Raw genomic sequence first — 55,510 nt, forward strand, 5'->3', positions numbered from 1 at the left:
ACACCCTGCGCTGCACCCAAAAAGCTCCCTGTTCCACGTTAGGCGCGGGTAAATAATCGCCTACCACCGCACTGAGCGGCAAAAAATAAATGTTTCCGTCCTCCGCCTTCATCAGGTTATAATACGGTTCGTATACGCGTTTGATATTCGGACCATATTTATCAATCAAATCATTCAGTGGAATAAAGGCTCCGGCATCCAGCAGCTTATCAATCGTGCCATCAGGCACAATGGCATCCGGGTAATCGTTACTGGCAATGAACGTACCGATCTTCGTGTTGGCATCGCCTACCAAATGCTCCAGCTTCCAGTTTACGCCCGTCTGATCCTCCAGCATTTTGCCGATCCGCGTCTCATTCGTATGGATGTCCTTACCCGCACTCGCATTAAAATACGTGAACGTGATCTTCTCATTAGGATCTCCTGTTGTAGGCTCCTTGCCCGCACTTCCTGAGCAGGCAGTGATCATAGATACCATCATGATGAATACCAGACTCATGGTCCCGAATCTTTTGCTTGCCATACCAGATCATCCCCTTTCGGCCTCTTTGTCGGTTGTGTGTGAACATCGTACGGACATACCTCAAGCACTGGAAATCTCGCGCACTCTAAATTGTAAGCACTTTCATTTTATGAAATGCCATGAATTTCGTTTACCCGCCAATCTAAAGATGTTACTTAGAAAACTATAGGAGTAGGCCCAACACAGTAAAATAAACACCGATCCAGCATCAGCGTCCATTTTTAATGCAATCCCCCTTGACTCCATTGTCAATAGGATTCTCGTTGTGATAAAATGAAACAAAGAAGATTATAATAAAAAAGAGCAAGGATGCGGTAACATCCCTGCTCTTTAACAACAGCCACTTATAAGGGCGGTGGCTTTGAACTAGGTGCAGAAATAGACCGCTAACCTTTGTCCGAGGAGCGGTCTATTTCTTTTTGCTTTGGTTCAATGCAATGACAATCGTGACGATCCATCCGATCAACGCAATAATTAGCGTACCGAACATCATCATTAATGTCAGCGTATCTTTAACCTCCACAGGCATCACCTCCTTTGCAGGAGACTAGCCGACCGCGCCATCTAAGCCGTTCTGTTGTTAGGGGAATTATACCATATGGATATCATTGAGCGGAAGAACAAAAAGACTCCCGATCCGCCGGAATGATAATACGGATCTCCGTCCCCTCGCCGGGTGCGCTGCGAATGGCAAGCTCAATGCGGCTTCCGTAGTAAAGCTTGAGACGATAGATCACATTTTGCAGACCTATACGCTCGCCCATGTCCTTTTGACTTTGCATATATCCATATAACCGCTGCACCTGTTCCGCCGACATACCGACACCATCATCCCGCACGGTTAATATCAACCGCCCCTCCCTGTGCTCAAAATGAATCTCGATGCGTCCCCCATGCTTCAGTGGCTCAATGCCATGAATGCTTGCATTTTCAACCAGCGTAAGCACAACCATTTTAGGAAGCAGATAGTCCAGGTCCTCGGGTCGTGCCTGCACTTCGTATTGTATCCGCTCCCCAAAGCGGTATTGTTGAATTTCCAGAAAACAACGAATCAGCTCCAGCTCCTCCCGCAACGTGACTCTATCCTTGTTCCACACCAACGAATTGCGGAAAATTCGTGCCATATTATGAATAATGCGGGCTGTCTCGTCCTCATGCTTCATCAGACTCCGCATACGTATCGTCTCCAGCGCATTGAACAGAAAATGAGGGTTGATCTGGCTGTGAAGTGCATTAAGCTGGGCATGCCTGCGCAGAATCTCCAAATTTTTTCTCTGAATATCCGCCACATAGACATCATTAATGAGTCGCTTTATTTTGAGCATCATTCGATTAAATTCACCCGTTAGCTGCCCGATTTCATCTCGCGATTCTGTACCGGGAATCAGTTCAAAATGCTGATTTTTCACCTTTTTCATATGCTTCAGAACACGATGAATGCGCACGTTCAGCGAACGTGTAATCCAGATGATGATCAAGGTAGGCAGCAGCATATTCATGCAGGTTAACAGCAGCACAAAATTGCGGGATTTCTCCATTTCATACAGCACTTCATCGCCCGACACCGCAGTCACAATGCTCCAGCCATTGAGATTACTCGTCAGCACATAATTTGTCTTGAACTCTATCGTGTCCTTGGGCTGCTGGAGGGTGCTATAGGCCACGACCTTATGATTGATATCAATCCTGGGATCGGTCGTATATTCGATTTCCCCCCGTTCGTTGAGCAGAAAGAGACTGCCCCGCAAATTCAGATTATGGAAAATCTCTTGAATGGACGACATTCGCAGCTCTATTTTCAGTATTTTCTCGTGGCCATTTTCGGAATAAAAATAGTTCATCCGCCGAATCAGGCTAAAGGGATGCAGTTGTTCGCCCGTACCGTCGTCAGTACGTACAAATATAGGCTTGGACTGCCGTCCGGGCGGGATTTTGGCATACCAGGGCAAGCTTTTAACCCGCTCATCTATAAAGCTGATCCCCCCGGAATCCAGTAGAGTCGGATTATCTGTGTAGATCGTCATTCCACCCACAGAATGGTATACAGGACTGGAAGTATTGTTTAACATACGACGTAAATAAGAATCATAGGCGGCAATATAGTCAGTGGGATGGGGGTAGGCTTGCTCCAATAGTTCGTTTAGCTGATGATCGGTATAAAAGATAGACGAGATTTCCATCGCATCTTCAAACTCACGGTAAAATTCAATTTTGATCTGCTCCAGCGCACGGGAAATATCCTGCATACGCTGTTCCTTCACATTTTGCGAGGTGACATGGTAAAAAATCAGATTGGTCAGCACCACGGGCACAAATACACAGAGAAAATACAGCAGCAGCATTTTATCCCGCAGGCGGACATGATCAAGGGTTGAGCGCAGCATCCTCATTCGCCGCCCCTTTGCCGCTCCCCACGGATATTCAGACTACTGCGGTATTCGCTTGGCTTGGCCTGCACCAATTTCTCAAATTGGGTGACAAAATAATCCGGGCTGCCAAAGCCCACACGCTCGGCAATTTCATAAATGCGCAAATCGGTCTGACGAAGCAACCGTTTGGCCTCCTGAACCCGTAATTGCAGCAGGAATTCGTTAAAGTACACTCCGTACGTTTTTCTGAACAATTGGCCCAGGTAGACCGGATTCATGTAAAAGCGGGCTGCTATACTTTTCAGGTTAATATTCTCTGCCGCATGCTGCTCAATGTAGGTTCGGATGTGCTGAATTCCTCCCTGTTGACGCTCCTTGCGCAACACCCCAATCATGCGGCTGCTTTCCACGGCAAAAGCTGTAAATAGTCGCTGTAATTCACCCAGCGACAGGTTCATATCCTGCCAGCCCATCATAGGCTCTAATGACTGAAGCGAGCGTTCATCACCCTGCATATTTTGAATGACCCGCACAATGCTGATTACGCATTGATGCAAGTTCATTTTCACACCCTCCGGGGCGTAATGCTGCTCACGAAAGCTGCAAAACAGATGATCTACGGTCGAATATAGCTCCTCCAACCGTATCTCCTCTATCTGCTCCGTCAAGCAATCCAGTACATTCTGATGGATCGTCCTACAGTGGAGCGCTGGCATTCCCTCCTCCTGATACAGGACAATGCCGCTGCGGTCATGAATGTATTTATGGAGCGCCGCTTCCTTGGCACGTTCATAGGACCGATGGATATCTTGCAATCGTTGAACAGGGCTTCCCACGTATATAAAGACCCGGTTCCCCATCTGATTTTTCAGTAACTCCAGCCCCTCTAATTCTCGTTGTAGCGCTTTCATACAAGCGTTCGCCCTGGATTCAAAGCACTTCAAAAAGAAGTCTGGCAATATGATGCCAATCCGGTTACGGTGCTCATGGACATAGAGAGGATACTTACCGTCGATCAAACGATAAAGTGCCTGCTCTACAAGCTCTCTGAATTGGAAAAGCGACAGCGGAACAGCGGTGCCATCGGGACGCCACGGATGCTGATCATTCAACTCGACGAGCACATAGTACATATGGGCAGCTTCTCCAAGACGTAGCTGCTGTTCCCAAGCCGTCACCACGACGTCATCCTCCCCATTCATCATCAGTGTCTCCAGCAGCTCACCTGTACGGCGACTCTGATAGAGCTGTGCATTCTGCTGCTCATGATGCAGCCTTTTACTTAGCCTGCGCAGTGTAGCCGAAAAATCCTTCTCATCAATCGGCTTGAGCATAAAATCGTGAACCCCGTAGCGAAGTGCCTGCTGTGCATAAGCAAAATCACTGTAGCCACTCAAGATAATAAACGCAGGATGATCCGTCCCCCGTCCGAGTACACAACGAATCAGCTCCAATCCGTCCAGCACAGGCATACGAATATCGGTGATGACCAGATCAGGGTGAACGCTGCCGATCAGTTCCAGTGCATCCTCACCGTTATCCGCCTCCCCAACGACCTCAAAGCCGCAGGCTTCCCAATCCATGAGTTGAAGCAGTCCTTTGCGAGTGAATATTTCATCATCCACTACAATGGCTCGATGCAGTTGCATAACCTACTTCCTCCTTTTGGTTTGTGCATCATTTTATTTTGGTTAACTATTCCAATTGTCTTTAGCCATATGGTAATGTGGAAACATCGGGAAATGGAAATGGCTGTTACACCTATCATATGACAAATGGGGCGGTGCAAAGCATGCGCATGGTATTTCGTTGGTTCGGTGAAGGAAACGATACGGTAACGCTGGAACAAATCCGACAAATTCCGGGGGTAGAAGGGATCGTGTGGGCGCTACACGATATTCCAGCCGGAGAAGAATGGCCTTTGGAGCGTATTGTGGCATTTCGAGAGCAGGTTGTACAGGCGGGATTTCACAACGAGGTCGTTGAAAGTGTGAATGTGCATGAGGATATCAAGCTCGGACGACCGACACGGGATCAGTATATCCATAACTACATACGTACATTGGAAAAGCTCGGCCACAACGGCGTGAAGGTCGTCTGCTATAATTTTATGCCCATTTTTGACTGGCTACGCACCGATTTGCACAAGGAACTGGAGGACGGCTCCACGGCCCTTTTTTTTGAAAAGTCACGCATTGAAGGGATTGATCCGTTCGAACTGGTACGCCAAATTAACGAAAATAGCTCGTTAACCATGCCCGGCTGGGAACCGGAGCGCATGGAGCATCTGACGGCTTTGTTTGAAGCGTACACCCACGTCACGGAGGAAGACCTATGGCGGAATCTGGCTTACTTTCTGGAGGCCGTTATTCCCGCTGCCGAACGCTGCGGCATTCGGATGGCTATTCACCCCGATGATCCGCCATGGTCTGTATTCGGACTGCCACGCATCATTACAAGCCAGGCTCATTTGCGCAGGCTGCTGGCGCTGTATGACAGTCCGGCGAACGGGATGACCCTATGCTCTGGCTCGCTGGGAGCCAATCCCAAAAATGAAATCGTTTCCATGATTTATGAGTTCAAGGATCGTATTCCGTTTGCCCATATCCGCAATGTGCGTGTATCCGCTAACGGAGATTTTATCGAAACATCTCACCGAACTCAGGATGGAACCGTCGATATTGCGGGCATTGTCCAGGCGTATCACGATGTTGGCTTTACGGGCTACGCCAGACCGGACCACGGTCGCCACTTGTGGGGAGAGCAATGCAGACCCGGATATGGACTGTATGACCGCTCACTTGGGATTATGTATTTATGGGGGCTGTGGGATGCATTGACATGTAACCAGGTCCGACACATTTCTCCTGTTCCCAAGACGGAAACCACGCTGACCAGATCAGTCCATACGAAGGAGTCGACCCTATGAGCACACTTTCTCTACACCCTTCACTGGCAGGCAAAACAGCAGTAGTTACAGGCGGTGCCGGGGTGCTATGCAGCGCGATGGCCCGCGAGCTGGCAAGGCAAGGCGTGAAGGTCGCTATTCTGAACCGAACGGAAGAAAAGGGCCTGCATGTAGTCCATGATATTCAGGCCGCAGGCGGAGAAGCGATGGCTGTGGCCTGTGACGTCACCGAAGCTGACAGCGTTCGGCGGGCCGAACAGGCGGTACGCGAGCAATTCGGCGCTTGTGATATTCTGATCAACGGAGCCGGAGGGAATCATGCGAGCGCCAATACCACCCGCGAGACATTCCGGTTGGAGGACCTGACGCAGCCCGATATCACCACCTTTTTCGAGCTGAGCATACCCGGTTTTCGCCAGGTGCTGGACGTCAATTTTATCGGAACGCTCATTCCGACACAAATATTCGCACAGGGCATGACAGGACGTTCAGGAGCAGTCGTGCTGAACATTTCCTCTATGAGCGCTCCCAGCCCGATGACTAAAGTTCCGGCTTACAGCGCAGCCAAGGCTGCCATTAACAACTTCACACAATGGCTGGCTGTCCATCTGGCTGAAGCGGGTATTCGCGTCAATGCCATAGCACCGGGCTTTTTTCTCACAGAGCAAAACCGCAGTCTGCTAACCCGCGAGGACGGCTCCTTCACTGAACGTGCAGATAAAATCATCGCCCACACCCCTATGCGCCGCTTCGGCGTACCGGACGATCTGCTTGGCACCCTGCTGTGGCTCGTGGATGAACAGACCTCCGGCTTTGTTACGGGTACAGTGATTCCGGTAGACGGCGGCTTTATGTCGTATTCCGGGGTATGAGCAGCACCCCAAAAGCCGCTTGAGCACTTGAGCCAGGCGGCTATCGACACAGCTTTCCTTTCCTATCTTTTCCCGATTACATAGACTCCGAGAATCGCTTGAAAACAACCTGCATCACACCTCCACAACACGATGGAATCCTTCAATACTGTAAATTTTAAAAATTAGATATTGACTATTTCTATCATTATTAAGTATATTGATAATGATAATCATTATCATTTTAGGCGAATGGTGATGCACATCAATGGATCCTAATGGATCTTTTTTTACTATACCAATATATTTTCAGGAGGGAACAAGATTGCTGAAGGTTTGGAAGAATAAATGGATTGCAGGCTTTCTCATCGCCTTACTCGTAAGCAACACCCTGTTTGCCGCAGGATTAGGCTTCGCGGCGGTGGCCACAGATGAGAGTAACGTTATACCTACACTGGCTAGTGCAGATCAGACAACCAGTGTAGTAGCAAACGCAGACCCTAGTGAACCTAGCTTTAAAGAAAAGCTAGAAAAGGGGACTCTAAACAACAGCGGAATAGGCAAGAAATCCGTTGCAGAAGTAACCTATGAAGCATCAGGAGAAACCCACGTAACACAAGCCACCTACGAACCCTCAGGGAAAGTAACCGTGATTGTGGAATTACAAGGAGCTCCGCTCATTTCCAGTGCTTCCCCCAAAGCTTTCGGCAATCAGCTGAATGCTCTAAGAAGCAGCGAGCGTACCCTCACAACCCAGCATGAATCGGTAAAAAACCAGATTCGCGCACTCTCCACAAAAGATTCATCTTCCTTAAAAACTTTCGGTCTAAGCAAGATAACCGCTCCCAAACTGGAAGTCATCTACGATTATTACATGATTATGAATGCGATTTCGCTAAAGGTAGACTACCAGCAGTTGAAGGAAATTCGACAATTGCCTGGTGTGAAAAACGCCTGGGTAGCCAACACCTATGAAAAGGTCGTGCCTGAGCAGTCCATAGAGCCTCTCATGGCAAACAGCTCAGGAATGATCGGTTCTCCTGCGGCTATTACAGCCGGCTATACAGGAAAAGGTACGACGGTGGCTGTTATCGACACCGGTCTGGATTGGAAGCATGAAGCCTTTTCCACGAATATGCCTCCCTCACTGACCCTAAAACATACCCGTAAGAAGGTCAGTGACATCCTAAACAGTACCGATATGTCTGCTGGCAAAGTGAATGTAGATGATATCTACATGGATGACAAGGTGCCCTTCGCCTATGACTATGCTGACAAGGACACCAATGTCATTCCCTCAGCCAGTTCTGACAATGCCCACGGCACTCATGTAGCAGGCACTATAGCTGCCAATAGTGACAAAGTAAAAGGGATTGCACCTGATGCCCAGTTGATGATCATGAAGGTGTTTGATGACATCAACGGATTTACCAATGATGCTGACATCATTGCTGCGTTGGACGATTCAGTCAAAATGGGTGCAGATGTCATCAATATGAGTCTTGGCTCCAATGCGGGCTTTTCCACAGCTGGAGAAGCAAGTAAGGATGCCATGTACAGCAGGATTGCGAGCGCTGGAATCAACCTTGTGGTCGCTGCCGGCAACAGCTACAGCTCCGCTTATCAAAACCAGTCCGGCTCCAATCTTCCGTATGCCAATGAGCCCGACAGTTCCATCATAGCCGCTCCTTCCACCTATGAAGCTGCCTTATCCGTGGCAAGCATGGTGAATAGCGGTATCTCGGACGCCCCCTATATTCTCGCAGGGGATCGAAAAATTGTTTTCAACGATACCTCCAGTGCCGCTGATCCCAAAATACAGGCGTTGAACCGTACATACGACTATGTATACGCTGGTTATGGGACCGCGGAGGATGTCCAGAAGGCAGGAGATTTAAAAGGAAAAATCGCCTTGTTGTCCCGTGGTGGCCAAATAAGCTTCCAAGAAAAGGTCGGGGCTGCCTATGCTGCTGGCGCGGTAGCTGCTGTTATTTATAACAATGAAGCTGGCAAAGCCAATATGGATATCAGCTCCTATTACATTCCAGCCGTTTCCATTACAAAGGAAGACGGAGAGTTCCTTGTGAACCTGGATAATAAAAAGCTGGCAGTGGACGAAAAATTCAGAACGAATGCGCCTAATCCAGATGGATACAAGATGTCGGAGTTTTCTTCATGGGGCGTATCACCGGATTTAAAGCTGAAACCCGAAATCACTGCACCCGGAGAAAATATTTACTCTACTGTTCCCGGCAATCAATATGAGTCGATGAGCGGTACCTCTATGGCTTCTCCTCATATTGCCGGAGCCGAAGCTGTAGTGAAACAATATGTCATCAACAAATTGAATATTGCAGATGCGGTCGAACGAGAAAAGCTGGTGCACACCCTGCTGATGAACACTGCACACCCTGCCAAGGATGAGGATCAACAATACTACTCCCCACGTAAGCAAGGCGCAGGCTTGGCGAATGTGCACGAAGCAGTTACGACAGGAGCTTATTTGACTGTAAAAGGCAATGAACGGCCTAAAGCCGAGCTAGGCTACAACAAAACAGGAGCCTATTCCTTCACCTTTGATATTCACAGCATATCGGATGAGGCATTGACCTATGCCCTGAATACAGCGGCTCTATCAGAAAAAATAGTGACGAAGGATGGCAAGAGCCTCTTTGCGCAGAAGTCTACAGACTATGCGGAAAAGGGCATCCAAGTACAATACAGCGGTGCAACGAACGGCAAAGTAACTGTACCTGCACGCGGCACAGCAAGCGTTACCGTGAAAATTACGCTGTCAGATGCACTCAAAGCACAGTTCGATCAGGCTACTAAAAACGGAACCTTTATTGACGGGTTCGTGATGCTGAATGCGGAAAAAGGCGTGAACCTCTCCATGCCGTTCGTCGGCTTCTATGGGGATTGGGGACAACCTCGCATTTTCGATGGTACGGAATATGGCAAGGAAGGCTACTCTATGCTAGGCAGCACAGTTTATAACTTGTATCCCGGTGCGCAATATCTTCTGGGACAAAACCAAGTAGCCATTGCGCTTGGTCAGGAGTGGGGTGTCATGCCAGAGAAATTCGCAATCTCCCCGAACAGCTTGGGAAACAGCTCAAAAATTTTGGGTATCTCAACGGGCATGCTGCGGAATGCAGAGAGCTTGAAGTATACCATTACGGACCAAGCCGGAAACATGGTCAAAGAGTTTAATTATTCGCACGTCCCCAAATCCATCTACTATCCAGGCTCTGGTGCAATCAGTTGGGCGGAGGCTCTTCTGGGCGACCAGCCTTTCTTTGACGGACTGGACCAGAATAATGACGAAGTACCAGAAGGAATATATACCTTTAAGATTACCGGGGTAGTCGCAGGTACAAACGGGCAGGGAACCGATTCCTGGACCTTTGATTTTGCCTATGACAAAACAGGCCCCAAGCTAGCCGATTACAGCATTTATAAGGAAAACGGTAAAACGTATCTGAAGATGTCCATCAAGGATAACCATTATACCAGCGGGCTGCAATTAGCCACAGCAGATGGCGGCGGTGCTCTGTCCAATCTGGTTCCAATCAGAGATGCTGATGAAAAATTGGCTGATGGACAATCCGTCAATACCGTGACGATGGATATTTCCGATTTGCATGACAAACTGACCAAATATGGACTGCCTACCGACAAAATTCAAGTCGATATGTTCGACTATGCCTTCAATACCAGCAGTTCAACCATTGTTCTTGAAGCAGTCGGTACGGAGGGGCTCACACTGGATAAGGAAGCTCTATCCTTAACCGTCGGTACAACCGAGGATCTGACAGCGAATATTACGCCAGTTAACGCTACGTACAAAACGGTTACCTGGGCAAGCTCTGATCCGGCCATAGCCACTGTAGATACAGAGGGAGCCGTTACAGGCGTAAGTGCGGGAACGGCCAGGATTACCGCCACAACTAATGGAAAGTCCGCTTCCAGCCAGATTACGGTCACACCGATCGGAAGCCAGGGAATTGTACTGAACCGGGCTGCGTTGAAGCTGACCGTTGGCTCGAACAAGCCATTGAAAGCCACAACCAATCCCGAAGTGGTTTCCGGTCCGATCACCTGGACCAGCTCCAATGAGTCCGTTGCCAGTGTGGATCAGAATGGAATGGTGAAGGCAAAAGCGGCCGGCACGGCAACCATTACAGCAACAGCCTCGGGGAAATCCGCCACCAGCCGAATTACGGTAGAGGGAGCCTCCAACTCTGAATTCACTATCGTGAGTGGAGTTTTGACGAGCTATAACGGCTCCGGCGGCCACATTGTCATTCCGGATCATGTGACGGAAATCGGCGAAGAAGCCTTTGCCTATCATGAAGATATTTTGTCCGTGAAAATTCCGGACTCGGTGAAAAAAATCGGCAGGGCGGCATTTGCCTATAACAAGGAGCTTAAAGTTGTCACCTTATCGGAGGGACTGGAAGTGATCGGGGAAAGCAGTTTTTCCGATCTCGCCAAGCTTGAACAAATTACGCTGCCAAGCACGGTGACGGAAATCGGCGATAATGCCTTTGCCCGTGACACAGCTCTGAAAGCGATGCATCTGCCGGATGGTTTAACCCGAATTAAACAGGGAGCCTTCCGGGAAACCAATAATCTCGTTTCCATTAATATTCCGAACAATGTAACGGAAATTGGCGACCATGCGTTTTACCTTACAACCAGTCTGAAAGAAATCAAGCTGCCAGGTAACCTGAACGACATTGGCCGTGCAGCCTTCTCTTCCTCGGGGATCAGATCCGTCGAAATACCGGACTCCGTCACTTCCATCGGGGACGAAGCCTTCTGGGGAAGTCGTATCGCTTCCGTCAAATTGGGCAGCGGGCTGCTCACTATTGGGCAAAGGGGCTTTGCGGAAACGCTGATCTCTTCTATCGTCATCCCGGACAACGTGACCACCTTGGCTTACAGTGCATTTGCTGAGAATGGGAAATTGAGCAGCGTTACCATCGGGAAGGGCCTGACAGAAATGGGCCCGCAAGTATTCGACAGTACAGAAAGCTCAAGCCTAAAAAATATCGAAGTGTCTGTGGGCAATACAGCCTTCTCAAGTCAGGACGGGGTGCTTTTCAACAAGGACAAAACGACCTTGGTCCGCTATCCCGCCGGACACGGCCGGGATGCCTATACGGTTCCTGACAGCGTGACCCAAATCGAAGATTATGCCTTCCATGTTGCAGCCCATTTGAGCTCCATCACGCTTACGGATGGCCTGCAGAGCATTGGACAACAGGCTTTTGATTCCAGCGTCAGCTTGCTTTCCCTGACGATTCCCGACAGCGTCAAAACGATCAGGAAAGCGGCATTTACCCACTCCGACAAGCTGGAAAAAGTGAAATTGGGAGATGGGGTAGAAGAGCTGGGTGCGTATGCATTCGCTTATAACTTCAAGCTGACCAGTATCGATCTTGGCAAAGGAGTCAAAAAAATTGGCGACTATGCCTTCCAATATAACAGCAGTCTGGTGGAAATCACCTTCCCGGATCAAGTGCAGTCCCTGGGCAGCAATGTACTGGGCAACTCCGAGCGGCTGTCCATTGTGAATATTGGAAAAGGCGTGACCTCCATCGGCGGTAATCCTTTTGCCAGCTCACTGATGATCAAGAGTGTCAATGTTGCACAAGATAATGATTTTTATGCCAGTGAAGATGGTGTGCTGCTGGATAAAGCCAAAACCAATTTGATTTTATACCCTGCGGCTAAGCCGGATGCTTCTTATCAAATTCCGGCGACCGTAAAGGAAATCAGTAATTATGCTTTCCAAAGGGCACAGTTCCTTACAGACATCCAATTTCCTGAGGGATTGCTGACCATTGGTACTTCTGCCTTTAGCAGAACCAGCAATCTGAAATCTGTTAAACTGCCTGACAGCTTGACGGAAATCGGAAGCTTCGCCTTTTCTGATACAGGCATGGAAACAATTGTGTTGGGGAGTAACCTAACAAAAATTAACGACTGGGCCTTTGCCTTCTCCGAACATTTGAAGTCCGTTGCCATTTTGGACAGTAATACCACACTTGGAGAGTTTGCCTTTGTCGGTTCTCCTAACCTCAGAACGGTAGTTTTGGGTGAGGGTGTATCCAGCATCGGCTGGGCAGCTTTTAGCGACACACAAAATCTTACTCTTTACGGTTGGCAGGGTTCTGCGGCAGAAGAGTACGCCGGAAGCAACTCCATTCCATTTAAGGTGTATACGCCATTATCCGTACATCTCAAAGCCAATCATGAAGCTTCAGAAGGCACCATTGCTTTGAGTGCTGAGGCTACTGGCGGGATCGGGAACAAATCGTACTCCTTCCGGGCGTGGAATGAAAGTACACAGCAGACTGTAACGCTCGACACTTATTCTGCAGGCAATGCCTACCAGTGGCCGACTCCACAGGCCGGCAAGTATATCGTTTATGCAGATACGAAGGATGAAACCGGAGTAAGCAAAACAGGTACCCGGCAAATAGAGGTGCTGGCGTCGGGTGAAGTGATTATTTCGGCCATTCCGGCCACGATCAGTCCAACAACCCACAACTTTGACCTTGGCCATCCAACAGATGTGACCACGGAAATTACCTGGAACGAAGCCCATAGCGTCACACAAGCAGTCTATGGAGTGAACCAAGGTCCTAGCCGAAGTGTCACAGAAGCTGTTTATGACAGGGACGCTCTGATCCAAGGTCATGATTATACCGTTAACGGAAATACTCTGACGCTGAAAAAAGGCTTCCTTTCCGGCTTAAATCTGAAAGAAGGCGACACCGTCAGTGTTGAGTTGCTCTTTGACTTTGGAGACAAAGCGGTATTGATCATTCGGGCCATCCAAAATCCTGTGGAGGTAGATGCAAGCATTAGCCCGAAAACAGCCAGCTTTGACAAAAAAGCGAGCAATCAGGCAGATGTAGAAACGACCATCACTTGGAACAGTGCAACGTCTATTACAGATATCAAGCTGGAAGGGGCATCCATTAGAGAAGCGGCTTACACCGTAGACCAGGATGTGCTCACGATTAAGAAAGAGTATCTGGCAACACAGCCGAAGGGCAACCTTCCGTTGACCGTGCAATTCGATAAGGGCGACGACGCTGTGTTTATGATCAACATTTCCAATACAAGCAGCAAAGATGACGACGACAGCACGGATACTGACACCGGCTCTAGTCCTGGTAATAGCACAGGCAATGGAACTACTGGCAGTGGAACTGCTAGTAGCGGTGCTGGTAGCAGTTCCAGCGGTAGCTCCACAACCGGGACGCCGAGCACAGCCTCGTCTGTCCGCGTGCTGGATGCCAAAGGGAACGTGATTGAATCATTTAGTACCAAGCTGAACACCAGCACAGGTGTAGCTACGATAACGATGGATTCTGACTTCCTGAACAACGCCTTCGCCACATCCCAGGCGGATGGCAAAGGAATGAAAACCGTAGAGGTCACGGTTGAATCCACCCAAGCGAAATCCTATGAGCTGACACTGCCAGCAAGCTTTGTAACCGCAGCGGATGCTTCCCGTGCCATTAAAATCAAAACGGGTATCGCGGTTGTAACCCTGCCAGGTAACATGCTTGGAACGGCTGGAACAGCAGGAGCACAAAATATTACGCTCGAATTAAGCTCCGGCAGCAAAAACAAGCTGGATGCACAAGCGAAGTCCGATATGGGTACTCGCCCTGTCGTTGAGCTGAATCTGAAAGCAAACGGTAAGCTATGGCCTTGGAGTAATAACAATGCGGCTGTAACTGTAGCTATTCCGTATACACCTACAGCAGCCGAGTTGAAAAACCCAGAGCATATTGTCATCCAATATGTAGATGCAGCAGGTCATGCTACTCCAGTGACTTCAGGAAAATATGATGTGCTAACTGGACAAGTCAGCTTTACCACTCATCATTTTAGCCAATATGCTGTAGCCTATGTCGAAAAATCCTTCCCGGATTTGAGTCAATATGCTTGGGCCAAGAAACAAATTGAGGTACTGTCTTCCAAAGGAATCATCAATGGCACAACAGATACTAAATTCTCCCCTGCGGACAAGATCACACGGGCGGAATATCTGACACTATTGGTAAAAACACTGGGACTGACCACAAGCTTCGATAGCAACTTTGCCGATGTTAAGCAAGGAAGCTATTACTACGAAGCAGCAGGCATAGCCAAAAAACTGGGTATCGCAGGCGGCTCTGGTGACAACAAATTTAATCCCAGTGCCCCTATATCCAGACAGGATATGATGGTCTTGACGGACAAAGCCCTGCAAAAAGTAAATAAACTGGCGGCTACATCCTCGACGACTGCACTGGAATCCTTCAGTGATCGCACAGATATTGCTGGTTATGCTGCTTCGAGTCTGGCAGTGCTGGTTCAAGAAGGACTCATTACAGGTTCAAATGGCAAAATAGCCCCTAAAGCACCAACAACTCGTGCAGAGGCTGCTGTATTCCTGTACAGAATCTATAACCAAAATTAAAATCTTCAAAAAATAAATTTAGTCTGACATAGCAGTAAATTCACAAAAGGAGACGAATCCCTGGTTGGGGTTTCGTCTCCTTTATTCCTGTTTGCCCAAAAAAGCTTCATTAGTCTCCTATTCGGGACTTCAGACTATCGCTCAGCGATTATACTGACCGCTTGCAGATGGTCGGCGTGCTTTACAAATTGTTTGCGCATACCCATAACTCTAGCTCGGGCAGCGTGGTTTCGCATAAGTTTAAAGGCAATTTTGCCAAATCTCAACCAACCCTCATCCTGAATGATACGCGGCAGATGCAGTAAATGCATGGGAGCCGTATAGATTTTAAGAACCTTAAAACCTTCCTCTTTCAGCAGCTGTTCCCATTCCGATACCGTCAACGGTGTCGCATTAACTCTCAGGGCTACAGCCAAATCCTTGTTAATCTGCTTTTTGAGCTCAGGCTCAATATGATTTGAAGCAAAGCACATCTCATGGATAGCATACTTCCCGCCCGGTTTCAGAAGTCGCTTGGCTTCCGAAATAATCTGTGCCTTCTTGGCCCTTGTCTGCATAGTCAGCATAGCTTCCCCATATACCACCGTCGCAGAGGCATCCGGCAACGGAACCTGTTCAGCATCGGCAATAAGCACTTCCCGGTTTGCTCCGCTTACATACGTTTTCACGATAGAAGCCGCCTTCTCATTCTGTTCAATCGCAATATAACGGCGGGGATTCAGTTGCAGTGTCATTTGGGCAGTTATGCCCAATCCGGGAGCAAACTCAATAACCTCATCCTTCCCGGTTACGTCAAGCCCTTCTATCATCCAGCGTGTCGTTTTCAACCCTCCGGGCCTGAGCACGCGCTTACCGAGACTTGCTAATATCCAGTGCCCTGGCACCTGTGTGTAATCTACTGTCTGCATCGGCCACAAACACCTCTTTCAATAATTTGATAATGATATTCATTATCAGTATATGCATAAAAAAATTTAACATTTTTTATTTTTATAATTTATATAGCTACGGTGATGTACCCTCTTTATATATTTTGCGCGTAGCTTTCACTTGGCGTTTGGGTCAACACCACATGCAGGCTGGAATTCGCCTCCGCACCACCGCGATAGGAAAAGCGCTCATCTCCTGTAACATGGATCATATCCCCTTGGACAATTTCCGTTTCTTCACCATTCACAGTAACAGTACCGTTACCCTCAAGAACAAGCAAATATACATTTGCTCCTGGATGATTATGTGTTGGCAACTCAGCATTAGGAGTAAAGTTGAGAATAAAAATTACATTGTCGGCTTCCTTATGCACAATTCGTTTTGTAAACGCAGCTTCTTTATATTCCTGAAACTGAATGAGGTTAGATTTTTTCATGTAGGTTCACTCTCCTGTTTGAAGTTGGATTTGCCTATGATGGATTGGATACCTGGCATGTTCTCAGGTTTCAATCTGTATGGTCTTATTGTATTTGATTATTACGCTCGCCTTGTGATTGCAATCACAAAACTAAATTTAAGTGAAAAATACTTATAAATATTCAAAAATTTGATTTCAATCCTCTTTTTCATCGACACATCCAACTAGAATCGAATGGTGTTAGACAACAAACAAAAACAAGCAGGAGGTTGTTCCTATGAAGCCCGGATTTCAACTGGCAAAGGATATTTATTGGGTAGGAAAAATTGATAATCGTGAGGTTCCCTTTCATCGTCTTCTACTATCTAAGGGCACAACCTATAATGCATATCTACTAAAAACCGGAAAACCAACCATTGTAGATACCGTAGATATGGCGTTCGGTAGAGAGTTTGCAGAAGCTGTAACCGAATTGATCGATCCATTGGACATTCAATATATCATCGTCAATCACACGGAACCAGATCACTCGGGTGGATTGGCGGCACTTGCTTCCAAAGCAACGAACGCTACGATTGTCTGCACTGAGATTGCTGTTCCGGAAATTCAACAAATGTACAAGCTTCAGCATCGCAACTTCCTGGTGATCAAGGACGGGGATCAACTGGATATTGGAGGCAAGACGCTTCTGTTCAAGGAAACACCTTACCTCCATACGGAAGAAACCATGATTACGTACTGCATAGAAGATAAAATCTTGTTCCCTTGTGATATTTTCAGTACACACGTGGCTGTAGAGCATCTATTTGCCGATGAGGCGGGTTTTGATATCACCGAGGACTTTATCGGATACTATCAGGCTATTATTCATCCGCATCGCAGATATGTGCGTACATTAATCGAAGCTGTTTCTGACCTGGATATTGAGATGATTGCTCCTTCCCACGGCTTCGCGATCCGACATGACATTGCCAAGTTTATTGATTTGTACGCCTCTATGAGTACCGAAACTAAGGATGATAAAAAAGTAGCGATTGTCTATGCCACATTAAAAAATAATACCAAAAAAATGGCAAACATCCTGAAAGACTGCTTTTTGGAGAACCAAATCAGGGTGGAGCTATGGGATGTAGATAAGGCGGATGAAACGGAGTTATTGAATAGTATTGCCTCAGCGGATGCTGTTTTCGTCGGTAGCTCTACCAAATATGCGGACATGACGGGCAAGCTGGAAGACCTGCTGCAAAAAATGCAAAAGATGAATCTGGAAGGTAAGCTTGCTGCTGCCTTTGGTTCCTACGGCTGGAGCGGGGAAGCCATTGAAGTCGTACAGGATTACTTAATCGGTACCCATATGAAGGTCCAAAGCACTTCTGATGTAATCAAGTCAACCGGTATGACGCATGTGGAATTCCCGGTACGCATTCGCTTCTCTCCTACAGAAGATGAAAAAGTAAAGAAAATTAAAAACGCCGCTGAATTTGTCTCAGATCTACTGCTTAGCGTCATTTGAACAAAGGCAGCGTATAGCGAAATAGGAGAGATGCTGAATGGGTAACCAACATTACGTTATTATCGGAGGCAGCGTTGCCGCCGTCAACGCGGCGAAAGCGATCAGAGATCATGATGAGCTGGCTGAAATTTCTATTTACGGGGAAGAAACATCCCTTCCGTATAACAGAGTCAAGCTTTCCAAGGGGCTATTCACTGACCTGCACAGCGAAAAAATCCTAATCAAAAAGGAAAAATGGTTTGCTAATCAACGAATTCATGTTTATTCCGACATCAAGGTAACCGAGATACATCCAGAGGACTGTACCATCGAAACAATAAACGGACAAACCGTTGCTTATGACAAGCTGCTGCTGTGTACAGGAGCCCACAACCGTAAGCTTTCGCTGGACGGAGCTTCACTAAGGAACGTTCACAATATCCGTTTTCGACAAGATGCAGACAGCCTTAAGACAAAATTACAAAAGGGAAACCGGATATGTATCATCGGCGGCGGTATTCAAGGGGTAGAAACCGCCTGGTCCTTCCAGCAAGCCGGGTATGCTGTAACCATTCTGGAAGCCTCGCATCGGCTTATGCCCCGCCAGTTGGATGAGAAGGCCGCTTCTATTTTGACCCATCGAATTACCGAACAGGGTACCAAGGTAAGCCTTGGACAAGGCGTAAAGCGTATTACAGGCACAGATCACGTAGAAGGTGTAGAACTACAGGACGGCTCTGTTATTCCCTGCGAGCATGTCGTGTATTCTATCGGAATTGTACCTAATACTGAGCTTGCTCGCCAAACCGGACTTGATATTGGACACGGCATTCTGGTGAATGCACAGATGGAAACCAGCTTCGCCAATATATATGCGGCAGGTGATGTAGCCGAGTTTCAGAATAGAGTGGATGGATTATGGGAAAGTGCCGTAGAGCAAGGAAAAATAGCAGGCGCTAATATGGCGGGTGCATCCGTCAGCTACCAGCGTCCCATCCCTGTAACTCTATCGAACAGCTATAAATCCCCTCTCTTTTCCATTGGCCTAGTAGATGAACAGGAATGCGACACCAGCCTGACCAGTGAAAATCAAGCTTCTTATACACGAATGTTCATACAAAACGGCTCTATCTGCGGCGTGATCGGTTTTGGGGATGCCCTCGCTTCACTTCCATACAAAACAGCCATCATTCAGGGACTCAAACCGGATGCGCCAGAGCTTACAAAAATTTTGGGTGACAAGGAGAGCTAAAGATGAAAAAATATGTATGTCAGCCCTGTGGATATATTTATGATCCTGCTATGGGTGACCCCGATGAAGACGTTATGCCCGGTACAGCGTTTGAGGACCTTCCGGAAGACTGGGTTTGTCCAGTCTGCGGTGAGGATCAAAGCCATTTTTCCCCAATAGATGATACAGAATAACAACAATACGCTATAATCTTTAGTTTCCGGCTTATGAATGGAGTGAATGAATGTGAATGAGATGTCCTGCCCCTGCCAGTGCGAAAAGGAGCCCTGTGCCCGCAAAGTGCCTATCTTTTCCTCTTTGTCCTGCGAAGATTTGTGTAAGGTCAGCTCCATGATCCGACACCGGAAATATCAGAAAGGCGAGGCCTTGATTATCGAGGAACAAGCATCCGATACGCTATACATTATTAAAAGCGGGCATGTCAAGCTTCTGAAAATGACACCTCAGGGCAAAGAACAAATTCTGCACATTCTGACAACTGGCGATTTTTTTGGCGAGTTGAACATATTTAACAGCGATGAGCTGAGTAACTTTAGTGCGTATGCCTTAAAAGATACTGATATTTGTATGCTCACCAAGGATGATATGGAGCAGTTGATTCACAACAATCCCGATATCTCTTTGAAGCTGCTCAAAACCATTACTAAACGCTTGGCACATACCGAAAAGCTGGCTCAAAGCCTGGCTACCAAAGACCCAGAAATCCGTATCGCTTATATGATTCTTGAGCTTGGGCATAAATACGGAAAACCGGACGGCTCCTACATTAAAATAAATCTCCCCCTTTCACGCGAAGAAATGGCTAATTATGTGGGTGTCACACGCGAAACCATCAGTCGCAAATTCGCAAAATTTGAACAGCTGGGGATTATTCATATTAAGGGTATACGAGAGATTACCATTTGCGATGTACAGAAACTGAACGAATATATGGATTGAGGCACATCCAAATGTTGTTCTGGCATGAAGAGCAACAAAAAAGCCGCTTCTTTGGCTTAATGGTTTATGGCTGGTATACCTGTCGTAACTGAGGGCATCGTGAGTTCTGGCTGAAATTTGGCTGAATACGGAATCATTTCTTCACAAACTACCCCTCCAATTTCGCTCATTCCTTATGAAAACATAAGGTTTTAGAAGTGCTACTGGAGGGGATTGTATTCAATCAACCTTATTTAGACTTTTTGTAATCCTATATGAACACAATGATCAATGATATCCAATAAGTTTTGCTGATATTTCAGCGCTAGTGCTTCCAAAGTACGACGGGTAAACAATCGCTGATTAAATCGCAAAGAGTAATGAAATATTCCATTTACGATAAAGGCATTCATTTCTAGGTTGTAGGGCCACTGCATATCCTGATGAATAAGTTCACCCATAGGCATAGAGGAAGAAATAATTTCTTCATGCTGCAGTCCATCCTCGAACCGTCCCAAGTAATTAAATAATATCTCCGGAGATAAAGTGAACTCCAGATCCTCAGTATACTGCGGTTCCGACAGATATTTTAGAATACCATAGCCAATCCCATTATGGGGCACTCTGGCATGCGTATGTTGAACCCTCTGAATGAGCTCGCCCGGAAAATCCCCACTGGCATCATAGACTACAGGATAAAAAGAAGTAAACCAACCTACCGTCCGTGTCAAATTGAGATGTTCTCTAAATTCATCCCTTCCATGACTTTCTACATCAACAGCTATGTTAGGATTACACGTCCATTCCTTAATCGTCATGACCAATGCTGTCAGCAACAAATCGTTGATTTCAGTATTATAAGCGGAAGGAGCTTTAGTTAATAATGCTTCCGTCTCTTCCTGGGTGAGTGAAACATCTATGAAGTCCATGTCCTTAAATACATGAGATCCTACTCCCTCCGCCAATTCAACCGGAAGTTGAGGTACACTCTCTTTTAATACATTTTTCCAGTAATCCTTTTCCTGCAAAAAGTCAGCGCTATTCGCATATGCAGATAATTCCTGACTCCAAGTCTTGAACGAGGTCGTCTTTGCAGGCAGTTGCAGATCTTGATGCTCTTTAAGACCCTCGTACAAATACTCAAAATCCTCCATAATGATGCGCCAGGAAACTGCATCAACAACTAGATGATGAATAATAATTAGCAAGTGATCTCCATCATTTGCTCGGAATACTCCCAGTTTAATCAGCGGACCCTGTAATAAATCAATACTCTCCTGTAATTGATTAGCTTCTTGTTCGATCTGAAATTCAATTTTTTCAGACGTGGTCCAATCGAATAATTCAATATCAAAGTGCCGACCTGCTTCGTCCGAATTCTCCTGTACCAAGCCTTCATCTGTATGTTTAAAACGCATTCTTAATGCATCATGATGCTTCGTAATTCTCTCAAAAGCCTCCACTATGACTTGCATATTCCAACCTTCCGGATTATACATCATAACTGCCTGGTTCCAATGAAAAGGATTATCACTCAGGTTGAATACCCATTTTTGAATGGGTGTTAAAGGTACCTCTCCTACCACCATTTGTTCGCCAATGCTTAAAGTTTTCTCCCAGTTCAGATTAGAGACCAATTCTCTAATCGTCTGGAATTGCATAATACCTTTTATTTTTACGGCATAGCCCATTTGTCCCAGTTGAGCAGCTAATTGTATGGCTTTAATAGAGTCTCCGCCCAGCTCAAAGAAATGATCATCAATGCCTATATTCGATACGGATAAAACCTCGCTCCATATGTCCACCAACAACTGTTCCAGCTCATTTCCAGGTGCCACTTTAGTTTCGGAGGACTTTTTGGGCTGTGGTAGCGCCTTAGTATCTATTTTTCCGTTTGCAGTTAGCGGCATGGCCGACAAATGGACAAAATGAGCCGGGATCATATAGTCAGGCAGTTCCTTGCTCAAAAATTTACGCAGCATAGCATTCGTAAAGCATTCTTCCGATACATAGTATGCGACCAGAGATACGACATCGTTTACGCTCGTAACCGGGAGAATACATGCCTCAGGGATTGCTTCATGTTTTAATAGCCCCTGCGTTATTTCCCCAAGCTCAACCCTGTATCCTCTTACTTTTACCTGATCATCAATTCTGCCCAAATACTCAATTTCCCCGTTAGGCAGCCAACGAGCCAAATCGCCGGTCTTATACATACGCTGGTGCTCTCTGAACGAGTTAGGTATAAACCTTTCCCTGCTTAACTCAGGTCGGTGCAGGTAACCTCTAGCTAATCCCGGCCCGCTGATGCATAATTCTCCTGGAACTCCTATGGGTTGCATATGATGATGTTCGTCCACGATATAAATCTCGGTGTTTACAACCGGTCGACCAATTGTAATACGGGAGGAGTCTTGATCTAATATAGCCGCCGTAGAACATACAGTGCCCTCTGTCGGTCCATATGCATTCACAAAGGTACGACCCTCACTCCATTTTTCAATAATATCCATGGTACACGCTTCTCCACCAGCTATAAGGGTATGCAAGCTAGGGATCGGCTCATAGGGAAGAGTTCTTAAAAGAGAAGGCGGTAATATCGTTGCATGGATCGTGTGCTCTCTTAACCACCGTCCAACTCCATATTCCAACAGTTCATTGCGATCCTCAATGACCAGCGTCGCTCCGGATAAAAGCGCCAGAAAAGTTTCAAGCACGGAAGCATCAAAGCTAAAGGAAAAAAACTGTAATACCCTGCTTCCTTCCTTTATATTAAATGTAGTAGCTAAATTAGAAAAATTGCATAGGCTATGATGCTCAATCATGACCCCCTTAGGCTTTCCAGTTGAACCAGAGGTATAAATGACATAGGCCATATCTTCAGGTCGAGTTACGCTTTTAAGATTGGAAGTATCATGCTCATCTATAGCCTGTCGATCATCAATGAATAGAATCTGATCGGCAGCTCCTAAGTTGACAGTTATATTACCAAGCAAATCCCGCTCTGTAATCAACAATTGAGCTTGGCTGTCCTCCATGAAATAGGATATACGTTCAGTTGGATAAGAAGGGTCTATAGGTAAATAGGCAGCTCCCGCCTTTAATACGCCCATGACGCTTACTACTCTCAGGCAAGATGGAAACAACATAATACCAACAACCTGATCTCTACTAATATTTCGGCTCCGTAATGCTCTTGCTATTTGATTAGCTTGCTCATTCACTTGTCGATAGGTTAACTTTTCTTCCCGCCATTCCAATGCAATAGCATCTGGAGTTTGGGCAACACGTTCTTCCCACAGCTCAATAACAGTCGATTGACTATGATCAGATAGATTTCCAGGAAGATTAAATTGGTGGAGAATCTCATGATGCTCCCTATCTGTTAGAAGTTGAATATCTCTTATCAGGACGCCCGGATGATCAACAATCTGTAGGATGATTTGCTGAAAATGGCCGATAAGACGCTCCATAGTTGCTTCGGCAAACAAGCTTTTATTGTAAACCAGATGGATTTCAATCGTTTCTCCCAAACGGATTTCCCATGTCAGATCAAATTTAGCGCTTTGGGTACCTATTTTATACTCTTTAAGCTCGATATCTGACATCTGAATATCCAGTTCTTCGATATCTTCCAAGGTAAACACGGTATCAAACAAAGGATTGCGACTGAGGTCACGTTGTAAAGGCAACTGCTCTAATAACTGTTCTAATGGATGATCTCCATTCTCATAAGTCAACAGCATTTCTGTCTTCACCTGCTGTAAAAAGTCCACATAGGTTTGCTCGTATTCAAGCTTATTACGCATGGGAACAACATTGGCGAACATGCCCACGGTATGATCCAACTGTCCCGTTCTTCTTCCTGAAAGTGGAGAACCTACAATAATATCTTTCTGTCCACTGTACTTGGCCAGAAGTATAGTGTAAGCAGAGAACAATGACATATATGATGTGACCTGCTCAGACACGGCTAATTCCTTGAGTTTGGCTGTCGTTGTGGCGTCCAACTCAAAATCTAGTTGCTCTCCTTCAAACGTTTGCTGAGGCGGTCGACGATAATCAGTTGGGATATTGAGAGTAGGCAACTCCCCGGAAAAACGCTCCATCCAAAAATGTTCTTGCTGCTTAAACGTCGAAGAATGTAGCCATTCCTCTTGCCATACTGCATAGTCTTTATATTGAACCTGAATGAGCGGGAGAGCATTCTCTTGATATATCTGTAGTACATCCTGTATTAATATATTCAGAGACAATCCGTCACAAATAATATGATGAATATCCATAATGAAAATATGCTTGGTAATACTTAATTCCAACAGAACTGTCCGTACCAGCGGAGCCTGGTCCAATTCAAACGTCTGAATAAAGGCTGACGCATGGGATTCCAGTTCTTCCTCATTGGTTTTCATATATACTATGGGGCAAGAAACCTGATCATGAACTCGTTGAATAAGTTGGCCGTGCTCCAGATGAAAGGATGTTCTTAACGGCTCGTGCCTTTCAACCAGTTTTTGTACTGCTACCTGCCATTTTTCTTTATCAATGCTCCCGATTATTTCAACAGCGAAGGGTACATTATAGCTTATCCCCGCTGGATCCAATTGCTGAATAGAATACAGTCTCTTTTGCTGGGAAGTGACCGGGTACACATCACGATGTTCATGTGCTTGAATCCAAAATACCTGCTCCGAATGGTCTCTGTAATTAATCAATTTCGCCATTTCGCGAACCGTTGGATTCAACAATATATCACGGATCGAAACTTGGGTTTCCAGAACTTTATGTATTCGGGATACCAGCATAGCGGCTTTAAGCGAATGTCCGCCAAGTTTTAGAAAGTGATCCGTTGTACTTAAATGTTGAAAACCTAGCACATCCTGATAAATATTCAGAAGTTTGAATTCCAGCTCATTAACAGGCTCTATTACATGAAGATCCTGTTTCTTTATGTCTGCCGGTTCGGGTAGTCCGCTACGTTGGATTTTGCCGTTTGAATTCATAGGCAACTGTTCCAATTCCACATAAAAAGAAGGTACCATATAATCCGGGAGACTATTTCCCATATGTTGACGCAAGTCTTCCAAAATGTAATGTTCGTCTGGAACCAGGTATGCGCACAAATAGCTATAGCCTTCTTTATCTTGCTTGGCTAGTACAGTACCCTCCTTAACACCCGGATAGATCAGCAACTGAGTAGACACCTCATTGAGTTCAATACGGTGACCTCTGATTTTCACCTGGTGATCTATTCTACCCAAATACTCCATATCACCGTTGGGTAGCCATCTGGCGAGATCTCCGGACTTATACATTTTTTCTCCTGATTTAAAAGGGTTATTTATAAACCGTTCCTCAGTCAACTCTGCTCGATTCAAATAACCTCTGGTAACCCCCCCTCCCGTAACGTACAATTCCCCAGGAACCCCAATAGGCATAAGATGTTGCTTATCGTCTAAAATATAAGCGTTTAAGGTCGCCATCGTAGTTCCAATGTTACTCCTATTGCTATCTATCTCTTCTTGCGTAATCTTCTTATAGGTTACATGAACAGTAGTTTCCGTAATTCCATACATATTAACCAGTTCTGTATGAGGGTATTTGTGGTTCCACTTCTTAAGTTGGACAGGAGATAGCTCTTCTCCACCAAAAATAACCTTACGGATATGAAGTGGACTCGAATCGGATTCTTCCAAAGCGGACAGCATATTAAACGCTGAAGGGGTCTGATTCAGGACGGTAACCTTTTCTTCCAGAAGCAATTGTCTAAACTGAGTAGCGTCCTGAGCTGTCTCTCTGGGTACAATAACAAGCCTTCCTCCTTGGAGAAGCGATCCATACATCTCCCATACCGAAAAATCAAAGCACATCGAGTGGAACATAGTCCATACATCCTGATGATCAAAATCAAACAAATTTGTACTGTTGAATAGGAGTTGGACTACATTCCTATGTTCAACCATGACTCCCTTGGGCTTCCCAGTAGAGCCTGAAGTATAGATAATATATGCTCTCGAGCACGGGGTATTTAGCTCTGCCAGCGCTTGTCCCGACTCCTGAGTCCATTGATCATCATGAAGAGCAATCACTTGGCCTATATAATTAGCCGCTATACGGCAAGGATCGTCAACCAATATGAAGGAAGCCTCGCTATCTTCCAAAGTGTACTCCATACGCTCTACAGGGTAATGCGGATCTATAGGCACATAGGTAGCGCCTGCTTTGATAATGGCTAGTATTCCAATCACCATCTCCAAAGAGCGCTCGACGGAAATAGCCACAATGGTCTCAGATGCGATACCTTTTTGTATAAGATATCTTGCCAATTGATTAGACGTCTCATCTAGTTGCCTGTAAGTAAGTGTCTGTTGATTGTAGGATAAAGCAACTGCATCAGGGGTCTTCACCACCTGTTTCTGAAATAGGCTTGTGACGGTCTCATCATCAGGATAATCAGCCTGATTCCGGTGACTAAGTGCTAATAGACTTTGCTCTTCCGCCGGTGTAATTAGTTTTATTTGATCTACTTCGATATCAGGATTGCGTAGTACACAATCTATAATATTTTGAAAATGATTAGCCAATTTTTCTATAAAAGATCGCGTGTATACCTCCCGATTGAAAACAAAGCTGACTTCCATCTGCTTTCCAGGTAAAAACACAATGCTTAAATTGTAATTATTCTGTTCAACTCCGCCGCCTCCATGAATGGCGAAGCCCAAATGATCTTGTAATTCACGCAGAGCATCCAGTGAAGAGGCATAGTTTTCAAACACACAGATATGATCAAACAGTTGTCCCCCACAGTCTGATTTAGCTTGTATATCCGCAAGCGAGCTATATTCAAAGGGCTTGGATTGAATCATTCCGTCATGCATTTTAGCTAGTAGGCTACGGAAGCTATCTCCTGACTTTTGGGCCATACGAACCGGAATAGTATTAATAAATAAACCTACAATGCGTTCGATATTCGGAACCTCAGGAGGACGACCGGACACAACCGTGCCAAACACGACATCATGGGTACGGTTATATTTTTGCAGTAATATCCCCCAGGCTGTTTGTATCACATGATTCAAAGTTGTATGCTGCATTTGTGACAGTGACGTCAATTGCTCCGTAGTGGCCTCACTTAATAAACACGCGAATTCCTCCGTATGATATGCCACCCCGTTTCCTTTGTGCTGCTGTGGAATAGTGACTGTTTCCTCATAATCTTGCAGATAAGTTTGCCAGTAATGTTCCGCCGCCTCGGTATCCTGATTTTTTAGCCACTGAATATACTCGCTATATTTTGTAGTTGTTTGATGGGGAGTAGGTTGACTATGAATGAGATTTCCATATACCCTAAGAATCTCTTCAAATACCAGGCTCCAGCACCATCCGTCCATAACAATATGATGAAAATTCCAAAGTAGAATATACTTACGATAGGATGTCTTTATTAGATGTAAACGAATCAGAACATCCTTTGCCAGTTGGTACGGCTTTGCTCGGTCTTCCTCTTTATATCTCGTTATGAACAACTCTTGATCAGCTTCATTCAGATGAGTAATATCCTGCACTTCCAGCTTCGCTTCCCGATGCTTTAATACAATTTGTATAGGTTGTTTAAGCTTTTCTTGTACAAAGGCAGTCCGCAATACATCATGCTTTTGAATGACAAAATTAAAACTTTCCTCCAAAAAAAGAGGATTAATATTCCCTTCTACTTGGGCATAACCTTGTACATAATAAGAATTCTGCTGGCTGTCCTTCATGGAGTGGTATAAAATCCCTTTTTGCGTAGGTGTCAATTCATACATATCTTGAATATTATTTTTATCCATCCGTATGCCTCCTCAGTTATGCAAGTTTTATTTCAGAGCATCGAAGATATCGCCAAGTTCCTCCATACTTAAATCCTCAACCGTAAAATCACTAGGCGTATATTCAACGATCTCCTGTTCCGAGCAATGTCGTACGATATCCTTAAGATTGTGAAGGAATTCTTGGCTGAATGCCTCCATAGTGGAATGTGAGAATACATCCGTTTGATAACTTAAAATAAACTTCATCTGTCCTTCAAAAAACATTCCGTTTATTTCTATATCCCGAGCTCCATCCACCGGTTCACTATATGCCTTGCCTGTTGCAAAATTGGACATCGTAAACTCTTGGGTTGCATGAGTATCAATTTGACCAAGATAATTAAACAAAATTTGAGGCTTAGGTACAGGAATAAAACCATTCTTTAATGAATCCGGGGTGAGGTACTTCAATATACCGTAGCCGATCCCCTTTTTAGGAACCTTCCTCAACGTCTCTTTGACGGTTTTAATTGCATCAGATACATCATTTTTCGGAAGCTGAAATAGCACTGGATACATACTGGTAAACCAGCCTATCGTTCTGGATATATCCAGGTGGTCCATAATTTCTTCACGTCCATGACCCTCCAGACTGACGACAACATCTGAGTGACCTGACCATCTTCTAATGGTTAGAGCCAGTGCGGCCAATAAAATATCGTTCATTTCGGTCCGATAGGCCCTATGAACCGTAGTAATTAATTGTTCCGATACTTTTTTATCCAGCTTAATCGTGATTTCACCAATCGTCTCACTATCCAGTGAGGAGGATTGCTTATCCGGAATTAAAACGACTGGCGACTGCTGTATTCTTGTCCAATACGGAATTTCCTGAAGAAGTGTATGGCTTTGTGCGTAATGAATCAACTGTCGGCTCCACTCCAGATAGGAAGTTGTCTTCTCTGGCAATACTATTGCTATTCCACTCACTGCTTGCTCATATGCTGTCGAGAAATCCTCGAATAAGATTCGCCAGGATACTCCATCTATTAGCAAATGATGCACAACAAATATAAGATAGTCCCCGTGCCCCGTCTTAAATTGTCCCAGTCGAACTAGTGGTCCCTTTTCAATATGGAGCGCTCGGTGAAGGATCTCTGCTTGTTGCTGGATAACCGTTTCCACCTCAGTATCATCATGTATCTCAAAAGTATCAAGCTCGTAAATTCCAGGCGCCATGGTGCGGTTCATCTGATAGTACCCTTCAGAATTTGCAGCAAAAATGATTCGAAGCGAGTCATGGTGTTGGACTATATGGTCCATTGCCATGCTAATTTCATCACTGTTCCAACCCTCTGGACGATACAGAAGCGCAGATTGATTCCAGTGACTTATATCAGACAGCTTCTGCTCAAAGAACCAATGCTGGATTGGTGTTAGGCTCGCCTCTCCTACTACAGGCTGCTGGCTGATTCTGATCGTTTTCTCCTGAAGATAAGGCGTAATTTCCTGTATAGATGGATGTTTTAAAAACGTAGATACCTCGACCTGCAAGTTATGCTTGCTAAGATTAGCCACAAACGTAATGGCCTTAATGGAATCCCCGCCCAGTTCAAAAAAGTTATCTGTTACTCCAATTCGCTCCACCTGTAGAACATCAGACCATATACTGGCCAACAGCATTTCCTGTTCACTTTCTGGAGCAAGGTAGGTGCTCGCAACAGATATATTGGGCTCAGGCAAAGCCTTGGCATTTAATTTCCCGTTATGATTCAAAGGAAGCTTTTCCAATTGTACAAAATGAGACGGAATCATATAATCCGGGAGTTGTTCTGCTAAAAACATTTTGATGTCCGCTTTATCCAACGGAATTTCCGATACGTAATAAGCACTCAAGTAAGGCATATTCATATGATCATACTTGGTAACAACGGCTCCCTCTTTAACCAGACTGTAATCCAACAATTTACCTGTAATCTCATCTAGTTCAATACGATAGCCCCTGATCTTAACCTGATTATCTATTCTGCCAAGATACTCAATATTCCCATCAGGTAACCAACGGGCAAGATCCCCTGTTTTGTACATCTTTTGATTAGATAAAAACGGGTTTTCTACGAATTTTTGCGCAGTTAGGTCGTCACGATTAATATATCCTCTGGCTAGACACGTACCTGAAATGCATAGTTCCCCTGGGACACCAATGGGTTGGAGCTGATTCTTCTGATTGATGATATATAGCATAACGTTGTCAATTGGTTTGCCAATTAGAACAGTTCTAATCTCATCCTGTGGAGAACAATTATAAAAAGAAACATCGACCGTGGCTTCCGTAGGTCCGTATAAATTGTATAAGCCCGTGGAAAGACCTAACCTCTGAAATCTGGACACATGATTGGGTAATAGAGCTTCACCGCTTGTGAATATTCTTTTAAGACTTAAAATCTGTTGAGCATAGGAAGGAATCTCTACAAAATCCAAAAAGCTATTAAACATGGAAGGAACAAAGTGAATGCTTGTAACACCATATTGCTGGATAACATCTATCATGCTTTGTGGTGATTTTTCTTCTTCCGGTTTTAGAATACATAAATGAGCACCCGTAAAGAACCACATCAACAGCTCCCACACAGATACATCAAATACATACGGGGTTTTTTGCAAAAATACATCGTGTTCCTGAATGTTATATTCTTTGACCATCCAAGTAATACGGTTTAATAATGTACCGTGTTCAATCATGACCCCCTTCGGTTGGCCTGTTGAGCCTGAAGTATAAATAATATAGGCTAGGTCATGCTCTTCATTTACAGAAAGCAAATTGCTTATATCACCGCGGTATATTTCGGGATTATCAAGATTTACACGCTTAACATCTATACTTTCCAGGTGGTCTTCTAGAGACTGCGTTGTCAGTAACAGGCTCGTCCCGCTGTTTTCAACCATGTATTTTATGCGCTGACTAGGAAAATCCTGCGAAATAGGCATATAAGCAGCACCTGATTTGAGGATGCCCATGATGCCAATCATCATCTCAAAGGAACGCTCTGTCATGATGCCGACTATACTGTTTCGGGTAACTCCGTTTTGTTGTAAATGTCTTGCCAGTTGATTAGCACGTTCGTTCAGATCTGCGTAACTCATATACTGACCATCATAAATTAAAGCCGTGCTATTCGGTTTTTTTTCAGCCTGTTCCTCGAATATACGGTGTACTGGCCTAAACGAAGGATATACAACCGCCGTGTCATTAAACTCTGTTAATATCTTATGCTTCTCTGCTTTCGTAATCACTTCTATATCGCCCAACATATCATCGGGATGGTCTAAAAGTTGGTCTAAAAGATGCATAAAGTGAGTTGACATGCGCTCAATAGTATATTTTTCAAACAGTTGCGTACTATATTCAACAAAAATCTGTATATCTGTAGAGTTCATCTCGCGAATATACCAAGTCAAGTCCAGCTTGGAATGATTCCATTTCATAGGAAGTGCTGAAAAATGGATATCTGCATCTTGGCTGATCTGAGTATCCGGGTTCTCAAATACGAACATCGTATCGAACAATGGATTTCTACTTATATCCCGGCGGATATTAAGTCGTTCCAGCAGCTTTTCCAGCGGATAATCCTGATTTTCCATCGCTGCAAAAACCGTTTGCTTCACATTCATTAAGAATTGCTTGAAGGTAATCGACGGTTCAGGGAAACTCCGAATCGCTAACGTGCTTGCAAACATACCGACCACAGGTTCTACATCAAAATGGGAACGGCCTGCAGTATTGGTCCCTACAACAATATCCTCTGTCCCCGTATATTTAGCCAAAAGTACGTTATATGCAGAGAGAAGAACCGTATATACAGAGACATTCTGCTGTTTCGCAAATCCATTTAATTTTTCCGTTATATGCGGTGTTACTTGAATGTCATAAATATTCCCTTCAAATTGCTGTACAGAGGGACGCGGATAATCTGTAGGAATATCAAGGGTAGGTAAATCCCCTTGCATTTGGTCTAACCAATACTTCTCTTGTTTTTTCATTTCATCATGCTCTGCCAGTTGCTGCTGCCATACCGCATAATCTTTATATTGAATATGCAGTTCAGGAAGACTTTCACCCCGATATAATTTCATCATCTCATCAAGCAGAATATCGGCAGATAATCCATCGAAAACAATATGATTAATATCCATTAGTAAAAAATGACGTTGCGTATTCAGCTTGATAAGCTTGACTCGAATTAGAGGCGCTTCATCCAGCTTGAATGGCTTCATAAATTGCTGCATCCATAAGGTCGCTTCTTCCGTGGCCAACTCTATATACTCAACTCGAAAGTCCATCTTTTCATGAACCTTTTGTTTAAGCTCACTTCCGATTAAATGAAACGATGTGCGTAAGGTCTCATGCCGATCTACCAGGCTCTCAATGACCTCTTTTAATCGGGCTACGTCTAATTTCCCTCTCAGCTCAAAAATAAAAGGAATGTGATAGCTCGTCCCTATGCCATCTAATTGCTGAACTGAGTACAGTCTTTTTTGGGCTGAAGATACCGCATAATACTCCGCTTTCGGCACTTGAATTATAGAGGGGTAAGCTGCGGTTATTTTTTCCTTCATTAAATATTTAGCCAGTTCCCGAATTGTGGGATGGGTCATAATCGTTTGTAGAGAGATCTTGATTTTTAGTGACTTCTGGATTCGCGACAGCAGCATCAGGGCTTTTAAAGAATGCCCTCCTATCGAAAAAAAATGGTCGGTCACACTAACATTTGTTTTGCCCAAAACTTCCTTCCATATTTGAAGCAGCGCCTCCTCCGTAGAGTTAATCGTAATCTCTTCCGAGTACGCATCCATTGTTGCAGGATCAGGTAACTGCTTCCTATCCACTTTTCCACTTAGTGTCAGCGGGATGGACTGAATAACTGTAAAACGGGAAGGTATCATATACTCTGGTAATTTCCTTTTCAAAGCTGCTCTAAGCTCATCTTGCTGGATATCCCGCTGATTTGTTACGATATAGGCACATAACTCCTCCTGTCCCATCTCTTTACCGTAAATGATAACCACAGCTTCTTTTATAGAGGACTGCTCGCGTAATACAGCCTCAATTTCACCTAACTCAATTCGGTAGCCTCTTATTTTGGCCTGCTTGTCCATTCGACCTAAATATTGAATATTTCCATCCTCCAAAAAACGGGCCAAGTCACCGGTTCGATACATTTTCCCCCCCGGTCTGAACGGATTGGGCGTGAATTTCTCTGCGGTGAGTTCTTCTTGTCCCCAATAACCTTTAGCAAGTCCCTCTCCGCCAATGCACAGCTCCCCTGCTATTCCAACGGGCTGTAGCTTTCCATCTTTATTCACGATATAAGCCAGCTTATTGTAAATAGGCTTACCAATATGGATATTTTCGGTAGGACCCTCGAATACAGCATGTGTCGCATCAACGGTCGTCTCCGTGGGGCCGTAAGCGTTCAAAAAGACCCTACCTTTGCCCCACTTCTCGACAACGCTCGACTCCACCTGTTCTCCTCCTGTGGAGATTAGTTTTAAATCTGGTAATTCCATATAGGGTAGTATCTTCAGCATAGATGGTACAAACTGTATGGAAGAAACTTTTTGATCGCGTAAGTAATGCATGAATGGTTCGCCTGATAGCATAAAATCTTTATTTACAACAATTAAGGTTGCCCCATTCAGTAGCGTTAAAAAAATCTCCCCGACTGACGCATCAAAACTAAGAGAAGCCGTTTGTAGAACACGCTCCCCATGCTTGATATGATAAATATCAGCGACAAGGCTATAATTATGCAGGGCCTGATGGTCAACCATTACCCCCTTAGGCTTACCTGTAGATCCCGATGTGTAAATCATATACACCAGATCTTCCGCCTGATTTACGTTCTCAATGTTCTCCCCATTCCGCTTGAACATCAAAGGATCATCAATCCATAGGGTGTGCCCCCCAAAATGGGAATAGACAGATGTATTTCTGTCACAAATTAAATATGCTGCCCCGCTATCTCTCAGCATATGTTCTATTCGTTCTTCTGGATAGGAATGGTCGATCGGTAGATAGGCAGCACCTGCCTTGATAACGCCCAAAATGGCTATGATCATCTCTATAGAGCGGTCTGTCATGACGGCGACAAATTCATTACGCCGAACCCCTAACTCCCGTAAACGCTCAGCAACCTGGTTTACCTTGATATTTAATTCGTAATACGATACTGAGGTATTTTCATATACAACTGCTTCCGTGTGCGGATAGTGTACTACCTGCTCCTCGAACAGCTCTTGAATGGTTTTATGTTTCACAAAATTCTGACGTGTGTTATTAAACTGCTCTAAAATTCTCTTCCGTTCAGCATCTGAAATGATATCCAACTGACTCGCGTTCATACCTGGATCTTGAGCAAGTTGAAAAATCATATTTTGAAAATGGGTACTGATTCTGTTGATAAAGGGTTCACTATACAAATAGATATTATACGTAATAACAACCTTCATGCGTTCGCCCGGATAGACCGTAACATCCAGATTATAATTAGTCTGTTCGAAAGCCTCCATATTTGTAATTTCAAAGGGTAGGCCGGCTTCCATATTTAATGATTTCATATCCAACGGGTAGTTCTCAAAAACAATCACATGGTCAATCATATTGCTTCGGTGTCCCGAATGCTCCGCAAGCTCTGACAAAGATACATAGCTGTACTTCTCGGAATGTACAGCATGTTGCTGCACATTCCGCATCATATCTGCAATACTTTGCCCCGGCTGGCTACTTATTCGTACTGGAACTGTATTAATAAACAAACCTACGATACTTTCGATATGCTCGACGTCCGCAGATCTGCCCGAAACAACTGTTCCGAATACGACATCGTCTGTATTATTGTACTTTTGCAACAGAATTCCCCATAGTGTTTGAAATGCTGTACTCAGTGTGACCTGATTCTGTTTTGCAGTCTCCGACAATAGAATTGTTGCTTGCTCACTAAGCTCAAATATACTCGTTCCAGCCTGATACTCCGTCGAAATTGTCGGTTTATCACCTGGCAGAGAAACATATTCATCATAATCCTGCAAGTAGTTTTCCCAGTATGCCAGGGGCTGTTCGCTATCCTGTTGTTGTAGCCACTTAATATAACTACTGTATGGAAATGCATGATCGACATATATCGTATTACCACTCAACGATTCATGATAAAAACGCAGCAAGTCTTTTAGTACAAGCTCAATACACCATCCATCCATTAAAATATGATGATGACTCCAGATAAGCTGGTATTCGAGTTCGTTTAATTGGAATAGGGCAAAACGAATCAGAACATCCGACTGAAGATCAAAACCGATTTCTCGATCTTCGAGTTTGAATCTTTCCATATAAAACTGTTGCTCTGATTCATCCATATGTGATAAATCCTTAAAGATTAATGTGGTAGAGCGTTCCTTCAAAACAAGCTGAATAGGCGTGTTGAAGGAACTGTGTATAAAGGTTGTTCTTAGAATGTCATACTTCTGAATCAATGCATTTATACTCTTTTCCAAGACAGGAATATCAACTGTGCCAGTAATAGATAAAACCATTTGCTCAAAATAGGCACTTGATTTGGAATCTTGTAAATAGTGATACAGAATACCTTTCTGTAGAGGAGATAGCTCATACATATCTTTAATATTCTTTTTATCTATCATTGCCAGCACCTCAATACCTGTTTTAGTTTAAGGAATTCAGGAATAAATCCAGATCCTCTTGATTGATTCCTTTGGCACTAAAATCGCTTGATGTTAGTACCTGCTCCTTTTTCTCCATGCAATACTGAATAATACCGTACAAACTTGCTTGAAATGTCTCGACGAGCCTATTCATCGCCTGATTAGCATATAGGTTCGGATCATATCGGAATTCCAACAGTAAATTTTCCCGATTAACCGCTCCATTAATTTCCAAATCAGTCGTCATCGATGTAAGTGGACTTATTGAGTCTCCAATAGAAATGGAGGATTGGCCCAATCCCTGTAATAAAGCTCCCGTATCAAATACACCTAAATAGTTAAAGCTGATTCCCGTGGATAGACTCGGTGAATGGGCCAATTTGTCCGCACATATATACTTCATAATTCCATAGCCTATGCCTTTATTAGGGATGCTCCGCAGTGTATTTTTGACCGTTTTAATGACTTCCCCTATCTCAAGATTGTCCAATGTGAAGATGACTGGAAAGATGGATGTAAACCATCCCAGTGTTCTATTGATGTTAATTTCTCTGTGGATATATTCTCTTCCATGGCCTTCTAAGGCAACGGATATCATTGGATTCCCTGTGCATTGAGTCACGGTCCATACAAGAGCACTCAGCAAAATATCGTTAACTTCTGTGTTGAATGCACGGTGGACCTGAGTCAATAGATCCTGTGTTGTTCGTTTCGGAAATATGATTGAAATTACCTTGCTATCCTGCATTGTGCATCTACGGGCACTTTCCCGGTTGTTAGGGAGCTGTTGCCGCATAAACTCATCTTGAATTTCCCAAAAACCGAGCTCATTTCGGAATTGTTGTGTGCTCGCATATTCCTGTAATGCATGGCTCCACTCCTTAAACGAATCCGTTTTTGGAGGAAGGACTATCTCAGAATTATGTTCAAGCTGTGTATATACTTGGTTAAAATCCTCCAGAAGAATACGCCATGAAACCCCATCAATCACCAGATGATGAACGGCTATAAACAGGTATTCTTGTTCAGGTGTTTTAAAAAGTCCCGCTTGCATTAAGATACCCTCAGAAAGATTCATACTTTTTTGCAGTCTAATCGTTTCCTTCTTAATGCTCTCTTCCCAGTCCATCTCCGTTTGCCAATGGAAGACATGAAATTCAAAACTCTTATGATCCAATCCCTGGTTCATTTGAATAACTTGATTTTGTTCCTTAATAAATTTCATACGCAGCGCATCATGGTGCTCAATCAGCTTCATCAAGGACTTTTCGACTCGTTTGTCATCCCATATCGTATCCGCCGGAAGAAGGATAGACTGATTCCAGTGCTGCTCTTCAGGAAATTCCTGTTCATAAAACCAACTTTGTATCGGTGTTAGTGGCACCTGTCCTATAATAGTTTGTTGTTCCGACTCCTTACGGATAGGAACCACATACGGGGCTAATTCTATAATACTCGGATACTCATAAAGCCTTTTTAAATCCAATTTATAGTGGTGTTTGCTTAACTGAGCCGCAATTTGAATACCCTTGATTGAATCTCCGCCCAATTTAATAAAATGATCCAGCACACCTATACGATCAACTTTAAGAGTCTCTTGCCAAATGGATACCAAAAGAGCTTCTATTTCATTAGAGGGTTCAACGTAAGCTGAAGCCTCGGAAACGCCAAGGTAAGGATCCGGCAAAGCTTTTCTGTCTATCTTCAGATTAGGAGTCAAAGGCAATGAAGATAGTGTAACAATATAGTTAGGGATCATATATTGAGGCAGCCGGGCACTTAAATATGTCCATAACTCTTCACGGATACTGTCATCTTTCTGTACTACATAAGCAGCTAATTTAGTATGCTGCTCTTCCTGACGATCAATAACAATGGCTTCCAAGACACTTGGATGCTTTAAAAGCGTCTCTGTAATCTCTTCCATTTCGATACGGTGACCATTAATTTTAACCTGATGATCTATTCGACCCATAAATTCAATAGTACCATCTGGCAACCACCGCCCTAAATCTCCCGATCTATAGATTCGACCTTCTCCAAACGGATTATTAACAAATTTCTCTTTGGTAAGGTCCGGCTTATTCCAATAGCCCCTTGCAATTCCTGCCCCACCAATATAAATCTCTCCAGACACCCCGATCGGTTGTAGCTGCATATTAGAATTCACAATATATATTTTTTTATTGGGTATAGGCTTTCCTATTATAATTTTGTCTGTATGCTTGGTGATAACCCCCAGAGTAGATCCGATCGTCGCTTCCGTTGGCCCGTATCCATTAATGAAATCTCTGCCTTCTCCCCATATCTCTACAAGCTCCTTACTACAAGCTTCGCCTACTGTTGTTATTGTTTTCAAATGAGGTAAGCTTTTGTATTCTACCGCTCTCAGCATGCTGGGTGGAAGAATAGCTGCTGTAATTTTCTTTTCCCGAAGCATGTGCAAAAGATCCGAAATAATGTTCTCCTTCTTCTCCACATATAATGTAGCACCGGAGAGGAGGGTCTGAAAGATTTCTGCGACTGATCCATCAAAACTAAAAGGGGCAAATTGTAAAACTCTTGAATCTTCATGAATACCCAATGTTGGGGCTGTCAATAAAAAGTTACTTAATCCCTGATGCTCGATCATGACCCCTTTCGGATTTCCAGTCGATCCGGATGTATAGATCATATAAGCCAAGTCATGAGCTGTATTTATATTCAGCAGGTTATCCGAGGTAGCTTCTGTTTTGTAATCTGACAGCTCCACTTTCAGAACTTCCCCCGGATAGTCAGTAGGTACCTGAACGTCCAAATGAGTTAATAGCCAATGGGCTCTACTATCTTTCAACATATATTGTATCCGCTCGGCAGGATAGGTAGGATCAATCGGCATATAAGCCCCACCTGCCTTAAGTACGGCCAACACTGCAACGACCATCTCAATAGACCTATCCATCATAATACCTACAAATTGTTCGCTTTTTACTCCAAGTTCAAAACGCAATGTCCGAGCCAGTGAGTTCGCCCAATGATTAAGCTCCAGATAAGAGACGTGCTGTTCACCACAAACGATCGCAGTATGATTATGCCTGGATGCTACTATTTCCTCGAACAATTGATGAGCAACCTTATACTCAGGATAAGGCTGAAAGGTATTATTAAAATCACCTAGTACAAGCTGTTTCTGGCTCGCTGGCAGTACCTCTAAATCCAGCAGTTGAATCTCAGGCAAGCTAGTAATTTGTCTCAGTATAAAAATAAACTGCTCTGCCATTCTGCTAATGCTTTCACTCTGAAACAAAGCAGTGCTGTACTCAATTGCAAAGCTTAAATGTCGTTTTCCATAAAATTCCCAGGACAGATCAAATCTCGATTGGTTACCGGCCACATTTAGCGGTTCAACGACTGCACCATCTATAATCAATTCGTGTTGATCCATATTTTGCATAATGAGCATGGTATCAAATAGTGGATTCCGACTGGCGTCCCGGTTCTGCTTTAAATTCTGAACTACTTTTTCGAATGGATAATCAGCATGTTCAAATGCCTGTAGTGTTCTCTTTTTTATAGTTAACAGTAACTCTAAGAAGGTCTGCTGCCCATTAGATGTATTTCGAAGAGCCACCGTGTTTACAAACATACCTACGGCATTATTTAATTCAACATGATTACGGTTCGCGACAGCTGTTCCAACAATAATATCATCTTGTCCGCTCCATTTTGACAAGAGTACATGATAAGCTGCTAATAAAACCATAAATGTAGTCGCACCGCTCTGATCTGTTATTTTTTTAAGATCAATTATCAAGTCTTGATCCATCTCAAAATAACTTCGACTTCCCTCAAAATCTTGCTTTGGAGGTCGTGAGTAATCCGTCGGTAAATTTAATACTGGAAGCTCATCTGAAAATTTCTGTTGCCAAAATTCAGCTTTAACATCATACTCCGTTGTTTGGAGCACTCGATCTTCCCATACAGAATAATCTTTGAATTGATAGATATTGAGTGGTAGTACTCCCCCCTGATACAATTCAGACAGTTCTTTATAGAAAACATTCATCGATATACCATCCATAACAATATGATGTGTATCCATAATGAATATATATTGCTCAGGCCCGCTCTCTAGCAGAGAGGCACGAAATAATGGAGCCTTTTCCAAATTAAAGGGTTGGATATAAGATTGAATACAATCAGGAATTTCCTCCAGATGATGAACACTACATGTTTCCAGGCGGATTCTTGCTTCAGGATTGACTTTTTGAACGAGCTGCCCATCCACATAATGAAAAGTGGTACGAAGACTTTCATGTCTTTGAATCAAGGAATTAATAACTTCCTCCAAACGTTGATGATCTACCTTTCCTTGAATATAGTGGACGGAAGTGATGTTATACCCGCAACCCTGCTCATCCAATTGTTGTATGGTATAAATAGCCCTTTGAGCTGCTGATACCGGATAATACTTTCTTTCTTCACAAGGTTCCAGACTAATCTGCACCTGCGAATGATCTTGGTGAGCAGCCTGGATATACTGAGCCAGTTGTTGAATCGTAGGATGTTCAAAAAAATTCCGTATGGATACTGAAATCCCCCACTCCTTCTTTACTTGTGAAATAAGCATCATTGCATTAAGAGACTGCCCACCCAGATCAAAAAAGTTATCATGAATCCCGATGCTCACATTTTGAAAAATCCCGCTCCACATTTTTACCAGCTTAGCTTCTGTTTCACTGGATGGAACCTCATAATTTGTCCGCACTGAGGGCACGGGTAAAGGAAATGACTTTTTATCAATTTTCCCATTGGGGGTTAATGGAAATTCTTTCATAGCAATATATTGGGATGGAACCATATAAGCAGGAAGCTCAAATGAAAGATACTCTTTGAGGTTCGTGATTTCCTCTCTGTTTTGAGAGATATAATAGGCACACAAATCTGTATAATGCCCTTCATTATCTGTGAGCGGCAATACAATTACCTGACTAATTTGGGGATGCTGAGCTATAGATTTCTCAATCTCTTCTAGCTCAATACGGTGCCCTCTAATTTTGACCTGATTGTCCAGTCGCCCCAAAAATTCCAGTTGTCCATCTCTAGTCCAGCGGACCAAATCGCCAGATTTGTACACGCGTTCCCCATCAATAAAAGGATGCTTCACAAATACAGCCTCTGTGAGTTCTTGCCTATTCAAATATCCTCTAGCCAGCCCCTCACCGCCTATATACAATTCTCCCGGAACCCCGATCGGCTGAAACTGATTATCTTTGTTCAGGACATACACACTCGTATTGTAAATAGGCCGTCCAATCGGAACAAAATCCAGCTTCATAATATCCGAGGTTATAGGATAATACGTTGCAAACACAGTTGTTTCCGTAGGCCCGTAAACATGAATAATCCGATCTGCTCCAAGTACCTCAAAAGCTCGTTGTACATGTCTTACCGAGGACAGCTCTCCACCAAATAAAATTTTTCGCAGAGACTTTAGGCAATGTATATCAATATCCACTAACAAATTGAATAATGCGGTTGTCATAAAGGTTACAGTGATCTGCTCCCTTTGAATGAGAGCTGAGAGTTGAGTAGGATCTAAAAGAGTTTCTTTGGGAACAAGTACCAGTTGAGCTCCATTCAAGAGCGCACCAAAAATATCGAATGTCGAACCATCAAATACATAATTGGACAGTTGTAACAGCTTATCTTCCGCAGTTAATTCTATGTAGCCACAATTTACAACTGTTTTAATAATATTGGTGTGCGTCGTCAGTATCCCTTTAGGCTTGCCTGTTGAACCAGAAGTATAGATAATGTATGCCTCATGATGCGGATCTTGTGGTGGAAGTTCACTCGAGTAGACGGTGTCGTCGTTTTGAAGGATTTTATTAATAATGGTTACGGTTACATCATAATTTACGGTTATACTTTCATATTGTTCCTCTACCAACATGAACGCAGCCTGGCTATCTGAAAGCATATAAGCTACCCGCTCCTCAGGATAGGCTGGATCAATAGGTACATAGGTAGCACCTGATTTCAACACTCCTAAAATGCTTATAATCATATAAGGAGTTCTATCGTTCATTAATGCTATACGATCCCCTGGTCCAATACTTTGATTGCATAAATAGTGCGCTACTGCATCTGATTTGGAATCAAGTTCTTGATAGTTGAGGGTTCCTCTCTCAAAGATAAGCGCCGTGTTATAAGGAATTCGTTGTACCTGTTCTCTGAAGAAATCAATGATGCTTTGATTTCGAGGAAAATCCATACGATTTTCGTTTACTCCCAGTAAATAATTTTTCTCTTCTGGACTAATCGTGCTCACATCACTCACAAGCGTCTCAGGACTGGATATTGTTATAAATAAAATCCGCTTATACTGCAAAGCTATACTCTGTACAAATTCTTCTGTATAGACATTTGGATTGAACACAAACCTTAACTTTAGATTCTGCCCCAAGAAGGCGTATACACCTAAGTCCTTTTTATGCATCATGTGAAAATTATCTTTGTACTCTTGAATGAATTCACTCTGCTCAAAGATAAAAAAATGGGGCGCAACTGCCTGGTCAAACACAGTATCTGTTAAAAAGAATAACTGTGTCAGTTTCCTTTCATTTACATTTATACGCTCCAATAACTGCAAGATCGTTTCGTTTTCTTTACTACGCATTCGGAAAGGAAATATTCTTCGGGTTTCAACCTCTCCTTCCTGATGTATCCTTCTTTCAAAAGCAATATCCTCTGTATTCGTATACTTTTGTAGAATAATTCCCCAAATCGTATATAAAAGAGTCGCCAACGTGTTTGCTGTTTCTGCACCCTGCTTAACCAGTTCCTTCGTTTCCTCCGGAAGAAGCTCAACCATAAATTCCTTTGTATTTTTATTCTCAATCATAATTTCCATTTTCTGATTCGGAATTTCTACATAATGATCAAATCCACCCATATATCGCTTATAAACATCAGTAGCCCCATTCGCTCTTAGCGAACGTTGAGTCAAATTATCCACAAAATCCCCCTCTTTTACGAGTAATGAGAATCGAAAAATTTGTCGAAAAATGTCTATAAATCTATAAATTCAATATTCTGTATAATTACATTAACAACTTACTCTTGAAGATGTATTTTGTCAACCCACATTTTAATAATTTGTATATGTAATATCTTTTGTTTTTAAGATATAATTTTCTATGTTATTCCAGTATAAAAGTAAATTGAGTAATTATATCCACTCTGTTACATTGTATTACGTCAACTTATGCTTATTTCAACACAAACCTCAAGAATATGCAATTAGGGTAAGAGGATTTAATACTACGGAGTAAGGGAGGAGAATCCAACGACTATCGTGTCTATTTAAAATTTTAAACTTTTTAAATCCTCACTCACATGAGTATCTAATTCGACTAAAAAGTATCATCCACACTGCTGACAATAAATAAGCTTAAGGGGATATTACATGGGAACTTATGCGGAAATGTCCAAGCAACCACAAGAAAACAAATCTTCATTGTTCAAAAATGTCTCATTTCTTTTTGTCCTGCTTTCAATCACATTCAACAGTTCTGGGATTTCAATTTACCTTTTAGCAGAATCATGGTATGTCGTAAATCACCTAACATCGGGTAATAGCCTAGGTATTGTACTGATGGCTACAGCCATCCCACGTCTAGTACTAATGCCCTTTACAGGAATTCTGGCAGACCGCTACAAAAAAACATATATTATGTTTCTATCCGATATATTTCGGGGTCTGCTGTTAATCGTTATGGTGTTTTGTTTTCTATCGAATATCTTAAGCTTCTCCGCAGTCGTCACCTTTGCTATATTATTCGGGATTTTAGAAGCCTTTTATTGGCCGGCTTCATCCTCACTCATTCCTGTGATCGTCTCAGAGAATCATCTGGCTCAAGCTAACTCATTATCTCAAATCATTCAGCAATTTTTCAGTTTGGCGGGGCCTTTGATTGGGGGGGTTATTCTTACCTATGGTTCTTATCATCATTTGTTTGGCAGTATTTCGGCAATTTTAATTCTTGGAGCGTTTTCTTCACTATTTGTCAGTAAATACATGCATAAAGCCCAGCACTCCTCTTCTGAATCTTTACATCTTGTTAAGGAATGGAAGGAAGGAATCCATTTCATAAAAGAGGATGCGTTCATCAAAGCCATTATTATTGTCTTAATCGTAGCTGGTTTCTTTCTCACAGGCCCATTATCTATGGCTATTCCGTTAATTGTAAATTCAGTTTTACATGGAAGCGCATTAACACTCAGTTACCTAGAAATGTCTGTAACTGTAGGTATGATTGCTGGTGGAGTCCTGATCGTAGTGTCCAAGATCCAAAAACGAAGAGCATTGATCTCTCTTCTAAGTCTTGCACTATGCGGGCTTGCTATTTTATTTTTAGGGATTAGCGTGAACTTTTTGCAAACTCTATTATTATTAGGCATAATCGGGTTCGTTATCTCTTTTAGTAATACTTTTTTTGTCACTCTGCTTCAGGAAAGAACCCCTCAGGATAAAATTGGGAGGGTTTTAAGCCTTGTTACTACAGCAACGACAGGACTCGTACCTCTATCACAAGCCCTGATTTCTATTTTTCTTAATAAAGGTCTGCAGATCTCTCAAATACTAGTTTCCTTTGGAGTCATTGTATGCGTATTTTGTATCATGATGATGTTAATGTTTCGTCCGATTCGAAATGCATAATCTTGTGGAAAGGAATTCCTCCCTTGCTAAAAAACGAAAAAATACTTTTAGTGGATGATGAAATAGGTATTCTGACTTTATTGGAAGTGACCTTGAAAAAGGAGCGCTATACGCATATAAACCGCTGTACAAATGCAAAACAAACGTTGGAAATGGTTCGGAAAAATAATTACGATCTAATCATACTGGATGTTATGCTACCTGACATGAATGGTTTTGAGCTATGTAGTATGGTAAGAAGCCATACCAATGCTCCGATTATATTCATCTCGGCAAGTTCGAGTGATTTCGATAAATTAACAGGGTTAAGCGTGGGCGGGGATGACTATATTACAAAACCATTCAATCCATTAGAGGTCGTAGCTCGGATTGAGGCTCTGTTCAGGAGACAAAAAATATACCAAACTCCGTCCTACGCTACACAGGAAAATCAGGAAATACGGGTAGGGCGGCTTATGCTTAAGCCGTCGGATGCCATGCTAATATTTGACGATCAAAAAATCGAATGTACGGCTAAGGAATTGGATCTCCTTCGTTTCTTTTTAAGAAACCCAAATCGGATTTACTCCACTTCACAGATTTATGAATTGGTATGGGGAGGGGCACCTCATTATGGGGAAGAAAAGACAGTGGCCATGCATATTTCAAAAATAAGAAAAAAACTTGAAATCAATCCGAAATCACCCGAAATTATTATTAATCTTAAGGGAATTGGGTACAAGTTCATCCCCCCACAATGAAGGGACCGAAAATGAAAGTTAAGCTTCGTTATGGTATTCACTTTATTTTAGGTTTTCTGGCTTGGCTATCGAGCATGGCGTTCATGACCATCATAACAACAGAAATAATTTTACCTGTTGTAGGAATCACACCTGATAACACAAACTATGATTTATTTGTATTACTAACCTTTGTGATTAATATCATGATGTGCAGCGTAGTTTTCAGTTGGTATTTCGGGGGCCCGCTATGGTTTATCATGTCATGGATTGATAATTTAACAAAAGGAGAATACGAAGCTCCGCTTACTAGAAAGAATAAAGTATACACCAAGAAACACAAGCTCAGACGGCCTTATCGTTTGTATAAAGAAGTCATTGATAATATACACATTCTAGCCGATAGTCTTCAACAAGCAGAATTGGAAAGAAAAAATATGGAAGAATCCAAGCGGGACTGGATTGCCGGGATATCACATGACCTCAAAACTCCGCTTACCTACATTACTGGCTACACTACTTTGCTGATGAATGATGAATATATTTGGAGTGTAGAAGAGCAACAATCCTTTTTACTTGAAGTTCATAATAAAAGCCTACACCTGGAGAGGTTAATTCAGGATCTTAATCTCTCTTTGCAAATTGAAAATGCAACATTTCAGATCCCCATTCATCCCAAAAGCGGCAACCTGACATCTTTCATAGAAAACCTAATTACTGATATACGCAATAATCCGAATTCTGCAGAGTATATGATAAGCTTTCACACTGAAGAAAAGACTATTATGGCAAGCTACGATGAACGTCTACTGTATAGGGCTTTACAAAATCTACTAATGAATGCAGTAATTCATAATCCGACGGGTACTAAGATCCAACTAACATTAGCCTGTAAAAATGATTCAACGATAGAACTAATGATCGTTGACAACGGGGTAGGTATGCAGCCAGAAACGCTCAAAAATATATTCACAAAATATTATCGCGGATCTACTACGCATGCACCCGAATTTGGTACCGGACTCGGCATGGCCATTGCAAAACAGCTCATTATTGCCCATAATGGCTCGATTAGCATGGATAGCGAGCTCTCAAAAGGTACTATAGTTTATATCACTCTACCTTATATCAATGAAACAAGCGCTGATTAGAAATCAGCGCTTGTTAGTATGTGTGGTCTTTTTTAAGCTATTATTTAATCACAATGGTTCCAGAAGAAGTTTCAAGAGAAAGTACAGGACTTTCATCTGTTACCTTACCAATTTGGGCATGTAATTCTTTATCAGAGCTGGATGGATCAAAAGAAGACTTCAACGAAGACTCAATTTGACCAGAGTTCGTAACGGCATTAATCCTTAGTGACGATGGGACAGGATCAAGCTCGACCTCAATCTTCCCACTATTGCTTCGGACACTGCTATCCTGTCCGATCTCTCCTTGATGAGAAATATTAATGCTACCGGTATCTGCACTTACCTCCATCCCGCCATTTATCCCTACCAAATTAATATCCCCTGCGGACATATGACTTACAATTTTTTCTCCTTCAAACCCATTAATATCAATAGAGCCGGAATCTCCAGATACATTCAGTTCTTTTGATTTACTATCTTTTCCTGTGATTTTTCCGGACTTTGTAGTTAAATTCACCTTATCATAGAGCTGATTAGGTAAAGCTACGTATACAGTAGTCGTTTTAGGATTAAATATGCTTGAAGATCCTGGGGCATTCACCTTAAGTGCCCCTCCCTCTTCCACTGCTGTTACACCCTTATCCGTTGATCTAACTTCAATCTGTCCATTACTCGACTGGCTTAGCTCAATATTCTGGCTATCTGTTTGAACATAAATTTCCTTTATATTGTCACTATTGAACGTCTTCACTTCACTCTTCGCATCAGAGTCTGAATTACAACCTGCCACAATCACTATCAGCATACTGACACACAACAGGGTTACCCCTTTATTTCTCCATTTTCTCATGATATTCTCCTTTGGTAGGCCGATTTATTTTGGTATTCTTCCGAAAACCAGCCAATAACGTTTCTTCCTGAACATGTTGTATCATAATGCCCACCACTAAAAGCACAAACGTCAATATCAAATATAAAGCTGCGTATCCTGTTGGAACTCCTAAAAAGTTTAAATACGGAAGATCATTTACAGGGCCCAGATACCACAACAGCATATACAATACCTCGAAAAGCTTTCTCGATCGGGTCATTGTCCCCAGCGTTAAAGCTAAAGTCGGAACGAAAATAAGACCCACTACCCATGAATAGATATACGTAAGCTCCCCTTCCAAGAAAAAGTGGATGAGAGCGCCCGAGGAAATGAGCAGTGTCACTAAAATACCCGCGATCCAGACAGAGAAAAACTTATACAGACGTGGGCAACTGGATAATATTATCTCGTTCGTGGAATAAAAAAACTCTCTGTTTCCCATCTGCGACCATATTGCAAGAGGCCATAGCAAAAGGACAGGTAGCCAGCTTTTGATCTGATCTAATGGTACCAACAAACTCGCCACCATCGAACCTAACACCAGCAAATACCACCAGATAGACATTCCCTTTAGCATAATGCGAAACTCAGCTCTAACTAAACGGGACAAGCGAACTTTCTTATCTCTTTTCACAGGCGATAAATGATAAGATTTGCGGTCCTCACGTTCTACCACTTTATTCTTCGTGTCATGAGCAGGAAGCCTAACAGAAAAAGCTGTTTTAACTACTGCAAATCGATTAAACAACTGAGAAGAAAGTAGAATGATAAACATTGCCGCGAGTACCCAAATCAAACGCGAAGTTAGCAAGTGACCAGTCCAATCCACCCCACCCCACTCAAAAGTAGGAGTTCTCCCTTCAATGGGATAGTAGCCGATACTTCCTCCTATTTCATTTGCGGAAATAAAGTCAAAATGAGCCGCCGCCTCTTTTGTCATTCCCGTCTGGATTGCATTTATTCCAAAAACATCCCATAGACTGCTGGAGTTTGAAATAGACATCACACTAAGAAAAATCCAAATGGCGAAAAACAATACATTCCCTAACACACCCTTTAACCCAGGAAAAACGTCAAACAGCACTGTAAAGGCTGATAAAAGTAACAAAGAGGGGATACTTACAAATAACAACGGAAGAAAGTATGCTGCAAGGTTGATGTGCAAATCCTCTCCCCGAAGCAACTGCATTCCCATAAAGGCTACTACTAGTACCAGTTCAATGATCATAAGCACACAGAAATTTGATAACGCTCTGCTGGATATATACCGAAGATTACGAATAGGTGTAGATGCAATAATTTGACCCATCTTCAGGCGCTGATCTTCAGAAATTTTACTTCTTAGCATATAAAATCCAAACAGCCATAACAGCATGGTAGATAGCATTGCAACCATTGCCCCTAGCCAGTGTGAATTATAAATACCCCGTACACCCTTGATATAGAAGACCTCATAACCGTCCGATGCCGCAGGAATCAAAGCATATCCGAGGAACAAGGTGATACCCATAATCAACAGAAACGTGTACCTTCTCATTTCTTGGGTTACATTTCCTTTGAGTAAATACAAGTAGTTACTTCTCATGATGTCACTCCTAAAGCGGCTACAGAATACAAATAAGCATCCTCTAGTGAAGGTTGCAATGGTACTGCATTCTCGCCGGGACGAACGTCCGAAACGATGCGGACGTGCACTCCATCGCGCCGATGAATTGCACTGCTGATTGCATATTTCGCCTGTACCTCCTGCAAGCTAGTTGAGGGAATTACGTAATCCCACACCTTGTGATCGACCGTTTGAATAAATTGTTCCGGTGTTGTATAGGTAATGAGACGTCCCTCGGACATAACCGCAATATTTGGAGCAATTGATTCGATATCCGTCACAATATGAGTGGATAAAATTACAATACGATTTGAGGATTGAGAGGATAATAGATTTCTGAAATTTATCCGTTCCTCAGGGTCCAAGCCAACGGTTGGTTCATCGACAATCAAAAGGGAGGGATCATTCAACAACGATTGTGCAATGCCTACTCGCTGTTTCATCCCACCTGAAAATCCACCCAACAAGCGCTTTCGTGCATGAGAAAGGTTGAGTGCCTCCAAAAGTTCGTCAATCCGTTTCCTAGCCGACTTCATAGTCAAGCCTTTCATAGCTGCTATATATTCTAAGAATTCAACAGGATTCATATTGGGATATACACCAAAGTCCTGAGGTAAGTACCCTAACTCACTCCTTAATTCATCAGGATTCTTAGCGATGTCTATGTTATTCCAACTAACAGTTCCCTTTGTAGGCTTCTCAATAGTAGCTAATATACGCATAAGTGTCGATTTGCCTGCTCCATTAGGGCCAAGTAATCCCAACACTCCTGGCTTTAAATGTAGAGACATATCTCTTAGTGCTTGCTTAGAGCCATAGGTTTTATTAACATGATCCATAGTTAATTCCATTCAAATCCCCCATTTACACTCTAAAATTTGATTAACCCTAGAAACAGCTTCTCCTTTAGGTAACTTAAGAATACCGTACGTGTTTAAAAAAATAGTAAAATCCTAGATATATTTATATATTTTTTTCATTGTGTGTGTAGAATTCTTTAGTAGTATTCCCTTAATAGAGGGATTATTTATAATCAAAAAAGCAGACCAGCATAATAATCTTGGTCTGTCCTTCTATCCAGGTCAATAAGCTGACTATGTCCGCCTCTGTTTTGCCACCGGAGCCTGATGTGAACACGATGCCTCACTATGCTTTACAGCTTCCTCCCATCTCTTGAATGGCCCGTTCGAGTGCATCCTGTGGATGTTCCAGCAAGTTGCCATGTCCGACAGCCAGCAGAGATGGTTTGAATCGCGCCAGCTTTTTGGCGCTTTCCAGTGAAATTTCCTTGTTCCAGGTGGCCAGTGCGGGAAATGGAAATAGCGGCTTGAGCCTCCCTGACACCGCAACGCCGCCTCGGATCTGGAAGGCATCACCTGCAATCAATGCACGGGTACGAGTGTCCAGAAATGCCATCGAGCCCGGCGTATGTCCCGGTGCGCTGATCACCAGCAACGGACCCACATAATCCCCTTCTTGCAGCAGAACGTCAGGCTGTGTACGGATGTTTTTGGGCACACTGCCCCGAATCGGAGTATTCGGTTCACCCGCATCCAGCGATACATCGCCCTGTAACAGCCGCGCATCCCGTCTGGAAATGAATACTTGCACATCAGGATGCCGTTCCTTCAACTTATCCAGTGCACCTACATGATCCTCATGGGCATGAGTAAGTACAATTCGCTGGATTGGCTACCCCATCCGCGCAGCAGCCTCCTCGATCCCATCTGCACAATAAGGAAGTCCGGCATCTATCAATGTCAGTCCCTTCTTTTCCTGCACCAAATAGCAGTTCACCGGGAACAGTCTCGGCAGAAACGTCAATTGAACTATATGCTGCACCTGAACAACACGCATCCATCTCATCTCCTCATCTTGTTAAAACTAATTACATTAGTATAATAAATAATATCATTAGTTTTAATCAAATCTTTTCGCAGATATTCCGCAGCAAAAAGGCAGACCCGGAATAACATCCCTGGTCTGCCTCTCTCCAACTATGATGTGAATGCTCCTAAATCCATCACCCCTGCTGGATAGCCTCAGCAATGGGCGTGCTACCTGACGCCAGATTAATGGCACGGTGATACGTCTGCCGTTCATCCAGTGCCGCTACTACCACTGCGGCTACATCCTCACGGGAAATGGTGCTGACAGAAGGATCATCGCCTGTAGTTTGTGATCAAGCGTTGCCTTAAAGCTTGGTTCCCCGCTCCCAGCACTCCACTTGCTCTAGCCCCGGAATGCTATCTTTATAGAAGACAGGGTCCTGACCCGCCTTTTTCTGCCGTGAATAATCCTTTAAGGCTGCAAAAGCGACTCGGGATAAAAGGGCAATAGCAATCAGATTGACGACAACCATCATCCCCATGAATAAATCGGCCATATCCCACACCAGTTGCACCTTGGCCACTGCTCCGAAAATAACCATACCAATCACGGCAACCCGATAAAGCCATACCCAGATTTTCTTCGATTTCATAAACTCGATGTTCGTTTCGCCATAATAGTAGTTACCGATTAATGTGCTAAAGGCGAACAGGAATACCATAATGGCAAGGAAACCGGATGCCCACGGGCCGATGTGCACACTCAAAGCCGCCTGGGTCAGCTCAATTCCGCTAAGCCCTGGCTTCGTATACGCCCCGGATAACAAAATAATCATGGCTGTGCTTGTACAAATAATAAGCGTATCCGTTAACACTCCAAAAGCCTGAATCAAGCCTTGCTTGACCGGATGGCTCGTGTTTGCGGTAGCTGCCGCATTCGGTGCGCTCCCCATTCCTGCTTCATTGGAAAATAAACCACGCTTGATGCCGTGCATCAAGGCTGCCCCGATGGAGCCGCCCGCAACCTGCTCGAAACCGAACGCACTGCGTACGATCAGGGACAGCACCTGCGGCAATTGCTGAATATTAATGATCACAATAAACAGTGCAATTCCGATATACAGCACCGCCAGTACGATGACGATATACTCGGACATTTTGGCAATCCGCTTGATTCCTCCAAAAATAATGACCGCAAACACAGCCGCCATCAGCAAACCCACAACCAGTCGATTGGTGCCAAAGGCATTTTCGAAAGCCAGTGTGATTGTATTGGACTGCACCGCGTTAAAGACCAAACCAAAGCTTAGTGTAATCAGTATCGCAAAAACAATACCCATCCACCGCTTCTTCAAGCCGATCTCCATGTAATACGCGGGACCACCGCGGAATCCATCTTTGTCCTTCACTTTATATACTTGGGCTAATGTGCTTTCGACGAAGCTGGAGGCTGATCCGATAATCGCAATGATCCACATCCAGAACACCGCACCCGGCCCACCCAGCGCAATGGCAAGCGCAATCCCTGTAATGTTACCCGTACCTACACGCGCCGCCATGCTGATACAAAATGCCTGAAAAGGTGAAATGCTGCCCTTGGAGCCGCGCTTCGACTCTTTCAGAACGCGGAACATGTCTCCGATCATTCGTACTTGCAGACCCTTAGTGCGGAACGTAAAAAATAGTCCCAATGCGATCAGCATGACAATTAACAACTTGGACCAGAAAAAGTCGTTAATGACACCGATCACATCCTGTAAAAGCTGTTGCATCCACAATCCCCCAATATCCCTTAGTTCATTCCCGCTGTAGAACCGGTTCCATATTCGGCCGTTTAACAGTATTTTTTGAGTATATCAATTTTTAGCCACACAGAACAGATAATTATACATTTTATTTTATAGAAGCCATTAACAGGAAACCTCACAGAGTTTAAACCTCATATTATACTCATTCCTGCTGCACACGCAAACCTGCCAAAAAAGTGTTCAGCATGACTTCAATACTCCGATCCACTTCTACGGGTAAACCAAAGCCGCCCTTCTGTTCGAGCGAGGCAAAACCATGAAGCAGACTGCGAAACCCCCTCGTCGCATGAACACAATCCTCTTCCTTAAATCCGTAACCGCTGGACAGAACAGAAATAACAAGCTCCGCCACACGATCCGCAGCCTGCCTCATTTCGGGATTATTTCGATCAGTTGCATACAGCATCGCTTCATACAAACCAGGTCGCTCGCGGGCATATCGCATATAGGCTTTCCCCATAGCGGTCAGTGCATCGTCACCCGCTCTGCCAACCGCCGCGCTCACCAAAGCTTCCTCCAACTGTCCCAAGCTGTGTAGAGCCAGCACTTGGCGCAGTCCGTTCAACCCGTCCACGTGGTTATACAAAGACGGGGGGCGAATGTGCAACTTCTGCGCCAGCGTGGTGAGCGTGACATCGCCCATCCCCCGTTCATTGGCAATGTCCTCGGCAGCCTGTAAAATATCTTGCAGCTTCACTCCGTTTCTGGGTGACATCAGCAATTCTCCTTTAATCGAATTTCTATGTAAGGTATTTACGTATACATGTACATAATGAATCTTATTTCTATTTTAGCTAATCCTGTTAGTCTATACAAAGGAGATGCTGGTTGCAAGAAATAAGATCATAGAGCGGGTCTGACCACTTTTTCGATTCCATGTAAAGGAGCTTATCTGCACGAAAAAAAATACTGTGATTTATATCATTAGGCTTACAATATACATATATAGATTAAACATCGATCTAAGAGAGGTCATAGAATTAAGTCATCTAACAACATGCAAAGGAGATAAAAAGATGAACCATCGTTTATTAATCCAAAACGGCTGTGTACTTACGCTCGATAAGACAATGGGTGATTTTAAGAAAGCGGATATTCTCATTGAGGGAAAAAAAATTGTCGCTGTTCAACCGGAGCTGGAAGCATCCGATTGTGAAGTTGTTGACGCTACAAACATGATCGTTATGCCGGGATTTGTGGATACACATCGCCACACCTGGGAATCTGTCGTTCGTAATGTAGGTGCCGATTGGTCGCTCGAAAAGTACCTGGGGCGTATGTACTATGGGAATATTGGAGCTAAATTACGTCCGCAGGATGGGTATATAGCCAATCTGCTGGGCGCGCTGGAAGCGTTGGATGCAGGGGTTACCACGCTACTGGATTGGTCGATGATTAATTCACCCGAGCATACGGATGAGCTGATCCGGGGCTTGCAAGAATCGGGAACACGAGCGGTCTTTGCCCACGGAGTTCCTGGTGATGGCGAATATTGGTCCAGAGAAAGCCAGATACGACAATCCGATGACAGCAGACGGGTGAAGAAGCAGTATTTCTCATCAGAGGACCAGCTGCTTACCATGGGGCTAGCCATAAGAGGACCAGAATTTAGCGCCTGGGAAACAGCAGTCGATGAGATTCGATTCGCTCGGGAGCTTGGTGTGCTGTGTACCATGCATTTAGGGTTCGGGACATGGGGTTCGGTGGATCGTTCGATTGAAAAAATGCATAAGGCTGGACTGCTCGGATCGGATCTTAACTTTGCCCATGCCAATACACTCAGCTATGAGGAGTACAAGCTAATCGCAGATTCGGGCGCCTCCATTTCCGTTACACCGGAAATCGAAATGATGATGGGACATGGCTATCCGGCTACAGGGCTATTTATGGAGAACGGAGGAAGACCCTCATTAGGAGTCGATGTCGTAGTATCGACTGGTGGGGACATGTTTGCACAAATGAAGTTCGCTTTGCAAGCAGAACGCTCCAGAATCAATGGAAAGACTTTATCCACAGGAGAAATGCCGGTGGAATTCACCATTTCAGCACGGGACATTTTAGAATTCGCGACGATTGATGGCGCCCGAGCATTGGGACTGGATCATAAGATCGGTACGTTAACCCCGGGAAAAGAAGCCGATCTGATTATGATCCGAACCAACGACCTGAATATGTTCCCGGTAAATCATCCCATCGGTGCTGTTGTGCAATGCGCAAACACGAGCAACGTCGATTCAGTGTTTGTGGCTGGGAAAGCTGTCAAACGGAACGGAAAAATGCTGCATGTAGACATCCAACGCTTGCGCAAGTTAGCCAATGAGTCCAGAGATTATATTTTCGCACAAAACGGGGTGCCTGAAGAAGCATGGCCCATCTGATTGGCTGTAGGGTGCCATGCAACTCAAGTCAAATATTCCTGCATTCCGCTTGTTAAGATGGAATTGAAAGGAGGGAACCATCGTGTACGAATGGAACGAAATGGTCCAGCTCATGATTGATTGGATTGATGATAACCATACTTCAGCACCATCGTTGTTGAGAATGTCCAATCAGCTAGGCTACTCCCCTTATTACTGCACCAAACAGTTTCATTCTCTTACAGGAATGACGTTAAGGGATTATGTGTGGATGCGCAGGATTAGCCGTGCAGCCCTTGAACTCCGGGATAGCAATGCCCGTATCCTCGACGTTGCCATAAAGTATGGGTTTTCTTCACAGGAAGCTTTTACACGAGCATTTGTAAAAGCTTTTAAGGCAACCCCGGCTGCATATCAAAGAGACCCGAGACCTATTCCGTTAGCGATTCATGTTGAAGTGTTCTCTCCTTATCATTATCATTTGAAGGAGCGGGATCAGATGGTTAAGGAACATTTGCAAGAAGCCGAAATCAAAATTGAGCGTATACCAGCACACAAATTTATTGGAATCTGGGATACCTCTTCTCGAAACTACGGTGATTTCTGGAGAAACGGTCATAATTGTGATGACATTTGCGGAACACTGGAAAGCATGTCTCATCTCAAGCTACCCGGACAATTGGGTCAAACCGCAGGCTGGTTCTATCAGGATGGTCAAAAGGGCTATCTCTATGGAATACCGATTGCCTCTGATTACGCTGGAGAGATTCCAGCAGGAATGGAGTGCCGGAGCATTCCCGAATCAGATTATCTGGTGTTTTT

26 protein-coding genes and 1 pseudogene (1 of these 27 running past the window's edge) are annotated in these 55,510 nt (G+C 43.8%); 12 read left to right on the plus strand and 15 right to left on the minus strand.

The window, feature by feature from the left end:
• The 4 genes from ACIFO6_RS05975 to ACIFO6_RS05990 form a co-directional block, all read right to left on the minus strand.
• Window positions 1–523 carry the 5' portion of an ABC transporter substrate-binding protein gene (locus tag ACIFO6_RS05975; protein ID WP_430039003.1) on the minus strand. The gene continues 1,145 nt to the left of window position 1, outside the view, so 523 of the gene's 1,668 nt are visible here — the first part of the coding sequence; its start codon is at window positions 521–523; its stop codon lies beyond the left edge, outside the window.
• Between the two features lie 409 nt (window positions 524–932).
• On the minus strand, window positions 933–1,046 hold the full coding sequence (locus ACIFO6_RS05980) for a putative holin-like toxin (RefSeq protein ID WP_430039005.1): 114 nt from the start codon (window positions 1,044–1,046) through the stop codon (window positions 933–935).
• A gap of 82 nt (window positions 1,047–1,128) precedes the next feature.
• Window positions 1,129–2,913: a sensor histidine kinase gene (locus tag ACIFO6_RS05985; protein WP_430039007.1), complete on the minus strand. Its 1,785-nt coding sequence runs from the start codon at window positions 2,911–2,913 to the stop codon at window positions 1,129–1,131.
• Entirely contained in the window at window positions 2,910–4,541 is a 1,632-nt protein-coding gene (locus tag ACIFO6_RS05990; protein ID WP_430039009.1) for a response regulator, read from the minus strand. The genes ACIFO6_RS05985 and ACIFO6_RS05990 overlap by 4 nt, the downstream gene beginning before the upstream one ends.
• Before the next feature lie 143 nt (window positions 4,542–4,684).
• Between ACIFO6_RS05990 and uxuA the strand changes: the two genes are divergently transcribed.
• The 3 genes from uxuA to ACIFO6_RS06005 all read left to right on the plus strand — a co-directional run bounded on the left by uxuA (window position 4,685) and on the right by ACIFO6_RS06005 (window position 15,142).
• The gene (gene uxuA, locus ACIFO6_RS05995) at window positions 4,685–5,821 is read left to right on the plus strand and encodes a mannonate dehydratase (protein WP_430039064.1); all 1,137 of its coding nucleotides are present in this window, start codon (window positions 4,685–4,687) and stop codon (window positions 5,819–5,821) included.
• Window positions 5,818–6,672: an SDR family oxidoreductase gene (locus ACIFO6_RS06000; RefSeq protein WP_430039010.1), complete on the plus strand. Its 855-nt coding sequence runs from the start codon at window positions 5,818–5,820 to the stop codon at window positions 6,670–6,672. Before uxuA ends, ACIFO6_RS06000 begins: the two co-directional genes overlap by 4 nt.
• A gap of 304 nt (window positions 6,673–6,976) precedes the next feature.
• Window positions 6,977–15,142: a leucine-rich repeat protein gene (locus ACIFO6_RS06005; RefSeq protein WP_430039012.1), complete on the plus strand. Its 8,166-nt coding sequence runs from the start codon at window positions 6,977–6,979 to the stop codon at window positions 15,140–15,142.
• A 134-nt stretch (window positions 15,143–15,276) separates the two neighbouring features.
• Here the strand turns inward: ACIFO6_RS06005 and ACIFO6_RS06010 are convergent, their stop codons facing one another.
• Complete coding sequence (locus ACIFO6_RS06010; protein WP_430039014.1) at window positions 15,277–16,050, minus strand: class I SAM-dependent methyltransferase; 774 nt, start codon at window positions 16,048–16,050, stop codon at window positions 15,277–15,279.
• A gap of 116 nt (window positions 16,051–16,166) precedes the next feature.
• Window positions 16,167–16,508: a cupin domain-containing protein gene (locus tag ACIFO6_RS06015; protein WP_430039015.1), complete on the minus strand. Its 342-nt coding sequence runs from the start codon at window positions 16,506–16,508 to the stop codon at window positions 16,167–16,169.
• Window positions 16,509–16,767: 259 nt separating this feature from the next.
• On the opposite strand from ACIFO6_RS06015, the gene ACIFO6_RS06020 reads away from it, so the two are divergent.
• From ACIFO6_RS06020 to ACIFO6_RS06035, 4 genes are all read left to right on the plus strand, one after another.
• Window positions 16,768–18,003, plus strand: a complete 1,236-nt coding sequence (locus ACIFO6_RS06020) for an FprA family A-type flavoprotein (protein WP_430039016.1) — start codon at window positions 16,768–16,770, stop codon at window positions 18,001–18,003.
• A 37-nt stretch (window positions 18,004–18,040) separates the two neighbouring features.
• Entirely contained in the window at window positions 18,041–19,234 is a 1,194-nt protein-coding gene (locus tag ACIFO6_RS06025) for an NAD(P)/FAD-dependent oxidoreductase (RefSeq protein ID WP_430039018.1), read from the plus strand.
• A 2-nt stretch (window positions 19,235–19,236) separates the two neighbouring features.
• A complete protein-coding gene (gene rd, locus ACIFO6_RS06030; protein ID WP_430039020.1) occupies window positions 19,237–19,407 on the plus strand; it encodes a rubredoxin in 171 nt (56 codons plus the stop codon).
• Between the two features lie 61 nt (window positions 19,408–19,468).
• Complete coding sequence (locus ACIFO6_RS06035) at window positions 19,469–20,173, plus strand: Crp/Fnr family transcriptional regulator (RefSeq protein ID WP_192511069.1); 705 nt, start codon at window positions 19,469–19,471, stop codon at window positions 20,171–20,173.
• A gap of 233 nt (window positions 20,174–20,406) precedes the next feature.
• Here ACIFO6_RS06035 and ACIFO6_RS06040 read toward each other — a convergent pair whose 3' ends face one another.
• From ACIFO6_RS06040 to ACIFO6_RS06050, 3 genes are read right to left on the minus strand one after another with little or no spacing between them, the layout of a single operon-like run.
• Window positions 20,407–27,981, minus strand: coding sequence for an amino acid adenylation domain-containing protein (locus ACIFO6_RS06040; RefSeq protein WP_430039022.1), 7,575 nt, complete (start codon window positions 27,979–27,981; stop codon window positions 20,407–20,409).
• 27 nt (window positions 27,982–28,008) lie between these two features.
• On the minus strand, window positions 28,009–35,640 hold the full coding sequence (locus ACIFO6_RS06045; protein WP_430039024.1) for an amino acid adenylation domain-containing protein: 7,632 nt from the start codon (window positions 35,638–35,640) through the stop codon (window positions 28,009–28,011).
• A 22-nt stretch (window positions 35,641–35,662) separates the two neighbouring features.
• Window positions 35,663–42,661: an amino acid adenylation domain-containing protein gene (locus ACIFO6_RS06050; protein ID WP_430039026.1), complete on the minus strand. Its 6,999-nt coding sequence runs from the start codon at window positions 42,659–42,661 to the stop codon at window positions 35,663–35,665.
• 450 nt (window positions 42,662–43,111) lie between these two features.
• Here ACIFO6_RS06050 and ACIFO6_RS06055 point away from each other — a divergent pair, with 450 nt between their 5' ends.
• The 3 genes from ACIFO6_RS06055 to ACIFO6_RS06065 are packed head-to-tail and all read left to right on the plus strand — an operon-like array spanning window position 43,112 to window position 46,235.
• Complete coding sequence (locus ACIFO6_RS06055; RefSeq protein WP_430039028.1) at window positions 43,112–44,365, plus strand: MFS transporter; 1,254 nt, start codon at window positions 43,112–43,114, stop codon at window positions 44,363–44,365.
• A 2-nt stretch (window positions 44,366–44,367) separates the two neighbouring features.
• Window positions 44,368–45,105: a response regulator transcription factor gene (locus tag ACIFO6_RS06060; protein ID WP_430039030.1), complete on the plus strand. Its 738-nt coding sequence runs from the start codon at window positions 44,368–44,370 to the stop codon at window positions 45,103–45,105.
• An 11-nt stretch (window positions 45,106–45,116) separates the two neighbouring features.
• A complete protein-coding gene (locus ACIFO6_RS06065) occupies window positions 45,117–46,235 on the plus strand; it encodes a sensor histidine kinase (RefSeq protein ID WP_430039032.1) in 1,119 nt (372 codons plus the stop codon).
• 40 nt (window positions 46,236–46,275) lie between these two features.
• On the opposite strand, the gene ACIFO6_RS06070 is transcribed toward ACIFO6_RS06065, so the two are convergent.
• The 6 genes and pseudogenes from ACIFO6_RS06070 to ACIFO6_RS06095 form a co-directional block, all read right to left on the minus strand.
• On the minus strand, window positions 46,276–47,067 hold the full coding sequence (locus ACIFO6_RS06070; RefSeq protein WP_430039034.1) for a DUF4097 family beta strand repeat-containing protein: 792 nt from the start codon (window positions 47,065–47,067) through the stop codon (window positions 46,276–46,278).
• Entirely contained in the window at window positions 47,048–48,673 is a 1,626-nt protein-coding gene (locus tag ACIFO6_RS06075; RefSeq protein WP_430039036.1) for a hypothetical protein, read from the minus strand. Before ACIFO6_RS06075 ends, ACIFO6_RS06070 begins: the two co-directional genes overlap by 20 nt.
• A complete protein-coding gene (locus tag ACIFO6_RS06080; protein ID WP_430039038.1) occupies window positions 48,670–49,545 on the minus strand; it encodes an ABC transporter ATP-binding protein in 876 nt (291 codons plus the stop codon). The genes ACIFO6_RS06075 and ACIFO6_RS06080 overlap by 4 nt, the downstream gene beginning before the upstream one ends.
• A gap of 295 nt (window positions 49,546–49,840) precedes the next feature.
• Window positions 49,841–50,551: pseudogene (locus ACIFO6_RS06085) on the minus strand (MBL fold metallo-hydrolase).
• A gap of 337 nt (window positions 50,552–50,888) precedes the next feature.
• Window positions 50,889–52,295, minus strand: coding sequence for an alanine/glycine:cation symporter family protein (locus ACIFO6_RS06090; RefSeq protein ID WP_430039040.1), 1,407 nt, complete (start codon window positions 52,293–52,295; stop codon window positions 50,889–50,891).
• Between the two features lie 178 nt (window positions 52,296–52,473).
• Window positions 52,474–53,046 carry a TetR/AcrR family transcriptional regulator gene (locus ACIFO6_RS06095; RefSeq protein WP_430039042.1) on the minus strand — a complete coding sequence of 191 codons (573 nt, stop codon included), beginning with the start codon at window positions 53,044–53,046 and terminating at the stop codon, window positions 52,474–52,476.
• Between the two features lie 301 nt (window positions 53,047–53,347).
• On the opposite strand from ACIFO6_RS06095, the gene ACIFO6_RS06100 reads away from it, so the two are divergent.
• Entirely contained in the window at window positions 53,348–54,709 is a 1,362-nt protein-coding gene (locus ACIFO6_RS06100; RefSeq protein WP_430039044.1) for an amidohydrolase family protein, read from the plus strand.
• 82 nt (window positions 54,710–54,791) lie between these two features.
• Window positions 54,792–55,510 (plus strand): helix-turn-helix domain-containing protein (locus ACIFO6_RS06105; RefSeq protein WP_430039046.1); only part of this gene is annotated, 719 nt, incomplete at its 3' end.

Source organism: Paenibacillus sp. NRS-1781, from assembly GCF_050467745.1.
GTDB classification, from domain to species: Bacteria; Bacillota; Bacilli; order Paenibacillales; family Paenibacillaceae; genus Paenibacillus; species Paenibacillus terrae_A.

Bases quoted from the DNA above. Each gene is read 5' to 3' on its own strand.
- ACIFO6_RS05985 (WP_430039007.1), bottom strand. From the start codon at position 2,913: ATGAGGATGCTGCGCTCAACCCTTGATCATGTCCGCCTGCGGGATAAA.
- ACIFO6_RS05990 (WP_430039009.1), bottom strand. From the start codon at position 4,541: ATGCAACTGCATCGAGCCATTGTAGTGGATGATGAAATATTCACTCGC.
- uxuA (WP_430039064.1), top strand. From the start codon at position 4,685: ATGCGCATGGTATTTCGTTGGTTCGGTGAAGGAAACGATACGGTAACG.
- ACIFO6_RS06000 (WP_430039010.1), top strand. From the start codon at position 5,818: ATGAGCACACTTTCTCTACACCCTTCACTGGCAGGCAAAACAGCAGTA.
- ACIFO6_RS06010 (WP_430039014.1), bottom strand. From the start codon at position 16,050: ATGCAGACAGTAGATTACACACAGGTGCCAGGGCACTGGATATTAGCA.
- ACIFO6_RS06015 (WP_430039015.1), bottom strand. From the start codon at position 16,508: ATGAAAAAATCTAACCTCATTCAGTTTCAGGAATATAAAGAAGCTGCG.
- ACIFO6_RS06020 (WP_430039016.1), top strand. From the start codon at position 16,768: ATGAAGCCCGGATTTCAACTGGCAAAGGATATTTATTGGGTAGGAAAA.
- ACIFO6_RS06025 (WP_430039018.1), top strand. From the start codon at position 18,041: ATGGGTAACCAACATTACGTTATTATCGGAGGCAGCGTTGCCGCCGTC.
- rd (WP_430039020.1), top strand. From the start codon at position 19,237: ATGAAAAAATATGTATGTCAGCCCTGTGGATATATTTATGATCCTGCT.
- ACIFO6_RS06035 (WP_192511069.1), top strand. From the start codon at position 19,469: ATGTCCTGCCCCTGCCAGTGCGAAAAGGAGCCCTGTGCCCGCAAAGTG.
- ACIFO6_RS06040 (WP_430039022.1), bottom strand. From the start codon at position 27,981: ATGGATAAAAATAATATTCAAGATATGTATGAATTGACACCTACGCAA.
- ACIFO6_RS06045 (WP_430039024.1), bottom strand. From the start codon at position 35,640: ATGATAGATAAAAAGAATATTAAAGATATGTATGAGCTATCTCCTCTA.
- ACIFO6_RS06055 (WP_430039028.1), top strand. From the start codon at position 43,112: ATGGGAACTTATGCGGAAATGTCCAAGCAACCACAAGAAAACAAATCT.
- ACIFO6_RS06065 (WP_430039032.1), top strand. From the start codon at position 45,117: ATGAAAGTTAAGCTTCGTTATGGTATTCACTTTATTTTAGGTTTTCTG.
- ACIFO6_RS06070 (WP_430039034.1), bottom strand. From the start codon at position 47,067: ATGAGAAAATGGAGAAATAAAGGGGTAACCCTGTTGTGTGTCAGTATG.
- ACIFO6_RS06075 (WP_430039036.1), bottom strand. From the start codon at position 48,673: ATGAGAAGTAACTACTTGTATTTACTCAAAGGAAATGTAACCCAAGAA.
- ACIFO6_RS06080 (WP_430039038.1), bottom strand. From the start codon at position 49,545: ATGGAATTAACTATGGATCATGTTAATAAAACCTATGGCTCTAAGCAA.
- ACIFO6_RS06090 (WP_430039040.1), bottom strand. From the start codon at position 52,295: ATGCAACAGCTTTTACAGGATGTGATCGGTGTCATTAACGACTTTTTC.
- ACIFO6_RS06095 (WP_430039042.1), bottom strand. From the start codon at position 53,046: ATGTCACCCAGAAACGGAGTGAAGCTGCAAGATATTTTACAGGCTGCC.
- ACIFO6_RS06100 (WP_430039044.1), top strand. From the start codon at position 53,348: ATGAACCATCGTTTATTAATCCAAAACGGCTGTGTACTTACGCTCGAT.